Genomic DNA, 56005 nt, shown 5'->3' on the forward strand with positions numbered 1-56005 from the left:
TGATCAAACTCTTCAATTAAAAGTTTTTTGAAACCGAAGTTTCGTGCTCAATGAATTCTGTATAAATTGACTATATAGTCACTCATAAGAAATTGAGACTCTAAATTTGTTTGCGTCATCTAGCGAACTAGAATCTGCTGTTAGAACTCAACCTGTACGAGTGCCCACACAGATGATTGCTTTATATTGTTAAAGAACGTTTGAGACACTTTTGCGTCTCAAGGGCTGTGCATTCTACGCAAGCCGTTATTTTTGTCAACACTTAATTTTGAGAAAAGTTTATTTTTTCAAAACTCAGTTTTACTTGACTCAACCAACTCGTCGTTTTGCTTTTTTGTAAGCAGTCCGCCGTGTCGGTGGATGCGCATTATAGGGAGATCCGAATTGAGATCAACTGTTTTTTGAAGTTTTCATGAAAAAAATGACTATTCGCGCAAAATACGAACGAAACGGGTAAAAATAGCACTAAATTACTCGTATTATGGCTATTTAGGCAGTGTTTTTTATAAATGAGCTTGTATTTAAGTTGTATAGAAGGTGATTTAACTATAAAAGAACGCGAATTGATCTTTATATGTGATCTTAATTGCTGGGTGCTAGGTGCTAGGTGCTAGGTGCTAGGTGCTTCAAGATTGCATGGTAATGTTTGGGGTTGATAGAGCTGTTTTATTGATAGTGAATTTTTAGTAGTGAATTTTAGAAAGTAAAAAGCCGAGCATAAGCTCGGCTTTTTGGTGTCTTTACGACTTACTCTGCAGACTGCGCGTCTTCTTGAACTTCTTCGTTTGTCGCTGGGCGACCAACTAGTTCAATATAAGCCATTGGTGCATTATCACCAGCACGGAAGCCACACTTAAGAATACGAGTGTAACCACCAGGACGGTCTGTATTACGTGGACCGATTTCGCTGAATAATTTACCAACTACTTCATTATCACGCGTGCGAGCAAACGCTAAACGGCGGTTTGCTACACTGTCAGTCTTAGCCAGTGTGATTAAAGGTTCAATTACACGGCGCAACTCTTTAGCTTTAGGCAAAGTTGTTTTGATGATTTCATGTTTCACCAAAGAACCAGCCATGTTGCTGAACATCGCTTTGCGATGGCTGCTGTTACGGTTTAATTGACGACCACTCTTACGATGGCGCATGACCCTATCCTTCTAACTAAACTAATATAGTGATTTAGATTATTCAGCTAGGCTTGCAGGCGGCCAATTTTCTAGGCGCATACCTAGAGAAAGACCACGTGAAGCTAGCACGTCTTTAATTTCAGTTAGAGACTTCTTACCTAAGTTAGGCGTTTTAAGAAGCTCAACTTCAGTGCGCTGAACTAAATCACCGATATATTGAATTTGCTCGGCTTTCAAACAGTTTGCTGAACGTACTGTTAGCTCAAGATCATCAACTGGACGAAGCAGAATAGGATCGAATTCTGGCTTCTCTTCTTTCTCTTCTGGCTCAGTTACATCACGTAAATCTACGAATGCATCTAATTGCTCAGCTAAGATAGTAGACGCACGGCGGATCGCTTCTTCAGGATCTAGAGTGCCGTTTGTTTCCATATCAATGATTAACTTGTCTAAGTCTGTACGTTGCTCAACACGGGCTGATTCAACCGAGTACGCAATACGTTCAACTGGGCTGAATGATGCATCAAGCAGCAGACGACCAATTGGACGCTCATCGTCATCAGAGGATAAACGACTAGATGCCGGCACATAACCGCGACCGCGCTCAACACGAATACGCATGCTGATCTCGCTGCTATCTGTCGTAAGGTGACAGATAACGTGATCTGGGTTGGCGATAGTTACATCACCATCGTGCTGAATATCAGCCGCAGTCACAGGGCCTACACCAGATTTAGTCAGGGTCAGAAAAACTTCATCTTTGCCTTCTAAAGTTACTGCTAGACCTTTAAGGTTTAACAGAATTTCAATGATGTCTTCTTGTACGCCCTCTTTCGCGCTGTACTCATGCAATACACCGTCGATTTCTACTTCAGTTACTGCACATCCAGGCATAGATGATAACAGTATACGGCGTAAGGCATTACCCAAAGTGTGACCAAAGCCACGCTCTAATGGTTCTAAAACTACTTTAGAACGCGTTGGGTTGATAGCGTCGATATCGACTAACCTTGGTTTTAGGAATTCGGTAACAGAACCCTGCATTTTATCCTCTCTTAACTCTTAACTTTACTTAGAGTAAAGTTCGACGATTAGTTGTTCGTTAATGTCCGCAGACAGATCTGAACGCTCAGGTAGGCGCTTGAAGCTACCTTCCATTTTCTTACCGTCAACTTCAACCCAAGTCGGCTTTTCACGTTGCTCAGCCAACTCTAGAGCAGCGATGATACGTGCTTGTGTTTTTGACTTCTCACGAATTACAACAGTATCTTCTGGAGTAATTACGTATGAAGGAATGTTCACAACACGACCATTAACTAAAATCGCTTTGTGGCTTACTAACTGACGTGCTTCAGCGCGTGTGCTAGCAAAACCCATGCGATATACAACATTGTCTAAACGTTGCTCTAAAAGCTGTAACAAGTTTTCACCTGTATTACCTTTAAGGCGAGCAGCTTCTTTGTAGTAGTTACGGAATTGCTTTTCTAATACACCGTAGATACGACGTACTTTTTGCTTTTCACGTAGCTGTAAACCGTAATCAGATAAGCGACCTTTACGAGCGCCGTGCTGACCAGGTGCAGTCTCAAGTTTACACTTAGAGTCGATAGCTCTTACGCCGCTCTTAAGGAACAGGTCAGTACCTTCACGACGACTCAGCTTGAGCTTAGGGCCCAAATATCTTGCCATGTTATTTCTCCTAACCTATTGTTAAACGCGACGTTTCTTCGGTGGACGACAACCATTATGAGGGATTGGCGTCACGTCAGTGATGTTAGTGATACGGTAACCAGCAGCATTCAAAGCACGTACAGCAGATTCACGACCTGGACCTGGACCTTTGATGAAAACTTCTAGATTTTTTAAACCGTATTCTTGAGCAGCAGTACCTGCACGCTCTGCAGCAACCTGAGCCGCGAATGGAGTAGATTTACGTGAACCACGGAAACCTGAACCACCTGCTGTTGCCCAAGATAGTGCATTACCTTGACGGTCGGTAATTGTTACAATAGTGTTGTTGAAAGAAGCATGAACGTGAGCCATACCATCAGCAACTTGCTTTTTAACCTTCTTACGACGAATTGGTGCTTTAGCCATAATCTACCCCACCTTATTTCTTGATAGGCTTGCGAGGACCCTTACGAGTACGCGCGTTAGTCTTAGTACGTTGACCACGTAGTGGTAACGAACGACGGTGACGTAGGCCACGGAAACAACCAAGGTCCATAAGGCGCTTGATATTTAATGTAACTTCACGACGAAGGTCACCTTCTACAGTGTACTTGCCAACTGCTTCACGCAATACGTCAAGTGTTTCGTCTGAAAGTTCACCGATTTTTGTGGTCTCGGCGATACCAGTCGCTGCTAAGATAGCCTTAGAGCGAGTCTTACCTATGCCATAAATAGCAGTTAAACCGATAACTGCGTGTTTATGATCAGGGACGTTAATGCCAGCGATACGGGCCACTAACACATCTCCTATATTTGAATTTGGTAATCATCTGTTTGAAAAGCCCGTAAGGATACTCAAACGAAGACCAAATCACAACTAAAAACACAGGCCGAGTAAATAACTCAGCCTGCACGACTGTTTAATTAGCCTTGCCTTTGCTTGTGCTTAGGCTCACTGCAAATTACGCGTACTACACCAGCACGTTTAATAACTTTACAGTTACGGCATATTTTCTTAACGGAAGCACGTACTTTCATTGCTCAACTCCGTAAAATGACCTTATCGACCGTAGCCTTTAAGGTTTGCTTTTTTCAGCACAGAATCATACTGATGTGACATCAGATGCGTCTGTACTTGTGCCATAAAGTCCATGATTACAACAACGATAATCAAAATTGATGTACCGCCGAAATAGAATGGCGTTTGCCATGCCATAGTCATGAATTCGGGCACCAGACAGATAAAGGTTATATACAAAGCACCTGCCAATGTCAGGCGTGTCATCACTTTATCAATGTATTTAGATGTCTGCTCACCTGGACGAATACCTGGGATAAATGCGCCAGATTTTTTCAGGTTATCTGCTGTTTCACGCGGGTTAAATACCAACGCGGTGTAGAAAAAGCAGAAGAAGATAATAGCCGCAGCTAAAACCATCGCATATAAAGGTTGACCTGGAGTCAACGTTGTAGCGATTGCTTGTAGCACATCAGCGACCGGACCTTCACCCTGGCCGAACCAGCTTGCAATTGTACCAGGGAACAGAATTATACTGCTAGCAAAGATTGGTGGAATAACACCCGCCATGTTTACTTTCAGTGGTAAGTGCGTGCTTTGAGCAGCAAATACCTGACGACCTTGTTGACGCTTTGCGTAGTTAACGACGATACGACGTTGGCCACGTTCAAAGAATACAACTAGGTAAGTAACAGCGAATACGATTACAGCAATCAATAACAGTACAAGTACATTCAGATCACCTTGGCGCGCCATTTCGGCTGTCGAACCAATAGCAGACGGCAGGTTAGCTACAATACCAACAAAAATCAGAACTGAGATACCGTTACCGATACCACGCTCTGTAATTTGTTCGCCCAACCACATTAGGAACATAGTACCAGTTACTAAACTCACTACAGCAGTGAAGTAGAAACCGATACCTGGGTTAACAACTAACCCGTCCATCATGCCCGGTAAGCTAGTAGCAATACCGATTGATTGGATTGTAGCAAGCACAAGCGTGCCGTAGCGTGTGTACTGGCTAATTTTCTTACGCCCTTGCTCACCTTCTTTCTTAAGCTCTATAAACGGCGGATACATATGCGTTAATAGTTGCGTAATAATCGAAGCCGAGATGTACGGCATAATACCCAGTGCTAACACTGAAGCGCGCTCAAGCGCACCACCGCTGAACATGTTAAACATTTCAACAATGGTGCCCTTTTGTTGCTCGAAGAAATCGGCAAGTACAGCGGCGTCAATCCCAGGGATCGGCACGAATGAACCTAGACGGTAAATAATGATAGCACCTAATACAAATAGTAATCGACGCTTCAATTCCGAAAGCCCACTTTGTGCACTTTTCATATCTTGACCTGGTTTAGCCATTAGTACTTCCTTAGTCTTCTACCTTGCCTCCGGCAGCTTCGATAGCTTCGCGAGCACCTTTAGTCACTTTAAGACCTTTAACGGTAACTGCGCGTGAAACTTCGCCAGATTTAACTACTTTAACGAACTGGATGTTCTTTTTAACTAGACCAGCTGCTTGTAACGCGTTTACGTCTACTACATCGCCTTCAACTTTAGCGATTTCAAAAAGGTTAACTTCAGTAGATACTAATGATTTACGTGAAGTGAAACCAAATTTAGGTAGACGACGTTGCATAGGCATTTGACCGCCTTCGAAACCAACGCGTACTTTACCGCCAGAACGTGATTTTTGGCCTTTATGACCACGGCCACCAGTCTTACCAAGACCAGAACCAATACCACGACCTAGACGTTTCTTTTCAGTTTTTGCACCAGCAGCAGGTGAAAGTGTATTCAAATGCATCGAATTAACCCTCAACCTTTACCATGTAAGAAACTTGGTTAATCATACCACGCACACATGCTGTGTCTTCTAACTCAACAGTGTGATTGATACGACGTAGACCAAGACCGCGTAATGTAGCTTTATGCTTCGGTAAACGACCGATAGAGCTCTTTACTTGTGTTACTTTTACAGTTTTATTAGCCATGGTTTACCCCGTGATTTCGTCAACGCTAAGACCACGTTTAGCAGCGATTGACTCTGGAGAGTTCATGTTCTCTAGAGCAGCAATCGTTGCACGAACGATGTTGATCGGGTTAGTTGAACCGTATGCTTTTGACAATACGTTCTGTACACCAGTTACTTCTAGTACTGCACGCATCGCACCACCGGCGATGATACCTGTACCTTCAGAAGCAGGCTGCATGTATACTTTAGAACCCGCGTGGCGACCCTTGATTGGGTGCTGTAGCGTGTTACCGTTAAGGTCTACACTGATCATGTTGCGACGTGCTTTTTCCATTGCTTTTTGAATAGCAGCTGGAACTTCACGTGCTTTACCATAACCAAAACCTACTTTACCTGCGCCGTCACCAACTACTGTTAGTGCAGTGAAGCTAAAGATACGACCACCTTTAACCACTTTAGACACACGGTTTACCGCGATTAGCTTTTCAGCCAAATCAGGCTGTTGTTGCTTTGCTTCTACGTTAGCCATTGTCTACTCCTAGAATTGCAGACCGGCTTCACGCGCTGCATCAGCAAGCGCCTTCACACGGCCGTGATATTTAAAGCCACTGCGATCAAAAGCAATCTTTTCGATGCCTTTGTCAGCTGCACGTTCAGCAACCGCTTTACCAACTGCTTGAGCAGCTGCAACGTTACCTGTGCCTTTAACTGTTTCGCTAATTGCTTTTTCAACAGTAGAAGCAGCAGCCAGTACAGTACCCTCAGCAGTAACTACTTGAGCGTAAATGTGACGTGGCGTGCGGTGGATAACAAGACGCGTTGTGCCTTGTTCAATGTAATTTCTACGAGTGCGCTTAGCACGACGTAGACGAGCTGTTTTTTTATCCATCGTCTTACCTTACTTCTTCTTAGCCTCTTTACGGCGTACATTCTCGTCCGCGTAACGAACACCTTTACCTTTATAAGGCTCAGGTTTACGGTATGCACGGATGTTAGCAGCTGTTTGACCAACTAACTGCTTGTCTACGCCCTTAACTAGAACTTCTGTTTGGCTTGGTGTTTCAATCGTAATACCTTCTGGTACTTCGAAATTCACTGGGTGTGAGAAACCAAGAGTTAAGTCTAATACTTTGCCCTTAGCTGCTGCACGGTAACCAACACCTACTAACTGAAGTTTCTTCTCGTAACCTTCATGCGTACCAACAACCATGTTGTTGATTAGAGCGCGAGCAGTACCTGCTTGTGCCCATGCATTAGCTACGCCTTCACGAGGTAAAGTTGTAATAACGTTGTCGTTAACTTGTACTTCAACAGCGTCGTTGATTGTACGAGTTAATTCACCGTTTTTGCCTTTAACTGTGATGTCCTGGCCTTTTAATGTAACTTCTACACCGGCAGGAACATTGATTGGTGCCTTTGCTATGCGAGACATAGTTCCCCTCCGATTAAGCTACAAAGCCAATGATCTCACCACCAACGCCGGCACTACGTGCTGCGCGGTCTGTCATTAGGCCTTTAGAAGTTGATACGATAGCGATACCAAGACCACCCATTACCTTTGGTAATTCGTCACGTTTCTTATAGATACGTAGACCAGGGCGGCTAACACGCTGGATGTTTTCAATAACAGCTTTGCCTTCGAAATATTTCAAATCGATAGAAAGCTCAGGCTTCGCTTCACCGCTTACAGCGTAATCTGCGATATAACCTTCATCTTTTAATACTTTAGCTACTGCTACTTTCAGTTTTGAAGTTGGCATCGTTACTGATACTTTCTTCGCTGACTGACCGTTACGGATACGTGTAAACAAATCCGCAATAGGATCTTGCAAGCTCATAGTCTTACTCCCGTGATACTATTACCAGCTAGCCTTTTTAAGGCCAGGAATTTCACCGCGCATAGCTGCTTCGCGAACTTTAATACGGCTCATGCCGAATTTGCGAAGGTAACCATGTGGGCGGCCCGTAACGTTACAACGATTACGTTGACGTGAAGAGCTAGAATCACGTGGTAAAGCTTGTAGCTTTAATACCGCGTCCCAACGATCATCGTCAGATGTATTAACATCACTGATGATAGCTTTTAGTGCCGCACGCTTTTCAGCGAACTGAGCAACTAATTTCGCACGCTTTGCTTCGCGCGCTTTCATAGAATTCTTTGCCATAACCCTACCCTTATTTCTTGAATGGGAAGTTAAACGCTTCTAACAACGCACGGCCTTCATCATCTGTTTTCGCAGAAGTAGTGATTGTGATATCTAAACCGCGAACACGGTCTACTTTATCATAATCGATTTCTGGGAAGATGATTTGCTCACGTACGCCCATGCTGTAGTTACCACGTCCATCAAAAGACTTAGCACTTACACCACGGAAGTCACGGATACGTGGGATAGCGATTGAAACCAAACGCTCAAAAAAGTCCCACATACGCTCGCCACGTAGGGTTACTTTACAACCAATTGGGTAACCTTCACGCACTTTGAAGCCAGCAACTGATTTGCGTGCTTTAGTGATTAGAGGTTTCTGACCAGAGATTGCTTCTAGATCCGCAACAGCGTTATCTAGGATCTTCTTGTCAGCTAGAGCTTCGCCCACACCCATGTTTAATGTGATCTTTTCGATCTGAGGGACTTGCATGACAGAGCTGAAACCAAACTTCTCTTGAAGCTCAGCAACTACTTTGTCTTTATATACTTCATGCAGTTTCGCCATCATTCTACTCCAACTATTAGATAGTTTTACCAGTAGATTTAAAGATACGTAATTTCTTACCATCTTCAATCTTGAAACCTACACGATCTGCTTTACCCGTTTCCGAGTTGTAGATCGCAACGTTTGATACGTCGATAGACGCTTCTTTCTCAACAATACCGCCAGCTTGGTTCAACTGAGGAACAGGCTTTTGGTGCTTCTTGATTAAGTTGATGCCTTCGACAAATACTCGACCAGATTCAGCAACAACTGAAAGCACTTTACCGCGCTTACCTTTGTCTTTGCCTGCTAGTACGATTACTTCGTCATCACGACGGATTTTTGCTGCCATGATAGACTCCTTATAGTACTTCTGGTGCTAGTGAAACGATTTTCATGAACTTTTCAGTACGAAGTTCACGAGTCACAGGGCCGAAGATACGAGTACCAATTGGCTGTAAGTTATCGTTTAAGATAACAGCCGCATTGCTATCGAAACGGATCAAAGAACCGTCCGGACGACGAACGCCTTTTTTAGTACGCACAACTACCGCGTTTTTAACATCACCTTTCTTCACTTTACCGCGAGGAATAGCTTCTTTTACAGAAACTTTGATGATATCGCCAACCGCTGCATAGCGACGGTGCGAACCGCCAAGGACTTTAATACACTGCACTTTGCGAGCGCCGCTGTTATCAGCAACGTCCAGCTGAGTTTGCATTTGGATCATGTTAATGACCTCCGGTGTAGAAATTACAACGCGCCTTAATTTTGTTTAAAATCAAGACATTTCGGTTAAATTCCACTCAAAAAACAAGCAAGTTGTCTCTTAAGGGCGGGCAATTGTAGCAGCAATGGCAAGGAAGTGGTAGGTTATTTTTTAATTAATTTGGAATTAATCGCAATGCTTGCATTGAGGAATTACAGCAGCTTGCTGGTTTGTTATTGATTATAAAACAAACAGGACGCAAATGCGCCCTGTTTTTGACTTTAATTAAATTTTTATTAATTACCAAATAGACCTTTTAATTTGTCTTTGATTTTATCTTTAGCTTTTTCTTTGACTTCTTCTTTAGCCGCATCACTGACATCTAGGCTATAACCAACATCATGGAATGGACCTTTGATACGCAGTGGAATTTTAAAGCCGGTACTGTCATCGGTCGTGCCTTGCCCTTCGATTGAATCAACAATCCCCGTTACCAAGCGATAGTCTACATTCGTCATAGGTAAATCAACTTTACCTGAGCCTGTAATGCGAATTAGCGGGCTAAGTAGGGATAGGTCTTTATTTTCACCAACACCGTTAGTGAATACAAAACTGCCCTGCAATGCCGAGAAGTCTGTTTGCTGTGAGTTATCAAAGCCTGTATCTAAACCTTCTGATACTGCACTCAAGTTACCTTTGATAAGCTCTTTTGCTTTACGAACCATCTCTGCAATGTTGGCCCCTTTTACCGCACCATCAGCAAACTCAAAGCCTAACTTACCATTTAAAGCATTGATAAAGCTCTTTTGGCTTTGACCTGTGGTCGTTAGATCCCAGTTTAGAGACCCTTTACCCATTAACTTATCGAAACCAGCCGCATCAGTTAGTAATGGCTGTGCATCGATTTTATCTAAAGAAAAGTTAGTACTAATTTTATAAGGTGTTTGCTTGGCGTTAACGGTGATGACACCTTTACCATTGCCTTCATAAGCAACAAACTTATCTAGACTGATTTTTGCCACGGCATTTTTTAGGTTCACCGTTAACTGGTTTTCACCAAGGGTAATATCATTTGCTTGTAAGCCGCTTGAACGCACGACTACATTTGCATCAAGTGCATTTAAGCCGCTCATATCAATTGCAGTATCATCCCAAACAATTGGTTGTGCTGGCGCATCTGCTGCAGGCTCTGCTTGCTCTTCTTTAGCTACGCCCTCTGGTAGGTAAGGGTTTAAATCAAGCATGCCCAAATCAATATCGGCATTCACAGCTAAACGTTCACCAAGCTTAATATCGCTTTTACCTTTAATTTGCAGCTCATCGAGGGTGGCAAGTAGCTCAGTAAGCTTAAACTGCTGTCCTTTTAGGTGCATTGAACCCTTTACATTAAAGGCATTAAACGCATTTTCTTTTGCATTAAGCTCAACACCTTGCCAACTCGCAATATTTTTTACTGAGTCACCACTGACAGAAAGAAGCCCTTGCACGTCATTACCCATTTCTGCAATTGCACCTTTAAAATTTAAATCGACTAAGCGTGAATCAACCTCAGTGCTGACATTAAAGGTTTCGCCTTCAATCGCTTTAACAGGTGTATCTAGCGTCACATCTAAATCAAAGCGCTCACCCATATAGGTAATACCGCCTTTTAACTCTAAGGTCTTACGAAGAGAAGGTAATAAGATTGCTAATTCTAAATCGCTTATCTGTTGCTTTGCCCCGGTTTTACCATCTAGATAAGTGAAAGTACCACCGTAGATTGCTACTTCACCAAGTTCGATATCAAAGTTATCTGGTAAGTTAACAGCGCCAGAACTCTTTTGCTGCTCTGTCTGTGGTTGCTCAGCAACCGCATCAAATAATTGCCAGTTTGCTTTACCATTTTTATCGGTTTCTAACAAAATTGTTGGTTCGTTAATAACGAATTTATCGAGCTTAAACTCACCGCCAAATAACGACATCCACGGGATACGGATAGCAAGTTGCTGCATGCTTGCCATATCTTTTTGCGAGCCAGTTTGCATATTGGCAAAGTGCACATCATTCAATTCGAGTTTTAATGATGGAAATACCGACAGCTTTTTATCGCCATTAATAGTCAGACTACGACCTGTGGTTTGTTCTACTTGCTCCGATACTTTATTAAATATCGCGTCTGTAGGTATGAGAAATGGTGCAGCGACTACCAATGCAATCAGTAATACGAAGATGACACCAACAATTTTCAGTAAGGTTTTCATAATCATCCTTAAAAATGGGCAAACAATGTTCATATCATAGCGGTAGTTAGGCGCAAATGCATTGCCCAACACACAAAAAGGTTTGTAAACAAGCTTAGGTACAAGAATATGAATCAGCGCTGAAACTTTTTGATACCTGTAGGTTACAAAAAGATCTTGACCGTATGATACCCTAGGGTTACATTGATACCTGTAGGTTACATTTGAGTTTAAAATAAAAGGAAACGATTATGTCTAAGCAAGATATCAAAACGGAAGAAAAGTTTATGAGTCATAACGCATGGTTTTCAATATTCATGGGAGTCACGTTATTAATTATTAGTGTTTACCCAATGCTCAAGCAAACATCAGTATTTTTACTGTTTATTGGTGTTGCCGCATTTTTAGGATCTTTCTTTATGTTTGTGATTAGAGGGGGATTTACATGGAAACTCGGTTATCGCCTTACTTATAAGGATGAATTTTTAAATACGATTGATACCATCGCTTATAAACATGTTGTGCTTGGATTGCTTTTTAGCATGGGGGCTATTTTTTTATTGTCTGATGAACTTGCTTTAAATGTATCTCATAGCATGATGGCCACATTTTACCTTGCCTTGATGTGTTTGATATATGGCGTATCAATTCTTTGGCAAAGTAGAGACTAGGTATAAAAGTGCAAAATAATATCGCTAAATTCCGCAAAGAAAAGGGGTTATCGCAGCAAGAACTTGCCGATGCCATTACAGTATCACGTAAAACCATTAGCACAGTTGAAACAGGCCGCTTTATACCCTCGGTGATTATCGCGTTAAAAATTGCCGCTCACTTTGAACTCAGTGTTGAGCAATTATTTACACTCGATGACCATGATTAATTAACCACGCCAGTCGCAATCTTACTTATAAATTATCAGTAAGATTGCATCATTTCATTACTTCGGTATGATGCACGACCCTGTTGTTTTTGCACCCTGTGTACTAAAATTAAACAACCCAATTTGGTCAAAACTGGAGTATCGATTAAGCATGAAGAAACTGCTTATTTCACCGTCAAAAATGGCGCTTGGCGAGCAAGAAAGTCAAATTTATCAAAATATCCTCAAGCAAGCCTCTGATATCAGCTTAAACCTAATGGCAGTTAAAGTAGAAAACCACCCTGAAGACTTTTTAGGTTGGTGCTATGAGCTATTAAGTGCAAGCCGCGATCGCATTAACTACGATCTGTTAGAAGATAAGCAATTACCCACTCTTAAAAAACTTCATGACTTATTAATTTCTGCAATCAGTTTTTTGCAGTTAAAAACATTAAGGGTTGCGCCATGGCCTGTTATTGCAGGCTTCATCGAGCAGCATAAAGAGCTTTTAGCCCTTGATGAGCAACTACGCTTAGCTAATTACATTGCTGCAATTAAATCGCAATCCCTAAAAGAGATGATCCCAGAAGACCGTTTAGCGTTTTCAGGTAAACACAGTGCCTCGCTTGATCCAAGCAGCTATAACTTCGACGTTGAGTGGTTTGCTTCTACCAAGAACGCGAAAGGTTTCCACCAAATGTTGAGTGATTTACCTGGTGCGTTCGATGAGGCGCTTGTACACATTCCAGCTGAGGGTGAAGTAACGCAAGAACATTATCAGCATTTTATGGTTGCTTACTTCATGGCATTTAATGGCAGCGATGAAAAGCCAACGCTTGCTCCTGCTACTCGCTTGCTTGCGATGCGCCGACCTGACGTGTTTACACCAATCGTAAATAGTAAACTTGATGCCCTTTGTGCGGCATTAGGCATTACTAAGCTTAATAACCGTGATTTTGAGCGCTACTGGCAAGATGTTGTCGAAGCAATACATAGCATGCCTTGGTTCAAAATGACCAGTGCAGCAAATGAGCTTGAACAATCTCTGGTTGAAATCAAAGCCCTATTGCCTAGCTTCTTTTATTATGCAGATAAAAGTACCGCTGATAACTCTAACTATATTAAGTTGTTAAACAAACCTAAGAGTACCACGAGCTCAGCAGGTAAAAAGACCGTACGCCGTGGCAAAGAATCAGCAGAGATACTGGTGGACCGAGCATTAGCAAGTGATGATATCCCTGAACATATCAAAGCTAAGCGCGATTCAATCATCAGTGAAGTTGAAAAAGGCCGCAGTGTTGAAGAAACCATTAGTCTAATGCGTGCAATTTTCGGCTAAGTTACTCTCAAATAAGCAAAACCCGGTTGCTTCGCAATTGTGCAACCGGGTTATTTTTTGCACCACACATGTGCGCATGAACAATTCAAATAACTATCCTTTTCACAATTAAACAAGTTTAAAAGCCTGTTTTTAAAGCCTTTAAGCATAAAATATCCCGTTAGAAATTAACTTGGCACAACCAGTGCAATATCGTATCCAGACAACACATAGAAAATGTCCTCAAATAATAACCAGACTGCAATCTGAAAATGGGACAAAATCAACATAACAACAGGATACAGAAACATGCTAAAACTAAAAAAAACGGTCGCAGCAAGCGCCCTTGCGCTATTAACTTTGAGCTCAACATATAGCTATGCAGAAGTCACAGCAAACGCTGCGGCAACTTCAAACTACTTATGGCGTGGTCAAGAGCAAGGCGGCGGTGATGCTGCAATCCAAGGTGGTATCGACTACGCAAGTGAATCTGGCTTTTATGCGGGTACTTGGGTGTCGAATGCTAGCTGGGCTGACGACATGACTTACGAGCTAGACCTTTATGCTGGTTTTGGCGGTGAAATCAATGAAACCTTTAGCTACGATGTTGGCTACATTTATTATGCATACCCAGATGCAGCATCTTACACAGATGCAGACTTCTCTGAAATCTACGGTAGCATTAGCGTGGGTAGCTTCACCTTTGGTGCAGCAGTCCTAGCAACATCAGCAGCAAGCGGTGACGGTACAGATTTTGGTGACTCTCTATATTTAAATGCTGACTACAGTTTCCCAGTTGGCAGTACCGGTGCAGAAATGGCCCTTCACTTAGGTCATTACTCAGGGGATTTCATTGGTGATGATAACATCATCGACTACGGTGTTTCAGTGTCGAAAGACGGCTTTACTTTCGGTCTTTCAGACAACGACATTGATGGTTCAGATGTAAAAGTGTACGTCGCTTACGCGGTTGACTTCACTTTATAAAGAATGTGTTACTTGCTGCAACACGAAGGGCCGTTAAGGCCCTTTTCTCATTTATATCAATACACTTATGGTACACTATGACCAGTTGATCCTTGCCAAATGCGATACCATTGTTCACGGTTCATAGTAAGCTGCTTAGCGTCAACAGCTGATTTAACACGCTCAATATTACCCGTACCAAGTACCACAGACGGTGCACTTGGGTGCATTAACAGCCAAGCATAAACAACCTGATCAATGGCTGTGGCGCCAATTTCAGCCCCAACCTGCTCCAACACTGCACGTAAACGCACCGCTTTTTCATCTTCACTTGAGAATAAGCGCCCCCCAGCTAATGGAGACCAAAGCATAGGTTTGATATCAAGTAATTGGCATTGGTCTAAGCTGCCATCATCAAGGGCTTTCATCTCGTAAGGTGAAAACTCAATTTGATTAGTCACAAGCTCAAAGTCTAAACGCGACTGCAACAAGCTAAGTTGCGATGGGGTAAAATTAGATACACCAAAGTCAAGCACATCACCATTTGCTTTTAGGGTATTAAATGCTTGTGCCATTTCATCGGCGTTCATCAAGTAATCAGGGCGATGAATAAGTAATACATCTAAACGATCAGTGCTGAAGTTTTTAAGTGACTGCTGTGCCGAGGCAATAATATGCGCGGCACTTGAATCATAATGATTTGCTTTGCCTTGTAGCCCTAGGCTTGCAAACGCAGGCTTGATACCACACTTTGTGATTATTTTGATTTCATCACGAATACTTGGTTTTAGTTTAAGTGCTTTACCAAATTCAGCTTCACAACCGTATTCACCGTAAATGTCAGCGTGATCGGTATGTGACACCCCCATTTCAATTGCATTTTCTAAAAAACTTAAGCATTGCTGGGGCGTTATCTGCCAATCTAGCAAACGCCAGAACCCTAATACCAACTCATCAATACAACGATCATTGTTATTCACCATAACGACCTACTTTTCCTAATAAATTCGACTCAAATTAACTCTTTAACCATATCACAGATTTACCAATCACAGCTGTTAACATACAGTTACAAAATAGATTGCTAATTTGTTACTAAACAGGATATTTTAGTACCTAAAAACAAATGTTATAAAACAAGGAATAAAAAATGAAATCGTCAAATGTTATGACTGCTTTGGTTGATATTTTTATCAGCCCAAGCAAAGCCTTTAATGGTTTAAAAGAGGCAAAAGGTTGGTCTTTTGTTGCCTTTATTTTACTTGCCGGCATTCTCGCTGCCAGCATGTTTGCTTTTTACAATAAGGCTGACCCGCAGTTTTTAATAGATCAACAAGTGGCAGCGGCCAGTGTTGATGCCACCATTGCAGAACAAAAAATGATTCGCCAAAGCATGGAGCAAACCATAGATATGCAAGTATGGTTTGCTATGTTTGGTGGCATTATTGGTTTGGCTGTTATTAATGCTCTAATGGCAGGCTACTACCTATTTGTATCTAAGCAAGACCCAGAAGCTAATTATGGCTATGGTGCGTGGTATGGCTTTGGTGTGTGGACTATGATGCCAATGATTATTTCAAGCCTAGGTTTACTCATCTTAGTATTAACTGCGAGTACCGACCAAATCTCACAGACGTTATTTAACTATGCTTCGATTAACCAACTTTTAATTGGTTTAGAAATTGGCCACCCATTCTACACCTTACTTGAAAGTCTCAATATCTTTTCTATTTGGGGTATTTTCATCGCAGCTATCGGTTTAAAGAGCTGGACTAATTTCACTTTCAATAAGGCGCTACTGTTTGCAGCCTTACCAAGTATTGTTATTTACGGTATTTGGACTGTAATCGCTCTCGTTTAATTCTGCTTTGAGCGGCAATATGCCGCTCTTAACTTCCAAGGAAGAAAGATGAAAAAAGCCATTATAATTGGCCTCGCTGTTACGGCATTTGTCGCTTTACTAATCTCAAAACAAGTCACAGGCAATAAAGATGCACCAGAAATGCATATTGCAGAAGTTGAACAAGGCAATATTGCCGATTCAATTTTAGCCTCTGGTAACCTAGTTTTTAACACCCAAGTGCAACTGCGCTCAGAAGTGACTGGCCGTGTAGCGAAAGTGTTTGTAGAAGAAGGCGAAAGTGTCACTGAAGGCGATATTCTTATGCGCTTAGATACGACCGCGTTTGAATCTGAAGTTGCCCGCAATAAAGCCGTGCTTCGTGCGACCGAAATCGATATTAAACATAGCGAAACCCGATTAAAAAATATTGAGCGCCAATTAAGCCGCCAAAAAGAGCTTTATGAAGTGGGCCTTGCTGGCCAAGAAGTGTATGAAAACCTACAAAATGCCCGCGATTTAGCAAAAATAGATATTGAAGCAAAACGTGAAGCTTACAACCAAGCCCAAGCATCACTATTGATTGCTGAAGACCGTTTAAATAAAAGCGTGTTTCGCGCTCCAATGAGTGGCCTACTTGCTTCGGTAAATATTAAAGAAGGTGAAACCGTTATTGCGGGAACAACCAACATTATTGGCTCAGACTTGATGCTAGTAGCTGACCCCAGCGCAATATTAGCCGAACTTCGAGTGGATGAAACCGATATTGCTGGTATCAAACTAGACCAACATGCAGATATCTATGCTGCCGCTTACCCAAATCAACCTTTTACTGGCAAAGTCATAAACATTGGCACATCAGCAAAAAATCAAGCTGGTTCACAAGGCTTATCATTTAAAGTCAAGGTACTGCTTGATGCCACTGACCGCCAGCTTTATGCCGGAATGAGCTGCCGCGCAGAAATCGCCACAAGCATTGCCGAAAACGGCTTAAAACTGCCTATTGAAGCTATTCAAAAAGAGGATGATAGCTACTTTGTCTGGAAGCTTAACGCAGATAACACAGTAACTAAAACAGCTGTTACGGTAGGTATTTCTTCAGATATCGAACAAGCACTAACCAGCGGTGTTGCAAAAGGAGATCGTATTGTTATCGGCCCAGCTAGACCACTTAGCTCACTAAAAGAGGGTGATACGGTAGCCGTTAAAAACAGCCCTGAAAAAGGTGCTAGCTAATGTCTGTGGTGATCAAACTCAGTAATATCAATAAACAATACAAAATGGGCGAACAAGTTTTCAAAGCCCTTGATGATATTAATATTGAAATTGCTCAAAATGAGTATGTTGCCATTATTGGCCCTTCCGGCTCAGGTAAATCAACCCTGATGAACTTGCTTGGCTGCTTAGATACTCCCACCAGTGGTGACTACTATTTAAAAGATAAGCTCGTAAAGCGCATGACCGAAACGGAGCTTGCTCATCAGCGTAATGAAAGTGTTGGCTTTATTTTTCAAAGTTTCAATTTATTACCACGAGCATCCGCCCTTGAAAATGTTATGCAGCCCTTAGTGTATCGATTTATCTCAGCCAAAGAGCGAAAGCAACAAGCGCTCGAATCATTACAACGGGTTGGTCTTGGCGATAAGGTGAATCACCTTTCAAGCCAACTTTCTGGTGGTCAACGTCAACGTGTCGCTATAGCTCGCGCACTAGTTACTAAGCCCCATATTCTACTTGGTGATGAGCCTACCGGTAACCTAGATAGTAAAACCACCACTGAAATCATGGCGCTGTTTGATGAGCTTCATAACGAAGGGCACACCATTATTTTGGTTACTCACGAACAAGATATTGCTGATCACTGCCAACGTGTTATTCGTTTAGTTGATGGCAAAGTTGTTAGTGATACCCGCAAAGGCGAAGGAGCAAGACAACATGTTTAAATCTGCTATCGCTGTAATGGAAGGCACAAAAGCAGCACTGATGGCAATTAAAGCCAATGCAATGCGTAGTGCCCTTACCTGCTTGGGCATTATTATTGGTGTTGCTGCAGTTGTGACCGTGGTAGCAGTAATGCAAGGGTTTACCAAGCAAATTAATGATCAGCTTGCTGACATGTCTCCTGATGTCACCAATATAAAGCCTTACACTAGCGTAGAAAAAGAAATGGTAGGGCAACAAGCAAAGTTAACCTACAGCGACTTTTTAACTCTAAAAGCACGCGTGAAAGAAGCTGAAACCTTTACTGCACTGATGTTTACTTGGCGCTTTTCGGGTGCAGCAGAGTATGGCAATAAAAGCCATGCTTCACGGGTAATGGGCACAGAGCAAGACTACCAAAAAGCTTACCGCACCTACCCAGAACTCGGCCGATTTATTCGCGCAGAAGATGATGCAAAACGCCGTAGAGTGGCGTTTATTGGCCCTTCAATTATCGAAAAGCTTAACCTGCCTGAAAACCCTGTAGGTGAATATATCAAACTCGGTGGTGAGTGGTTTCGCATTATTGGTGTTGCTGAAAAACAAGGTAGTTTATTAGGTTTTGACCAAGACGATTACATTAATATTCCGATAAGTACCATGAGTGCGCTAGAGGGCGGCAGTGTTGATACCAATGTACAAATGATGTTTCGTTTGAAAGACGATGCTAACGAAGCGCAAGTACTGGCTAAAATTCGCCGCCTCTTACGTCAATTACATAAACTGAAAGACGGTGAAGATGACGACTTTGAGTTTGAAACCGCCGAAAAAGCCCGTGCTAATATCGATAAATTTACCGGAAGTGCAACCGCAATTACCGCGGGGATCGTAGGTATCAGCCTGGTAGTTGGTGGTATCGGAGTGATGAATATCATGCTGGTTTCGGTAACAGAACGTACGCGTGTGATCGGCACTTTAAAAGCATTAGGGGCAACACCTGGTTTTATTATGCTGCAATTTTTAGTTGAAGCGGTGGTGCTATCACTGTTTGGTGGTTTAATTGGTTTAGCGATAGGCTACGGTGCTGCGGCACTAATTTCAGTTTTAGTGCCGAGCATGCCAGATGCCTACATACCGGGTTGGGCGATTATGCTGTCATTTGGCTTTACTTCATTGATTGGTATTGTGTTTGGCTTAGCGCCCGCTATTAAAGCTGCACGCTTAAACCCAATTGATGCACTGCGTTATGAATAACTAGTCTGGCTTATAAGGTACTTGAGCGCAGCTTATTTCAACTGTTTTCGGGTACCAAATAGGCCCAACTTGGTTTACTGCAGCTTCAGCTAAACCATTGGTGAACGACTTATAAGTGTGAACAGTTTGCCATTCGGAATCAGGGCACTCCTCTGATAAGTCTACAGGCTCTGAACCTTCGTAAAGCGCCGCGGCAAAGTTATGATGCCATTGCTCTGTTGCAGGCGCTTTATTGGCTTGTGCAGCACTGCCATTATCAAAGTAGATATTTGTGCAACCACTTAAGGTTGCCACTAACACAGTTGTTGCTAGTAGGCTTTTCATAATTGTTGCTCCTGTGCTTGTTGCTCACACCATACTTTTACTGTGTGAGGAGCATAAATTCCGAGTGTAACGAGTCCTAATGCGCCATCAGCGAATGTTTGTTGCGATTGCATTTGGGCAACTTTTTTATCTTGGCAAATAGCCTTTACATCAACGCGCTCTTCACCAACGAGGCCCCACAAAAAGAATGGGCGGCTATCTTGGTAATCAGCTTTAGTGGCTAATTTATTGGTTGTTTTTTCTGGCACTATGGTGACTGATGAACACGCTGTCACCGATAAGGCAAGCAGCATACAGGCCATTTGTTTCATGAGTAGTTCCTTTGTCTGAGTTGTTAAGCTCAGTAAGTATAAGAATATGAGTACTCATTTTGGGTAAGAAAGCGTATAGAAATTGTAGAAAATACTACAGTTTCTAACATTTAGCCTTTGAACTAAACTGAGGCTAACAACGACTAACTCTCAAGGAACGTAACTAAAGGTCATTATGACGGCATATCTGCGTATATTTTTATTACTTGTGTGTTTGAGTGTGCTGTCTTGGTATAGCTTTTCAAGCGATCCTAGCTCTGATGAGCAACAAGGTATAACCAAAACCGCTGTGAACCTTGCTAATTGCCAACAGCAGTTAGCACAAAGTCGTATGCAAACTTACGCTGAACATTATATTTTGCCCTATCAGTTCAAGTTATTGAGTTGGAATATCTACAAAGCACAAATAGATGGCTTACTCACAGATTTGCAAAACCTAAATGCCGGTGCTGATATTGTGTTACTACAAGAAGCTATCGAAGAACCTTCGCTTACAAAGCTCAAACCCTATTGGCGCTTTGCTAAAGGGTATAAGAGTGGCGGCGTGCAATCTGGAGTTATGACACTCAGCCGCTGGCCAGCTACTGTGCATTGTACACTCACCCATAAAGAGCCTTGGCTACGTAGCCCAAAAGCCACCAATATTGTGGAATATGCGCTGCCAGATCAACAGTTATTACTGAGTATTAACCTGCATGCCATTAACTTTGCTTTTGGCGTTAGTGACTTTAAACAACAGCTAGACGATGCCGCTGCTATTATGCAAACGCACAAAGGGCCTATCGTGTTTGCCGGTGATCTCAATACTTGGAGTGATGAGCGCCAAGCATTATTACAGCAAACATTGACTCAGCTAGGTTTGCACGAAGCTATCTATTTAGATGATAAACGTACCAAAGCATTTGGGTTAGCACTTGACCAAGTATGGGTGCGTGGTGTCAAAATAAAGACAACCATAGTACCTGAGCTTGTAAGCTCAGATCATAATCCAATAATTGCAACCTTGACCATAGAGCAAAAAGTACAGTGAAAATAACAATGAAAGGATATTGGTTTATCGCGTTAATGTTATTGAGCATTAGCCAATTCAGTAATGCAGCGACCCCAGAACAAGAGATAAATCACCTCATTGATTTTGTCGCTAAGAGTGATGCCGTATTTATTCGCAACGGCACAGAGCACTCAAGCCAAGATGCTGCCGAACACCTAGCTATGAAGTATCGAAAAGCAACCCGCTATGCAAAAACTGCCGAAAAGTTTATCGAAAATCTGGCGAGCAAAAGCTCATGGAGCGGTAAGCCCTATAAAGTTAAACTCAGCAATGGTAACTTAATCAATGCAAAAGATTGGTTAAGCAATGAATTAAAAGAGTACCGTCGAAACCAACATATTCATAATTAAAATCATCAACACACAAGAAGCGAAAAGCCATGCAAGAACACAAGAATCAGCCACTTAATGACTTTATTGAGTACCCTCATGACGAGATGTTAAAACGCGCCGAAGAGTTTTTAGCCGTGAGTCAGCGTCGCCACAGTATTCGTAGCTTTAGCGACCGCCCAGTGCCAAGAGAAATAATCGAAACTTGTATTAAAGCGGCTGGCACTGCACCGAGCGGCGCCAACCATCAACCTTGGCACTTTGTAGCAATACACAGCAGCGATGTAAAAAAACAAATTCGAGAAGCCGCTGAAAAACTAGAGCGCTCATTTTATGAAGGTCGCGCAGGTGAAGAATGGTTAGATGCCTTAAAACCACTTGGCACCGATGCCAGTAAGCCCTACCTTGAGCATGCACCTTGGCTAATTGCCGTGTTTAGTCAAAAGAAAGGCGGTATTTCTGCCGATGACAAAAATACCAATTACTATGTTCATGAATCTGTTGGCCTAGCAACAGGCTTTTTAATTCAAGCACTACACAGAGCTGGTCTTGCCACCCTCACGCATACACCAAAACCAATGAGCTTTTTAACCGAAATTTGTGGCCGCGATAAAGATAATGAGCGCCCTTATATGCTGCTAATTGCAGGCTACCCAGGCACAGATGCAACCATCCCTGAGCATGCCTTAGTGAAAAAGTCGCTAGACGAAATAGCGACCTTTATTTAGCTTTAAATTCAACAGCCAGCACATCACCCGGGTTTAAACCTGAAACGATGTGCTGCTTGCCATCGAGCATTTCGCCAAGGCGCACATAGCGACGCACTATCTGATTATTTTCAAGTAAATAGACCATACTCAATTGGCCATATTGGTACACCCAGCTTGAGTCAATCAACACCCCTTTTTCAGTGGCGAGCGGTAATTGTAATTGCGCATAAAGCCCTGGCATTAATCCAGTTTGCGCATCTGTTTCTAAACGGATCTCCATACTACGCGCAGCACTATCAGCAACCGGCACAATTTCTGTCACTGTGGCAGGCATTGACGTAGATAAAGCAGGTAGTTTAACCGTTAGAGTTTGACCAACATTCAACTTAATTGCTTGTTGTTCTCTGACATCAAATGCTAATTGCAATTGTTGTGGGTTATACAGTGCGAGTAATGGCGTGCCAGGAGTTGCGGTATCGCCAGGCTCTGCAAAACGCTCAACCACAACACCTGAAATTGGCGCTTTAATTTGCGTAAAACTCAGTGCAACTTGCGCTTGTGTTTGCTGCTGTTTAGCAATCGCTAGGTTCGCCGTTAAATTATCGAACCTTGCTTTTGCATCGTCGTATTCGCTAATAGATACCAAACCTTGCTTGTATAAATCGTTAATACGCTTTAGTTGTTTCTCTGCTTGAGTCAGCGATGCATTAATCGCATTTATTTGTGCTTCGCTTTGAGCCAGCCCTGCTTTAAAGTCATCTTGCTGCAAGGTAATTAGCACGTCACCTTGTTTTACAGTATCGCCAGCGCGTACATTTAAACGCTCAACTTGTGCCATTACACGAGAAGAGATTTGCGTATTTTGTTTTGCAATCACGGTGCCCGGTACAACTTCATCACGCGCAATATCTGCCAGTGTCACTGTCACTAACTGACCAGTGTAATCATTTGCTGATGGGTTTTTCATGCCTGCAGCTTGCTTATCAGAGAAACTGCCCGCCATGTAAAGTACCGCCACAATGATCACAGATAACGCGATGATCGAGCCAGTAAGTTTTGATTTACCCTGCATGAGCTTGTTCCTCTTTACCTGCATCCTTTGCAAACACTAAATAATAAACCAGTGGCACAACAAATAATGAGAACAATGTTGATGCCACAATACCAAAAATAATTGCAATCGCTAGACCGCTAAATACCGGATCTAGGGTGATCACCAAGTTACCTAATAAGGTGGTTCCCGCTGTGAGTAACACAGGGCGCATACGCACCGTACCTGCGGCAATCAAAGCCTGTTTAATTGCCATACCTTGGCCGCGAGCTTGATTAATAAACTCAACTAAAATAAGTGAGTTACGAACCACAATACCAGCAAGTGCAATCATGCCAATCATGGCTGTTGCAGTGAATAGCACCGGCTCTGGAGCACCAGCAATGCTGCGCTCTCCAAATTGATTTAATAGCCAAAAGCCCGGCATGATCCCTATTACGGTTAATGGAATAGCCGACATGATGATCAGTGACAAACTGGCAGAGTTTGTTTGAATGCGTAAGATGATGAAAATGGCTGTTAGCGCAAACGCAAAGGCAATCCCCATATCTCTGAATACATCAATAGTAATTCGCCATTCACCTTCACCACTAAAGGTCACGTCAGTGCCAGCAGGTAATTGCCAAGCTTGGCTACCGCCATTATTGAAAAAGTGCCTAATTTGCCAATCAGTTTGGCTAAATTCGTCAGCGCTAATGCCTAAGTCAGCATTGACGTCAGCAATAATTTCAGCGGGTGTACGCCCATTTAACTCAGCCATTACATACACAACATTACGCTGATCTTTACGCATAATTGGCTTGGCAACATCTTGATGCTGAAATTCACCTAACTCAGAGAGCGCCACCAGCGGACGCGGTGCACTTTGCAGCCCAAATTCATCACTGGTTTTTGCAAGCTCCCTATCACCACGAACTTGTAATGCCAGCAATTGAGCAAATTGGTTACGATCTTGATATGGCAGTTGTAACTTTATATCGACAGGGTCTGTTTCGCCGCTAACATATAACACCCCAACATTTTGCCCATGCGAAGCAATGGCTAAGGTCTGGGCAATATCTTGCGTAGACACCGCTGACAATGACGCTTTACTTTTATCGGTAATAAAACGCTGTAAGGGCGCATTGGCAGCAATACTGGTATCAACTTCAACCACATGCGGCTCTTGTTTTAACCTTGCAGCAACAGCAAGGGCTGCTTGATAGTGCGTGTCTGTATCAACAAATGGCTCACTGTAAACTTCAGCCACTAAGGTACTTAAAACCGGCGGACCCGGTGGCACTTCAACCACTTTAATTACAATGCCATCGGTTGCCAGTGGCGCTAATGCGGCACGCAAGCGCATGACCACGCCATGAGATTGATGATCACGCTCAGTTTTATCGAGCAGTAATACTCTGAGTTCAGCTAAATTAGCAGCTTCACGTCGATAATAACCACGCACCATACCATTAAAGTCCATGCTTGATGGCTGACCAACGTAGGCTGCCGCCTCGCTTACTTCATTTAATTGCCAAGTGATGGTTTGTACTTGTCGAGTGAAAGCGGCGGTTTGCTCCAGGCTTGTACCTTCTGGCATATCGATTAAAACTTGTAACTCGTTTTTATTATCAAACGGTAATAGCTTTAAAGGCACTGCACGCATTACGGGTAACATGGCACTGGCGACAAACAAGGCTAATGTGGTCCATAAAACGAGTTTGGCACGGCCTTTAGACTCAAGTAATGGTGATAATATGCGCTCATATAAACCATGCTGATTGGCATCGAGTTGAACGCTGTCACCGACTGGCGCTTTAAGTAGTTTCATTGCCAACCACGGCGTAACAAAAAATGCCACTATGGTCGAAACCATTACACTAATTGGCACATTGAATGCCATCGGTGCCATGTACGGCCCCATCATGCCAGTAATAAACGCAAGTGGGATAAACGCCACCATAATGGTTAATGTAGACATAAACAGCGCCACACGAATTTCGCTCATGGCATCAACTATGCGTTGTTTTTTATCGCCTTTGTGGGTTAAAAAACGACTTATGTTGTCTATCCCAGTAATTGGATCATCAACCAACAAACCTAAAGAAAGGATTAGTGCAAACAGTGTGACTCGGTTAATTGTATAGCCAAAGGCAAAATCAAGTGTCAGGGTGATGCCGTAGCAAATAGGCACTGCCAAACCAACCACAATCGCTGGTCGCCAACCTAAAAATACGCCAACAAAAATAACCACGGTAAATACCGCAAACACTAAGCTTGAGGTAAGGTTATTTACTTTCTCGTTCGCGGTTTGGCCATAATCACGCAGTACGGTGTAGCCCACTTCATCTGGCAATAGATTAGCCGATAAACTGTCCATCATGCTGTGCACTTCGTTGGCTACAGCGACCGCATTGGTGCCAGCTTGTTTAGCGACACTAATAGTGACTAAAGGAAGTTGTTGTTGGTTATCTGAATGAGCCAGCCATTGATAGCTTTGTGCTTCGCTTGGACCATCACTCACCTCGGCGACATCACTTAGGTAAACACTCTTACCGTTTACCACGTTGACAACAAGCCGTTCTATCGCAGATTGAGAACGTAAAACATCACCCACTTGTAAGGCAATTTGCTGCTTTCCCTCAACAACACTGCCCACATTAACTAATTGGTTAGATACGCTAAGCGCATAATACACATCAGTTAGGGTTGTTTGATGGGCAGCAAGAGCGCTTGCATCAAGGTTAATTGTTAATTGACGGGTTCTACCAGCAATCACTTTCACTTCGCTGGTGTTTTCGATGCGCTGTAAACTATTAGCGATTTCGTTAGCAAAGCGGGTTAGTTGATAGTCATCGTAAAGTTTTGGATCTTTACTAAATAAGCCCAGCATCACAATGGGCACATCGTTCACTTCAACCGGACGGATTTGCCATGAGCTGATCACTGACGCCATCGTGTGTTGATAGCTATAGAGTTTAGCGTAAGTGTCGAGAATAGCTTGCTCACGATCGTGACCGACTTCAAAACGAAGAGTGACAACAGCAGCATTACTTTGTGTAGTTGAGTAAATATGCTCAACACCCGTTAACTGCGCCAATAACTTCTCCAATGGCTCTGTTACCAGCCTGGCTACTTCTGGCGCTTCAACGTTTGGTGCTGCTACATATATATCAAGCATAGGAACCACAATTTGCGGTTCCTCTTCACGAGGGGTTTGCTTTAATGCCATTAAGCCAAGCAACACCGACATAATAAAAATAATAACAGGAAGGCGGCCGCTCAAGCTGTTTTTAACAGCATTATCGATAGCACTCACTGCTTAATTACCTTTGCAAAATAAGCCATATAGAGTTGCTAGGATCGATACTACATTTTCATCAACCACGCGATAATAGATAGTTTGGCTTTCGCGTCGAGTAGCAACTATCTGAGCTTTTCTCAGCGCCGCTAAGTGTTGCGATAATGCAGACTGCGCCAACGGCACAGCTTCGTTTAATTCGCTCACGCTCATTTCACCATCTTGCAGCGAACATAAGATCATCAAGCGATTTTTATTCGCCAATATCTTTAGCATTTGCTCTGCTTGCTCCACATTGTCGGCCATAGCCGCAAAATCGATGTTCATATTCACACTACTCTATATTCTTAAAATGCCGCTAAAGTATAGATTGATATATTAGAAAAGTCTAATATTAGAATTTACTAATATAGTGTTATCTAATATATTAAATACATCACCCTTTTACGAAAACTTGGCATGGAGGATTAGTATGCTGACACCAATTCCTGACTTAATGAAAATTGTTGCCCCAAACCAGCGCCGCATTAGCGCTGACCAAGCAAAACAAGAGCTAAGCGAAAACCATGGTTTATTAATTGACGTACGTGAGCCTGCTGAGCACGCAACTAAAGCAGCGACAGGTGCAATTAATATCCCACGTGGTGTACTTGAAATGAAATTAATGGAAATTGAAAAAGATCCTGCAAGGCCCATTTACTTACACTGTGCAAGTAGTGCCCGCGCCACACTGAGTGCCGAAGCACTGACTCGTGTTGGTTACGAAAATGTCACTGTAATCACCTGTAATACAGAACAAATTTGTCAGGTGTTTTAACTTCATAGAACAGTAACACTGGTCGGATAAGCTCGTACTTTTCTACTTATAGGTACAGAGCAATGACTTTTACGCGCAGACGCTTTTTAAAAGCATCGGCGGCTGGTTTTGGAGCCGCCGTTTTATCTTTTGGTTTAACGGGCTGTAGTCTTAATGACGATGATGACGAAACTACAAAGCAAATCCCTGTCAGCTTTGATCACGGTGTTGCCAGTGGCGACCCGCTCGCTGACAGCCTCATTATTTGGACTCGCATAACACCTCTTGAAAACGTCACGAGTGTTAACGTAGTTTGGCAAGCCTCAACAGATGCTAACTTTACAACCATTAGCCATGATGGCGAAACACAGGTAAGCGATGCAACTGACTTCACCTTAAAAGTTGATCTGCAAGGTCTCGATGCCAACACCACCTATTACTACCGCTTCATAAGTAATGGTAAAACCTCACCCACTGGAGCAGGTAAAACACTTCCAACCGACAACATAGAACAAGTAAAATTTGCCGTTGTCTCTTGCGCTAACTATCCTGCAGGCTACTTCCATGTGTATGGCGAAATCGCAAAACAAACCGATTTAGATGCAGTACTGCACCTAGGTGACTACATCTATGAATATGGTAATACGGGTTATGCCACTGAAGATGCCGCCGAACTTGGCCGTTTATTACCTGATGACAATAGCGATGAAATCATTTCTTTAGCGGATTATCGCAAACGTTACGCCCATTATCGTAAAGACGAAAACCTGCAAGCTGCCCATAGTCATTGTGCATTTATTACTGTTTGGGACGACCATGAAATAACTAATGATACATGGCATAGTGGCGCTGAAAATCACAACGACGGCGAAGGTGAATTTAGCGAGCGCAAAATGCATGCGCTACAAGCATACTTTGAATGGATGCCTATCCGTAATGTTGCCGATAAAGAACGTATTTATCGACGCTTTGAGTTTGGTAATTTAGTGTCATTACACATGCTCGATACCCGTGTTTTGGCGCGCGACGAGCAAGTTAATTATGCGGATTTCGACTTAACCAGCAGCCAAGGACAAACTGACTTTGTTGCAGCAATTAGCTCACCTACTCGTGCTTTATTAGGTAACGAGCAACTTACATGGCTGACTGATGGTTTAACGACAGCAACAACACAATGGCAAGTACTTGGGCAACAGGTGCTGATGACCAAAATGCATTTGCCACTCGAGATTTTACAGTTACTAATGAATATTCAAGTGACTCAAGCAAACGGTGCTGATCCCTCGGCATTACTTGCTCAAGCAAACACATTATTTAGTGAGCTTGCGCAAATTAAAGGGCGCGTATTAGCTGGCGATCCAACGGTTACTAGTGAACAGCGAGCACGTGTAGAAACAACAGCACCTTATAATCTTGACGCATGGGATGGCTATGCTTATGAGCGCGAGCAAATACTTGGGACTGCAATTGCAGCACAAAAGAATTTGGTCGTTTTGGCAGGTGATACGCATAACAGTTGGGCAGGACAATTAGTCACTGATGCAAGCAATCCTGTTTCTGCTAAAGCCGCAGCTGGTGTTGAATTTGCAACATCTTCGGTTTCATCACCAGGTCTTGAGAACTACTTAGCGTTAAATACGCAATCGAGCGAAGCTGTCGCACAAATTGAGCAAGTCATTGCATTATTGGTTAACGACCTAGCTTACAATAACTTAGTTGAACGCGGCTACTTAACCGTCACCTTTACTCAACAACAAGCGCTTGCCCAGTGGCATTATGTAAGTAGCGTTAAAACAGCCGATTACACACTGCTTAGCGAGCGTCAAAAAGCGCTCAGCGTACAAGCTGGTAACCCTACTTTACAAATGGCTTAACGCTTTTCATCTAATAGCGTAACTAACATTTGCTCAATGTTTTTTACGCTATAAGTAAGTGAACGCAGCAGTTCTAACTGACTATCTTCAGGTTGATGCTCAGCTTTAATACTGCTGCTTTGAGTCATCTCATCTTTTTGTTTTAAGATTGCCTCGCGAAACGTCTCTGCATCAACCACTCCGAGCAATGATACTAATGCACCTTGCCCTGATTGACCTGCCGTTTCAAAGCTCAGTCGATAAAGACCAAATTGGCGCATTAAAGGGCCTTGGCTAAGTGCTACATCGGTTATTTTTTCAAGTGGGATCGATTTTTCTTCTTTAAAGAAGACACCGCGTTTTACCACTAACTTACGTGTTAACAACGTGGCTGACATCGCCGCTAAAATACGCCCTGCCACCAGCCAGATTATTAACGCAACAATGGGAATGAAAGGGATCCCTACCATACTAATCACACAGGTAAAAATACCCAGTAATAACCAATACTGTTTTACTTTTGGATCAAAGCTGGCACTCAATAAACTGGTTTCTGTCATCATAGGCTCCCTATAAACTGACTACAACGCGAACAGCTAAGGCAATAAAGATAACCCCTAACAATTTTTCGAGCCATGGATTTGTCTTGGTGAAACCAAAACGCTTTTTTGATATGTCGGTTAACAGTGCAACAACTAGATACCAGCCCGTATCAAGCACAAATACCGTTAAACACATGATTAAACCAACTTGCAAAGTCAGCTTTTCAGGATCAATAAATTGCGAAAACAGTGCTAAAAAGAACACCGCAAGTTTTGGGTTTAAAAAGGCAATAGCAAAGCCATCTTGCAATGCGCTACGAGGACTCGGCTTAGTCTGCTCAACATTCAATGTTTGCGAGCTAGGTTTAGCTAACAAAATACGAATACCCAAATATGCGAGATAGGCTGCACCGCCATAGACCAGCACTTGATAAAGCGTTGGCAACTGAGTCATCAGCGCACCTAAACCAAGTAACGAGGCACACGCATAAAAGCCAACCCCAATACCATGGCTTAACGCCGCTAACATGCCATTCTTCATACCGCCATGTAAACTGTGCTTTAAAACCACAGCTAAACTCGGCCCCGGCGACATCGCTCCCATCACGCAAATTAAAACTAAACTCAACCACTCAGTTAGTGTCATTATTCGTTATTCTCGATTAGCAATAAAACGGATGTTATCTGACCATAAACCCCTGTTGCTGTAGTGATGGTTTTGACTTGCCAGCCAGCTTGTCCTAATTCGAACACTCGTTGATTTAATGCATCAATATCGATGCCGCCAAAAAAGCGTTTCTTTTTAAACTCTACAACTTTTTGCATGTTAGTCCGTCAGTTGGTATTCAAAGTCATAATGATGAATACCCGATTCAATTCGAATTGCCATTTTACCAGAAATACCTTCAAGTTCACCTGCGCCTGAGTCTGGTACCACTTCTAAAATCAATCGGTCAGCCCCTTTATCCATGGTGCCAAAATGTTGCAGCACAAAACTGCCTTGCTTACCTTCTAAGCTACCAACAACTTGCTCTATCGCTACATAACCTGCACTGCCCTGAGTTGCAGTCATGGCACTGAGCATTTCGCCTTGGCTTGTTGCTTCTAATGGACCTGAAAACTGTTTATCAATCGACATGCGTCCCAAATTTACGCCATCTTGCCCTGTGGCATAGCCGCCAATTGGGTTTAACTTTACGGTGAATTGACCACTGATCGTTGTAGATTCCATACTAATCCCTTAATAACTGTTGATTTTTAGAGCATTGATAACCATATCTATACCCTATTCATCAACAAGAATCTAGCATGTCTACCAATAAAGAAAAGGCCGCATTTAGTAGCCTGTTACCGATTTTAGCTTTTATTAAACCCTATAAATGGGTGGTGTTTGCAGCCCTTGGCGCCTTGCTGCTTACGGCCGGTGTTAACTTATCACTCGGACAAGGCGTTAAATTTGTTATCGACCATGGCTTTATTGCAGGCTCACAAGCTCAGCTTCAACAAGCAGTAATGGTGTTGATTGGTTTAATAAGCTTATTAGCTGTAGGTACTTTTTGTCGCTTTTATTTAATGTCGTGGATTGGTGAGCGAGTCAGTAACGATATCCGTAAAGCCGTGTTTGATCGCATCGTTACATTACACCCGAGCTACTTTGAAGAAAACCGTAGTGGCGAGCTGATGTCGCGCCTGACCACCGACACCACCTTATTGCAATCTATCATTGGTTCCTCTTTTTCAATGGCACTACGTAGTAGTTTAATGCTGATTGGTGGCTTGGCTATGTTACTAATTACCAACCTAAAGCTGACTCTTGTCGTTGTTGCCTGCGTACCAGTAGTATTAGTGCCGATGATGATTTTTGGCCGAAAAGTAAGAAAACTGGCAAGCTCAAGCCAAGATGCCATTGCCGATATCAGCACCTATGCTGGTGAGATCATTCAAAATATTAAAGTAGTGCAAAGTTATAGCCATGAAGAACGTGAAAAAGCAGCATTTAGCGAAGAGACCAACAAGGCGTTTCAAGTAGCGAAGAGCCGAATCAAACAGCGCTCGTTTTTGATTGCAGCGGTGATATTTCTGACCTTTAGTGCTATTAGCGTGATGCTTTGGGTTGGTGGCAGTGACGTATTAGCTGGCACTATGACAGGTGGTGAGCTAGGTGCTTTCGTGTTCTATGCGATTATGGTGGCGATGTCTGTAGCAACCGTTGCCGAAGTGTATGGTGAGCTGCAAAGAGCCGCAGGTGCAGCAGCACGGCTGTTAGAGCTACTTGCCGTTGAAAGCATGATCAAAAGTCCAGATACAAATCATGATGCACAACTTGAAGCAAACAAACTTAATCACCCTGCTATCGAGTTTAATGAGGTATCTTTTCATTACCCTTCAAGGCCAGATAAAGCCGCTTTAAATACGCTGAATTTACAAGTAAAACAAGGTCAAACTCTTGCTATCGTTGGCCCATCGGGGGCTGGTAAAACAACGTTGTTTGAGTTACTGCAGCGCTTTTACGACCCAAGTTCAGGGAGTATTTCGCTGGCAGGAATAAACATAAAAGCACTCTCTCTTGATTGCTTACGCCAGCAAATGGGGATGGTGGCACAAAACCCAATTTTATTTAGCTCAGACGTAATGCATAACATACGTTATGGCAACCCAAGCGCCAGCGACGAGCAAGTATATGCGGCGGCCAAATATGCCCATGCCGATGAGTTTATTAGTCAACTACCAGATGGTTACCACAGCTTTTTAGGGGAGCAAGGTGTTAGGCTTTCAGGTGGGCAAAAACAACGCATAGTTCTGGCCCGCGCAATATTAAAAGACCCTGCAATTTTATTGCTTGATGAAGCAACCAGTGCACTCGACGCACAAAGTGAGTTTCATGTACAAGCTGCCCTTGAGCATCTAATGAAAGACAGAACAACACTGATCATTGCCCATCGTTTGGCAACGGTTAAACACGCCGATGTGATTGTCGTGATGGATAAAGGAGAAATTATTGCAACGGGTACGCATCAGCAATTGTTTGAGACTAACCCATTGTATAAACAATTGTGCGAATTACAGTTTAATCGAGATTAAGAAGGGAAATGTCAGGTTTGAAAGGGCATATCAAACCTGACCACAAATCTAGATATAAAATCTAACCTTGTGTATTCGGTACGATCTGAATTTCTACGCGGCGGTTTAAAGCTCGGCCATTTGCTGAGTCATTGCTTGCCACAGGGCGTGTTTCACCATAGCCTCGTGTGCTGATACGCGCAGACATAATCTGATGATTAACTAAGTAATCTTTTACGCTTTGCGCACGTTGTTGAGATAACGTCATATTGTAGCTATCTTTACCTGTGCTGTCGGTATGACCTTCAACGCTTAAATAGGTTTTTTCGTATTTATTCATCACCTTAGCAATTGCGTCTAGGGTGCTATGAAAGCCCGACGAAATATAAGATTGGTCAGTTGCAAAAGTAATATTTGATGGCATGACTAGACGAATATTGTCGCCTTCACGAACCACTTCAACACCTGAGCCTGCTAGCTCATCGCGAAATGCTTCTTCTTGCTTATCCATATAATCGCCAACGGCTGCACCTGCTAATGCACCAATAGCCGCACCAATGAAGATACGTTTATCATCGTGGTCGCCAGTTGCTTTACCTAGAACGGCACCTGTAGCAGCACCAATCGCAGCGCCTTTACCTGTATTCGTTGTCTCACAACCTGTCAATAAAACGGCTAATACGCCCACTGTTAAAACTGATTTTGTAAAAGTCATGTGTCTCTCCATGGCAATTATTCAAATTGAATTGTTAACAATTATGAATGAACGTCTATGAACAAACTATGAAGAATGGGTTACTTATCGATTGCTACAGCAGTAACCGGAGGTAAGTTATAACTTTTGACCAATTCTGTTAAACGGCCATTGAGGACTAAGGTATTAAGGCGCTCTTGAATTTTTTCGGCTAAACTCGAGCTTGCAAACTGTTTACTTAGGGCAATGTGACCATAAATAACATCTTTATAGCGATAAGGCATTTTTACAATTTCTTGTGAAGGTCGCTGCAAAAAAACGGAGGCATGATCTGCAGTCTCTTCAACAGCAATCACTAAATCAACACGATTTTTTAATAACATCTCAAAAGCATTATGTTCGCTTAAAGCCTCGATTTTAGTGAGGGTTTTATCAGTGTCGAAGCTGGGAAAATGCGCAGCACCTCGCATTACCGCAATGCGCTTACCGACTAGGTCTTGATAATTGTTTATTTTAAGCTCGCTATCAGCTTTTGCATAAAACACGAAAGAAGACGACAGCATCATATACGGCGGGGTAAGAAACTGCATTTTTTGTTCGCGCGCTTCTGTGCGAATAAGGCCGCCCATCACATCCAGCTCATTTTGCTCAAGCATCTTTAAACAACGAGAAAATGGGCAAGCAACATACTCAAACTTAATTGGTAAGCTAGGTTGCATTTCACGCATAATATCAACAATTGCGCCACTCACTTTACCATCATCAGAAATCATGCCATAAGGGGGCGCATGATCAACAGCCACCAACACTTTCTCATAAGAGTTCGCAGATACTAAGCCACTGAAAAAAAATAACAACAAACTTGCAATGTAGTGTTTCATAGTGATACTCATGACTACGTTCACTGGTTCTGTATATTGTAGACGGCCTTGTGTCATAAAAACCACAAAAATGTCATACAATTTTGTCATAATTGAAAAAAAATTACTGATGGCAAATCAATGTTATTCATCATATTTAAGCAATTCTTTTTATTAGGCTGTATGAGCTTTGGTGGCCCTGCAGCACACCTTGGTTACTTCAAACGCCACTTTGTTGATAATTTAAAATGGCTTTCTGCTGAACGCTATGCCCAACTGATTAGTCTTAGCCAAGCATTACCGGGCCCAGGTTCGAGTCAAGTTAGCTTTGCGATGGGGGTTGAAAAAGGAGGGGTATTGGGTGGCCTGTGCGCTTTTATTGGGTTTACCCTACCCTCATTTTTAATCATGTTTTTTCTGGCTCTAAGCGCTCATCAATTTGGTGATATATACTTTGCAGTAATTGCTGGGCTAAAACTCTTTGCAGTAGTGATTGTTGCCGATGCAACCTATAGCATGGCAATGAGCTTTTGCAAAAACCACTTACATAAACTTATAGCAGTGCTAAGTACTGTTGTATTGATTATTTTCTCACAATTATCGAGCCAAATTTTAGTACTTATTGCAGCAGCGGCTATAGGTTGGTGCTATCCACAACTTAAATTACCTGAAAGCCAAGAGCAAAAATCAGTGAAAATAGCTTGGTTACCACTTGGCTTATTTGCCATCTTGTTATTAATTAGTTTTTTACCTTTCGGTGAATCGCTTTCTTTGTTTGCCCCATTTTATCAAACTGGCGCTATGGTCTTTGGTGGCGGTCACGTTGTGTTACCTATTTTACAAGCTGGTGTACCGAGCCTTGAAACTGAGCAGTTTTTATCGGCTTATGCCAGTGCCCAAGCCATACCTGGACCGATGTTTACTATCGCTACTTATTTAGGCGCACAAGTTACACCAAGCATTCCACTTGTAGGTGCTATTGTCGCGACCATCCTGATTTTCTTACCGGGTTTTTTGTTGATGTTAGCCTTTATGAAAAGCTGGTTACAGTTAGCAGATAAGCCACGCTTTGCAGGCAGTATCGCAGCGCTAAATGCCGCTGTAGTGGGGTTTTTAGCCGCTGCTCTTTATTCACCGATTTGGCAATCGGCAGTGCAAAATCTATGGCAAGTAGCTTTAGTCATTGCAGCATTTACATGGCTAAGAATGGCAAAGCCACCTATTTGGTGGCTTTTGTTAGGCTTTATTACGATTAGCTTATTGATTGGTCAGCTTTAAGCTTTCTCACGTGGAGGATTAGCTACCTTGATACTAGGCTTTAAGCCAGTTTGGGCTTCGCTTGTGCTCAACTGACCCGTAACACTTTGATAAGGTCTAAGCCCAAAAATAGGCAGTACAGCAAGTAGATGATCCATGATCTCTGCTTGCAAGTGCTCGTATGAAATCCAGCGCTTATCCTCACTAAAGCAATAAAACTCAATAGGTAAACCATGATTTATTGGTTGCAGCTCTCGCACCATTAAAGTTAAATCACGATTAATTTTTTCATGTTGCTTTAAGTAACCTTCAGCATAACGTCTAAATAAGCCAAGATTTGTTACTGGGTTAGGTAAATTTGCTACTCGTATGTAGTCATGCAAAGGAATTGCATCATCAATTTGCTCTCGAAAAGCATCATCCACCAAACGAATACTATTCATATCAATGTTTAAAGAACGCTTGATACGACGACCACCTGACTCTTGCATACCACGCCAGTTTTTAAATGACCCTGCAACTAACATGTAAGTTGGAATGGTTGTAATCGTGTTATCCCAGTTACGCACTTTTACTGTATTTAAGCCAAGGTCGATAACTTCACCGTCTGCGCCATAGCTATCCACTTGGATCCAATCACCATAAGTTACTAGTCGATTTGCTGCTATTTGAATACTGGCGACAAAACCCAAAATGGTGTCTTTAAATACGAGTAAGGTCACCGCCGCTATCGCACCAAAGCCAGACAAAATATAAGTTGGCGACTTCTCTAGCAAAATGCTCACAATGAGAATGGCGCAAACCATAAAAGTGATAAGTTTTACAACTTGGATCAAGCCCTGAATCGGAATATCGCGCGCAAAATCAAGCTGGTTATAAATACCACCAGCAATGCTCACCACACTACTTAAAATGAAGCCACCGTAAATGATCAGTGCAATTTGACCCACCGTTTTAAGTACTAATGCAGCGACATCATGAACTGGATAAACATAATCGAAGGTCGCTAAATAAAGTACACAGCACAATATCCCTGCAAAACGACGGTTTAACTTATTGAGCATAGGTGTGAGCGCACCAATACGCTCAGGAGACAGGCGTGTAACAACCTTTTGAATACCCGGTAGTAATAAGCGACGGGTAAACATGTAAATTATTAGTAATGAGCCAACGCCGATAGCTGTAGCGGTTAATGCACTTATTAGCGCCGCGTCTGGCATTGATTCAAACCAAGGCATCACCAACTCTTGTAGGTGAGTTTGCTTCATGGCGCTTCAATCTCCTTATTGATGGTAGCAAGGTACTCAGCTTGCTGAGCTTGGTGATAAGTTAGTAGCTGAGCATCTTTTTGTAACCACAACTCATTAATATGTTGTTGGAAAGCCGTTCTAAATGCACGGTCATGCTGATAATCACCAATCATCTCTGCGCTAATTGCTTGCACTTGCACTTCAACTTTAATCACGTTTAAACGGCCACGCATCAGGTTACGGCAAATATGGTCGCCCTCCCCCTGATAAATAATCGAGGTATTTAATAATGCATCAAATTGCTCACCTAACACCTCAAGAGCAAATGCTATACCGCCTGCTTTGGGCTTTAAAAGGTAAGTAAACGGACTATTTTGCTTACTGTGCTTTTGACTTGTAAAGCGCGTGCCTTCAACAAAGTTAATGATTGTTGTTGGGTGATTACGAAAATCACGGCAGCTACGTTTGGTGCGCTCAACATCAAGCCCTTTCAGCTTAGGATTTTTTGCCAGTTGCGCTTTGCTCACCCGCTTCATAAAAGGCATACCCATAGCCCATGCGCCAGTGCCAATGAATGGCACATACTTCAGCTCATCTTTTAAGAAAAACTTTGGCGCGGGTAAAACATCGATTGCACTCAGAACAACAATGTCTAGCCAGCTCATATGATTAGAGATAAGTAAGTACCAACCATCTGTAGTAACTTTACCTTTAATATCAATTTCAATTACTGGGCAACCTAACCACAAGGCAAAGCGGTTACCTTTACACCAACCGCGATAAGCTAAATGAAGAATATCGCTAACCACCTTAAATGGCAGTAGTAACTTAAGCACACCAAACAGCAGCACCAGCGTGCCCCAAATAATCACATTAGCAAACAAGACAATACTAACTAGAACGCCTGTTAACCAATTTGGTAAAAATTTCTTTAACATATGTGTGCTCTCGACTGCGTTAGCAATACTACTGCGTTTTAGCTTCTAATTCGGCTAACTGTTGATTTTTTTCTTCCCAAATTCGATTTAGCTCAGCTTGAAAATTTACTCTAAACTCTGCATCGCCCGTATAATCCCCAATCAAATTTGGACTCACTTCCATCACTTCTACTCGCACATCGACTTGCTTTACTCGACCACTAGCAAAGTCCACAAAGCTAGGAATACCACCAGGGTAATGAATGGTTACATTCACTACTTTGGAAATTTGTTCACCCATTGCTTGCATAACAAACGCAACCCCGCCCGCTTTCGGCTTTAATAGGTGCTCAAAAGGACTATTTTGGCGAGAATGCTTTTGCTCAGTAAAACGCGTACCTTCAACAAAGTTAACAATACTCACTGGCATTTCTTTAAACTTTTCACAGGCTTTGCGCGTGGTTTCTAAGTCTTTGCCACGCAATTTAGGGTTTTTCTTTAACTGGGCTTTACTCGTACGAGTCATGAATGGGAAATCCAACGCCCACCATGCAAGACCCAAGAAAGGAACGTATATCAGCTCTTTTTTCAAGAAAAAGTTTAAAAACGGAATACGGCGATTAAACAGACGTTGCATAACAACGATATCGACCCAGCTTTGATGATTCGCGATCACCAAGTACCAGTCTTTCGCTTTTAACTGCTCAAGACCTGTCACGTTCAGATTATATGAAGCAAATATGTTTTGGTTGATGCTGTTGCAACTCACCCACATAGTGGCGCATTGCTTAGCAATCCAACTCATTAATTTTTGCAATGGCTTGATTGGAATAAGCTTTATGAGGCCACAAATAAAAATAGGCACAAACCAAAAAAGGGTATTGAGGGTGTAAAATAAAAAACTGAACACACAACGGATCATCGACATTACTACTTATTCCTTTAACGCTTAATCTTCAAAATACGTATAGCCAGCAAGGCCTGCATTTAGTTCTGATAAATATTGTGCCTTAGATTGCTCATCAATTGCCAGTGAGTTGACCCGTTTTGCAAAGTTTTCAGCAAGAATCTCGCTATCATAATCAACAAACTTTAATACGTCCTTAACACTGTCACCTTTAATGGCATTAGTCAGTTGATAGCCTGCTTCTGTAAGCTCAACATGCACTGAATCTGTATCGCCGAACAGGTTATGTAAATCACCTAAAATCTCTTGATACGCACCCACTAAAAACATTGCAATATGGTATTGCTGACCTTGCTTGTACTCAGGAATAGGTAAGCTGCTCTCTATGCCTGTGCCTTCGACATAATCACGAATTTGCCCATCTGAGTCACAGGTAATGTCTTGAATAATGGCGCGCTGTGTTAATGGCTGATGCAAGTTTTCAACTGGCATGACAGGGAATAACTGCCCAATCCCCCAGACATCGGGGAGTGACTGAAATAATGAGAAGTTAACGAAGAGCTTATCGGCAAGTTTCTCGTTTAAATCGTCTAACACTTCTCGATGTGAACGGGCATTCTCACTAAGTGATGCACGAACACGATGTAAAATTGTGAAATACAACTGCTCGAGCTTCGCCCACTCAAGCATAGTGAGTAGGCCATGCACATATTGGTCATGGGCTTCACTGAATAGATGCATTGCATCATGATAAATTTCCAACGCCATACGCGGTGTTAAACGCTGTAAACACTGCCACATTTCATCTAGTACCAATACACTGCCTGCCTCTGGCGCCGTTGGATTTGCATGGTTTGGCGCACGCTCAACATCAATAACATCTGTAATTAATACCGCGTGGTGCGCTGTTAACGCACGGCCTGACTCGGTAATAATGGCAGGGTGTTTTAGGTCATGTTGCTGACACACTTCAGCAAACGCATTAACTACATTACGCGCATATTCTTCAACACTGTAGTTCATTGAACACGAACTACGTGACCCAGAGCCTTCGTAATCAACACCTAAACCGCCACCGACATCCACGGTATTAAGTGGTACGCCTAACTGTGTTAACTCTGCAAAGTGACGAGCACATTCACGCAGTGCGCGATGAATATCGCGGATATTGGCAATTTGCGAGCCGATGTGGAAATGCACTAGTTGCATTAAATGAAGTTTATTGCGCGATTTAAGCAGCTCAACCGCAGATAGCACTTGCCCTGCTGTTAAACCAAACTTACCTTTTTCGCCACCGGTATTCTGCCATTTCCCCTTACCAACCGAGTTTAAGCGAATACGAATCCCAATTGATGGCTCGATGCCTAGGTCATCAATTTCTGCCAATAGAGTAGTTAGCTCAGAAAGTTTTTCTACAACAATATGAACCTTATGACCCATGCCTTGGCCAATACAGGCTAAGCGTAAAAACTCACTGTCTTTATAACCATTACAAACGATGGTAATTGGCTCTTGTGCTACACCTAAAATAGCCATCAGCTCAGGTTTTGAGCCGGCTTCAAGGCCCACTAAACCACTTGGGTGAGCAAGTAGTTTACTGACCACAGAACGCTGTTGATTAACTTTAATTGGATAAACACAGGTATAACTACCTTGGTATTCACGGGCATTTCGTGCTTTGGTAAATGCGCTAGTCAGCGTTTCAACGCGATTTTGTAAGATATCGGTAAAACGCACTAAAACAGGTAGGGTAAGACCTTGCTTTTTAAATTGCTCAGTCAGTTCAGATAAAGACACCGCGGCTTTAGTTTGATCGCCATCAGGGTAAGCCACCAGCTCACCTTGTGCGTTGATGTCAAAGTAACCGTCACTCCAGTGAGCAACATTGTATGTTTCGCGTGCTTTATCTAAACCCCAAGTCATGGCAATGTCTTCTGTAAATTCATTAAATATAAACGCACATTTTAATACGCTAGGGCTGACCACGCTAACAAAAATTGCGCTGTATGCCAAAGTGATAAAAAATATTCGCTATACTGATTAAAATTTGATTGAGCAATTAGCCAAGCACTGGCAGAATTGCACCCCTTTTTTACCATTAACCAAAAGTGTATAAGCAAGATGGCTAATTTAGATCAAAATAACTGGTTCACTGAAATTAGTGACCGTGATGGTAGTGCCTTTTCATTACGCATTACTAAGAAGCTTGATGAACAGCAATCGCCATTTCAAAAAGTAGAAATGTACGAAACAACTGACTTCGGTAATCTGATGATTATTGACGGTTGTACTATGGTAAGTAGCCGTGAAAACTTTTTTTACCACGAGATGATCAGCCATCCGGCATTGCTTGCACACCCAAATCCAAAAAATGTTGTGATCATTGGTGGTGGTGACTGCGGTACTTTACGCGAAGTATTAAAACACCCAAGTGTTGAAAACGTAACGCAAATTGATATCGACGAAGTCGTGACACAAATGTCACTTAAATACTTCCCTGAGCTGTGTGAATCAAATCAAGATCCGCGTGCTACAGTGATGTTTGATGACGGCATCAAGTACATGCGCGAAGCAGCGCCAGAATCAATCGATGTAGTCATTGTTGATGGTACAGATCCAGTTGGCCCAGGCGAAGGTTTATTTAACCACGCTTTCTATACCAGCTGTTTAACTGCACTTCGCCCAGGTGGCATCTTAATTCAGCAAAGTGAATCGCCACTTATGCACATGCCACTTTTAGTTGAAATGCGTGATGCAATGACTGAAGTGGGCTTTGTTGACTTACAAACGCTGCCTTTCCCACAACCAATTTATCCAAGTGGTTTATGGTCTGTAACGCTTGCTCGTAAGTCAGAAGCGTTCGCTGGTTTTCGTGAAGATGATGCCAATAAACTTGCGCAAAGCACTGAATACTATAATGCAGGTATTCACCACGGTGCATTAGCCACACCTAATTATATGAAACGTGCTTTCGAGAAAAAGTAAGCGTTTTGACTAGATGAAAAAAGGGCTCATTGAGCCCTTTTTTGTTGTATTAAACCTTAAATCTATTAACTAACTGATTCAGTTCGTCAGTAAGCTGATTCATACGGTTAGCGACCTCTTGTGTTGAACTCGCTAACCCGCCTCCATGTTGGGTTTGATCGTTTAGATCAGACAGGTTTTGACTAATTTCATCTGCCACAGCAGTTTGCTCTTCAGTTGCTTGTGCTGTTTGCATCGCCATATCATTTACTTTGACCGATGATTCTTGCATCGAGTTAAGTATATCGTTAGTTTGGGTAAACGATTCTACTGCTTCATCAGCAAAACGCTTACCACTATTAATCGCCTGTAAGGATTGCTCAACACTGGCTGCAAATTGCTCAACCATAGTTTGAATATCATTAGTGCTTTCTTGGGTCCGAGTTGCTAGGGTACGAACCTCATCTGCAACCACCGCAAAACCTCGCCCTTGCTCACCAGCTCGCGCAGCTTCAATTGCGGCATTGAGTGCAAGTAAGTTAGTTTGCTCAGCTATAGCGCGAATAACTTCAAGCACTTTAGCAATGTTGTCTGAGCTTTGTTGCAGTTCAGTGGAACGTTGGCTGGCATGTTCCATATTATCTGACAAGGCAACAATTTTTCGACTCGAGTTATCAACCGCAGCCAAGCCTTGTTTAGCCAGTTGCTGTGAGTTGTCAGCTTCATGGGATGAGTTTTGTGCCACACCTGCAACCTCACGACTTGCAACGCTCATTTCATGTACTGCACTAACTATTGATTCAGATGCTTGGCTAAGCTTTTGATTTATTTGATGGTTCTGATTAGCAAAATTATCAAGGTCACGACCTAAATTATGCAGCTCTTTAGCCTGTCCAAGTATGTCTTTGATAAGTTGTTGTAGGTTATCTAAAAACCCGTTAAAAGCCGTCGCAAGTTCTGCAAACTCGTCTTGTGTTTTTACATTGATACGGCCTGTTAAATCACCATCTCCCGACGCAATCTCATTAATTCGCTCTGTCACAAAGTTAATCTGCTTCGTGAGTTGTCGAGGTACATAATAGCTAAACCAACCAGCGACAAGTAAAACGATAGCGATCATTATCATTAGTTTAACTTTAAAGCTGATAACACCATCCATTAACTTCTCAGTTTCAGATTTTGATGTTTTATCTGCTGCTTCGCCTGCTTTATCTAAAATATCCCTCAGTGCTGAAAATGTTTGTTCAGCAATCTGCTTTTTTTCACTGTTTTGTGGGTCATTAATAAAGTTTTTTGATGCCGAATACCATGAATCAAATGCGCTATCAAAATGACGGAACCGGTCGACTACCTCGGTGTAAGGTGACATGTAAGACAAGTATTGCCCAAAGCGCTCTTTAACTTGATCGGCATTTTCTTGATGTTCATTTAGATAAGTTTTATCTGTGTTACTGCTTGTAACAAGAGTAAGCTCGGCAACCTTTGCTTGGTAAATATCTCTATCAGCATTAACAACGACCGAAATCGCATTCAAAAATCGTTCTGATTGCGCGTCAACAGCTTGTTTTTGCAAACTGATAAGATAAGTGTAGCCTGCAATTAGAATAAGAATGGCAATGCCTAACAAAATAATCGGTAGGGAACTTTTAACGCGAATGCTTTGTAAATTCATACATTTTCCTAATTAAAAATCGAAACCAGCATGCTTATTGAATCTTAGCTGAAAAATATAAAACTGTATGAAATTAAAAGTGCCAACTCGCTGAAAGCTGAAATTGCTGCTGCGAGTTATGCTCATTAAATCCCATACCGGGTCTGTTTTGAGCGTCACTGCTCAGCACTGAATATTCAGCACCTACTTGCCACTTGGTTGACAGTTGATAACGCCAACTTGCGGTTAAAGCTTCTCCACGACTTTGGTTAGGATCAAATTGCCAATCATCATGATCGCTAACCTTGAAATAATCATACCTAATTGTGAGACGATGCTGGTCTAACTTGTGGCTTAATAAAACAAAATGGCTATAAAAATCATTGTCTACCCCACGATTTGTACCCATCGCAGTTTTACCATCAAGGAGCTGTACAATAATGCGTGTTTGCTTATTAAACTTATACAACCATGCCGCGCTTAAAAAACGTGTATCCCACGCATATTGACCAGTACGGGTATTCAAAGCACCTGGATCGCCATTGTTGTCATAATAATAGACACGTAATTGTGATTTTTTTTGATAATCCCAATGAGCGCCAACGTAATAGCCAAAGCGCCCATCGACTTCTTCGAAAGGCTCCACGTGCTCGGCTTGCTTATCTAGCTGCGACCATTCAAATGAACGTGGAACAGCAAAATCAATTTGTTCATTGAACGTAGTCTGCCTGCCATGCATAGCAAAGCCACGCCATGACAGCAACGTCCCAGCAGGATCGTTGCCTTTAAAAACCGCAGCAAAGCCTTCAAAACTATGATTACTTCTAAATTGCCTACCTGGGCGCTTGATGTTTGCCTCTAAACCAAAGGCCCGCACTTCTTCGCCAATCCAAGTATTAATCGCAGAATTAGTGTAGTTATAAGGTGACATCCAGCCATTTTGCGGGTTCTCAAGCGACATTTTGGGATAAAAGCCACCTCCTTTCACTGTCCATTTATAACGACTAGCTGTAAGAGGCTGATATTGCAAATAAGCCTGAGTTAAACCAACTGTTAGTTCTGGATCAGGGTGAGCGTTAAGTACTGTGTGCGCAGACCAATCGCTATTTAACTCAAAACGACTACTCAGCATAGCTTGGGATATCACAACACCATCATGCTCTTGGTCATAAAGGTATAAGCCAATTCCTTTACGCTGATAGCTAGCTAGTTGGTCACCACGCACAGCCGAAACAGTTACCAGACCATCATGCTCAGCATATACCACTGCAGGCAACCCAAAAACACTCGCCAATAGCAAGGCTTGCCATTTATTCATAATCATCAAACTCGTCACTGCTTAGTTCTAATTTTGGTAATAAGTTTTGCTTTAACTGATAGCTCACCGACTTTGCATTGTTCGTTATCTCGATAGTTTCTGGTGTACTGATATCATTAAAGCGGTCATGCCAAACAGCCAAAGTAAACTTACTTTCAGGTAAGCTTAATTCAACCATACCTTGATCATCTGTTTGCCCATAAATCCCACCATCGACGACCACAATGTAACCCAGCATCCAGTCATGAATGTTACAGCCAAGCTCAACAACCCCCGATTGTGCAAAGTTAATCGGTTTTTCGGGTTTATCGTGGTAAAGCTTTAACTCAAATTGCTTTGTTTTAGAAAATGAATAAACGTGGTGCATGATTGAATCAAGGTTAGGAAATTCAACATTTGCCCCTTGTGGCACTGCCAGCACATGAGGCACAAAGGCACGTTCTTTTTGGCTCATGGTATAGTGACTATCAGCAACAGCAAGCTGTTTTGAACCTTTGAGCCAAACCACGGCATTCTTGACTGGCTGATTCTGCTTATCAACTATCTGTATTTGCTGTGCCAATAAACTTTGACTAAACAATAGTAGCAACAGGGTTATTCTTATCATTTTGCTTAACCTTTTTAGGTGCAGGGCTGATATCGCAGCGTTCACTTTGTTGAATACGTATGCAGATCTCTCGTATTAACCGGCAAGTCACTTTATGCTTTAAGGATGTATGAGAATACGTGACAACAATCCATAACCATAAGCCGCCAAGGAACAATAATGCGATTAACTGCCTTAATGTTAGCAGCCTTTTCAGGTACTTGCCTAGCACAAACCACAACCGTCAGTTCACCTGATGGGCAGATCAAAGTAACTATCTCAGATGAGCAACACACACCTAGCTACGAAATCAGCTTTGCAGGTAAACAAGTCATTGCTAACTCTTCGTTAGGCCTTGTTTTTAAACAACAACCAGCAATGAGCGAAGGTTACAAAATTAGCAGCCAAACCACTGACTCTGTAAAAAACAGCTGGGATCAACCTTGGGGTGAGCGCCAAACAGTAGTTGATAACCATAACGAAGTCGCTGTTACTTTTAAAAAACCACAACCACAAGGTGGCACGTTTACGGTACGTTTTCGCGCTTTTAATGATGGTGTAGGTTTTCGATACGAATTACCAAAACAAGCTGGCTATGATGATGTAGAAATCACTAAAGAGCTTACAGAATTTGCAATTACAGACTCATCAGATGCAACAGCTTGGTGGATCCCCGCTCGTGGTTGGAACCGTTATGAATATGTTTATAACACCACCCCACTTCATAAAGCAGCACTTGTGCACACACCATTTACTATAAAAAATAAAGAGGGTGTGCATATTAGTATTCACGAAGCTGCCCTTGTTGATTATGCAGGCATGGTGTTAAATCAACGTCGTGATGGTACCTTCCAAGCCGATTTAACACCTTGGTCAGACGGTGTAGCGGTTAAAAAGCACGGCGCATTTAATACTCCTTGGCGTACAATTCAAATTGGTGATGAAGCCGTTGATTTAATCAACTCAGATATCATCTTAAACCTAAATGAGCCAAATAAGCTGGGTGATGTATCTTGGGTTAAACCGGGTAAATACGTAGGTATTTGGTGGGGTATGCACATCAATGAAAATACTTGGGGTAGCGGTAAAATTCATGGTGCAACCACTGCAAACACGAAATATTACATGGACTTCGCTGCTAAATATGGCTTCGATGGCGTGCTAGTCGAAGGCTGGAATATTGGCTGGGATGGCGACTGGTTCTATAACGGTGACGTTTTTAGCTTTACACAACCTTATGACGACTTTGATATTGAAGAGCTGACACGTTACGGCAAAGAAAAAGGCGTACAATTAATCGGTCACCACGAAACGTCGGGTAACGTGACTAACTACCGTAACCAAATGGAAGATGCATTTGCGTTATACGAAAAATCAAATGTAAGCCAAGTTAAAACAGGCTATGTCGCCGACGGTGGTAACATCAAGCGTATCGATGAAAATGGTATTGTACGCAAAGAGTGGCACGATGGTCAGTTCATGGTTAATGAATACCTACACAACGTAAAACTTGCTGCAAAACATAAAATTAGTATCAACACGCATGAGCCTGTGAAAGATACCGGCCTACGTCGTACATACCCGAACTGGATTGCTCGTGAAGGTGCCCGTGGTCAAGAGTTTAACGCTTGGGGTACACCGCCGAATCCACCAGAGCATATTCCAATGCTAGCTTTCACGCGTATGCTTGCAGGCCCAATGGACTTTACGCCAGGTATTTTTGATATGGGCTTTAACGGCTTAGGTGCTGATACCAACCGCCCACAAACAACCCTAGCGAAGCAATTAGCGCTATACGTTGTAATGTACAGCCCAATTCAAATGGCGGCAGATTTACCACGTAATTATTTAGCGAAGCCAGATGCATTCCAGTTTATTCAGGATGTACCAACTGATTGGCAACAAAGTATTGCACTACAAGGTGAAGTTGGCGATTTCGTTGTATTTGCACGTAAAGAACGCAAGCGTGATCAATACTCAGGTAACGACTGGTATCTAGGTGCTGTTACAGACGAAAAAGCCCGCACTTTAGAAGTGAAGTTAGACTTCTTAGATAAAGGTAAAAAATTTGAAGCGCAAATCTACCGTGACGGTGACAAAGCTGAATGGATAAATAACCCTTACGACTTAAAAGTAGAAAAACGCATAGTGACTGCTGATGATAAGCTAACGTTAAAGCTTGCCACCAGCGGCGGTACAGCGATTCGTTTTAAAGCAATCTAAGCTAAAAGCTGTTAGTTTAAGCTTCAAGTAAAAAGAGCGCGGCATTTGATGTCGCGCTTTTTTATTGCCATAAAAAAGCAGCCCACTCGGGCTGCTTAAAACTTATAGCTTAAAGCTAAATACTTTTAAAAAGGCAAATAGATTTGCGCGCTGAGGCCACCTTCTGGGCGATTAAGTAGTTGTACTCGGCCGCCGTGCATATCGACAATACGTTTAATTATCGCAAGGCCTAAGCCACTGCCTTCGCTACCGCGAGCGGCATCACCTTGTTTAAACGGTTCAAATACAGTTTCAAGTTCGCTTTCAGGGATCCCCGGGCCATGATCGTTAACCACGACCATAGCAAACTTTTTATTACTGCTCACGCGGGTTTCAACCTCTATATCACCATCTGAATAGCGAATTGCGTTTTCAATCATATTAGTAACAACACGCTTTATTGCCACCATACTCACTGGCACTTCACTTAAGCTCGGATTCTCTTTAAAGGTAATAGTGCGGTGATGTTTTTGTTCAGCTTCGACAACTTCTGAAACAATCGCGTTTAAATCTTCTAGCTCAAGTTCTTCACGTTTGTGGTGGCGTAAATATTCAATGAATTGGTCGATAATGGCATTCATGTCTTCAATATCATGAATGATCCCTTCACGCAGGTAATCTTCATCGTCCGACATCATTTCGGTGGCAAGGCGAATACGTGTAAGCGGCGTACGCAAGTCATGAGAAACACCTGCCATTAATAACCGACGGTCATTCTCAAGGGCAGCAATACCACGCGACATTTGGTTAAACGCACGGGTTACTTCAATGACTTCTGTAGAGCCTTGCTCTTCTAGCTTGGTAGAAAAGTCACCCACCCCTACTTTAACAGCGGCTTGTTGCAGTGCCTTTAAAGGTCTATTTAGATGGCGGGCAAACAACCACCCACCGAGTACACTTAAAAAGCCAATACTCGATAAATAAAAGGTTAAGAATTTTAGGTTGTTTTCTTGCAGGCCGGTGAGCGGCACGCGTACCCAATAACCCGGTGCTTGTGGAGCTTCAACCCAATAAACAAGTGGGTCGGTTTGGCTAATACGTACCCGAGCAGAACCATTGAGCTCTTTCGACATGCTTCGCGATAGCATTGAGTACTCACGAGTTTCAGCCAAACCCTGACTCATTGCTTGGCGCTGGGTCATGACCTCGATGCCGGTGATCTCAAAAAACTTATCAGAAGCTTCCTTGCTAACCTCAACCCCTTCTTCCCATTCAATAAACACGGTTTTCACCTGTTTAGATAGGATCAGGTTTACTTGTTCTATAGTTGGTTTAACAACATAAAAACTGACCGTAATATAAGAGACAATTTGATTGATTAACAGCAGGGCTGCAACCAAAAATACCGTTTGTCCAAACGCACTACGTGGAAACATGCCCATTACTGTTATTTTTCACCGTCTGGCACAAATACGTAGCCTAAGCCCCATACTGTTTGTATATAACGTGGATTCGCGGCATCCACTTCGATCATCCGGCGTAAGCGTGAAACCTGCACATCGATACTGCGCTCAAGCGCACTGTAATCTCGGCCGCGCGCTAAGTTCATCAGTTTATCGCGACTAAGCGGTTCACGAGGATGAGTCACTAACGCTTTTAATACCGCAAACTCACCACTGGTTAACGACATTGTTTTATCACCATGGCTCATTTCGCGGGTCGCAAGGTTTAGTGTGAAGTCACCAAAGCTAATTTCGTTTTCTTCGGCAGCAGGCGCACCCGGCACTTCTTTCGCACGACGACGTAAAATTGCTTTAATACGCGCTAACAGTTCACGTGGGTTGAATGGTTTTGGAATGTAATCATCAGCACCAAGCTCTAAACCGATTATACGGTCAACTTCATCGCCTTTGGCTGTAAGCATTACAATTGGAATGTCATTTTCTTTTTGACGTAAACGACGGCAAATTGATAACCCATCTTCACCTGGCAACATTAAATCTAATACTATCAAATGGAAGTTTTCGCGCTCTAATAAGCGATCCATCTGCTCTGAATTTGCTGCTGAGCGAACAATAAAGCCTTGTTCTACAAGGTAACGCTCTAGCAAACTTCGTAAGCGCATATCGTCATCAACAACCAATACTTTTGTCGTTTCGTGTCCCATAACTTTCATTCTTTTTGTAATATGTTACTTATTAATATAAATGAAAAAGTTAAGAATAAAAAACGAATTACGCGCTTAGATTGTTACTGAACATTTCAAAATCCCACTCGACAAAGGTAAAAGACTTTTATACCTTGCGGCTGGTTTTCTTTTTAGGCTGAATAAAATGGCAAAGACAAATTTAATAACCCGAGAAGGGTATCAGCAATTACAACAAGAACATGACTACTTATGGCATGAAAAGCGCCCTGAAATTACCAAAATTGTGACTTGGGCAGCAAGCTTGGGCGACCGTTCTGAAAACGCAGATTATCAGTTTAATAAGCGTGTTTTACGACAGATAGATCGACGTGTGCGCTATCTTCGTAAACGCATGCCAGATCTTAAAATTGTTGACTACAACCCACAGCAAGCAGGAAAAGTGTTTTTTGGTGCTTGGGTCGAAATTGAGAATGAACAAGGCGAAACAAAGCGCTTTCGTATTGTCGGCCCCGACGAAATTTACGAGCGCAAAGATTACATTTCGATTGATGCACCTATGGCTCGAGCGCTACTTGGCAAACAGGTTGATGATGACTTTTCGGTGAACACACCTGAAGGCGCAAAAGAATGGTATATCAATGAGATAACTTATCCGGATGCGAAATAACTTTTGCCAGAAAATTCAGAAAGCGTTAATTAGTGATTGTTTAGTCTAAAAATGTGATCTATAACTAAAGTTACTCAAGATAAATCATTACTTGAGTCTTAGAAGGTAGTAAGTATGTCAAACGCAATACAACGCATAATGAATAATGCCATTGTATTCGCACTATTAATTAGTGTGAGTTTGATATCTTATGCCAGTGATATAGAGAGCCATTCAGACAGTGTTACGCCAACCGCTCACTTTATTGCGTGTGATAGTGCAGACCCTGCTAACTTAGATACCGACCTCGATAAACATACTCCTGCGTTCATCACTAATGTAGCCCAACCACTGCAAGATGCACCTGTTGTTTCGTATGTTCCCCCTTGTAATAAGGTGTCTGTTTATAGCGCGCACCAGCGAGGACCACCTGCTTTTTAATTAACTCAAATTTTCTATTTCAGTTTTATTAAAATGTATGGTGATCAAAATGAATAAATTCAAAGAATTACGTCTTCAAGACATTTCTAATGGTGCTTTATCTAATACTGTAAACGAAGTTGAACCAACCCTCGACTTAACTTCTCCAGCGCTAAAAGTATTAAATAGCTTTACAAGCAAAGACCCTGTGCGAGCACATCATGATTTGAGTATTGTCGATGCACTTAAACAAACCAGCAGTCGTTGTTCTGACTTTATTTTAGTCGTAGATAATGACGAAAAGCTTATTGGTATTACTTCAAGTGCTGACTTACAAAGCTCTAAAATCATGATTCTTGCTCAGCGCCTCAATTTACATCGCAATGAAGTTACTTTGCAGCATGTAATGACACCACTTAGCAGCTTAGCTGGTGTAAGCTTACAAAGTATTAGCTATGCATGCATTGGCGATGCACTGCAAACTATGGAACACCAAGGTATGATGTTCCTTTTAGTAACCAGCGCTGAACATGAAATTTGTGGTTTGATTTCAGCCCGTGAAATTGCTAAAAAATTACATATTCCTGTTAATATCAACCCAATTGCTAATGGCTTCAGCGAAGTATTACAGCAGGTTGATCACCCGCACTAAGCGTTAAAACCCGCGTTGTGTAAGACTATTTTTGCAGGCCTTAAAAGCAGTGCTTTTAAGGCCTTCTTATTGTGATATTATTCAGGCAATTAATCTTCAGTTTTACTGATTTTCTATTTTTAAAAAGGGTTATGCATGAGCAATATCTCTGCACGCTTAGCAACTGAGCTAAGTGCCCAGCAACCACAAGTTGTTGCTGCAATCAAATTACTTGATGAAGGTGCCACAGTTCCTTTTATCGCCCGCTATCGTAAAGAAGTAACTGGTGGCTTAGATGACACGCAATTACGTTTACTTGAGCAGCGTTTATCGTATTTACGTGAATTAGAAGAGCGCCGCAGCTTTATCCTTAATACTATCGAAGAGCAAGGCAAGTTAACTGCTGAGCTAAGTGCTGATATTAATAACGCTGACAGTAAAACTGAGCTTGAAGATTTATATCTGCCTTTCAAACCTAAGCGCCGTACAAAAGGACAAATTGCCATTGAAGCGGGTATTGAGCCGCTTGCCGATGCGCTATTTAACAACCCTAGCCTCGACCCTGAACAACAAGCAAGTGACTACATTAATGCTGATGCAGGCTTTGCAGATAATAAAGCGGTACTCGATGGCGCTAAATTTATCTTAATGGAGCGTTTTGCAGAAGACGCCAAACTACTTGCTAAATTCCGTAGTCATATCGCACAACATGGTCAGATTGAAAGTACTGTAATCGCTGGTCAAGAAAATGAAGGCGTAAAGTACCGCGACTACTTTGAGCATCAAGAACCACTAAAAAAAGTACCATCACACCGTGCACTTGCTATGCTGCGTGCGCGTAATGAAGGCGTGTTACAACTTAGTATCAACCCAGAGCCTGGCGCAGAAAATCCGGCGCAAGTGTGTGCACAAATGATTGCCGATCATTATCGCTTAGATGTTAGCAATTCTGCTGCAAGTAGTTGGTTAATGGGCGTAGTGCAATGGGCATGGAAAATTAAGTTAAGCCTTCACCTTGAGAATGAATTTTTAGGTGCAATGCGCGAAAAAGCAGAAACCGGCGCAATTGACGTTTTTGCTAAAAACTTAAAAGATTTATTAATGGCCGCTCCTGCAGGTCCACGTACTACGTTAGGTCTCGATCCTGGCCTGCGTACTGGTTGTAAAATTGCCGTTGTCGATAGCACTGGCAAGCTGTTAACAACACAAACGATTTTCCCGCACGCACCACAAAATCATTGGGATAAATCACTTCGTACTCTTGAGCAATTATGCCGCCAACATAAAGTTGAGCTAATCGCTATTGGTAATGGTACGGCTTCACGTGAATCTGACAAGTTAGTAGCTGAACTGATTAAAGCCAACAGCGAACTTAAACTCAATAAAATTATGGTCAGTGAAGCGGGCGCTTCTGTTTATTCAGCGTCTGAGTTTGCCGCCAATGAATTCCCTAACCTTGATGTTTCACTACGTGGTGCTGTGTCTATCGCGCGCCGCTTACAAGACCCACTTGCTGAGCTGGTAAAAATTGAGCCTAAATCAATCGGTGTAGGTCAATATCAGCACGATGTATCGCAAAGCCAACTTGGTCAAACGCTAACATCTGTGGTTGAAGACTGTGTAAACTCAGTGGGTGTAGACTTAAATATGGCGTCGGTGCCGCTATTGACTCGCGTGTCTGGCTTAAACAAAACATTAGCGCAAAATATTGTTAGCTACCGTGATGCGAATGGCTCATTTAGCAAACGCTCTGAGCTTAAAAAAGTTGAACGTTTAGGTCCAAAAGCCTTTGAACAAGCGGCCGGTTTCTTACGTATCAGTACAGGCTCAGATCCTCTTGATAACTCGTCAGTTCACCCTGAAGCCTACCCAGTTGTTAAGCGTATCTGCGAGAAGAACAGCTTAGATGTTAACAGCCTAATTGGTAACTCTGACATCCTAAACAAGCTCGTTGCGAACGACTACACAGACGAAAAGTTTGGTTTACCAACGGTTACCGACATTATCAAAGAACTTGATAAACCGGGCCGCGACCCGCGTCCTGAGTTTAAAACAGCTGAGTTTAAGGCTGGCGTTGAAACCATTAATGACCTAAAACCGGGTATGATTTTAGAAGGTGTCGTGTCTAACGTTGCTAACTTTGGTGCCTTTGTTGATGTGGGTGTACACCAAGACGGTTTAGTGCATATTTCTGCTATTACGAACAAGTTTATCTCTGATCCACGTGAAGTGGTTAAAGCGGGCGATATTGTAAAAGTAAAAGTAGTTGAAGTAGATGCTGCCCGTAAACGTATTAGCTTTACCATGCGTTTAGACGATGATGTTGATACCAGCAATAAAGCCGCATCAGCTAGCAAACCTAAGCCAGCTGCGAAAGCGAAAAGTGCACCTAAACAAAAACGCGAATTTGGCAATGTTGCCATGGGTAATGCCTTTGCTGATGCATTTGCCAATGCAAAAGTGAAAAAATAATAGGCTGTAGGCATAAGTCGAAAAAAACCGCGTAAGTGTAAACTTACGCGGTTTTTTATTTTAGAAACTTAAATAAAAGCAGAGAACTGATTTTGATTAGTTGGCGAGGTCGCTGCTTGATAAAAATTAGCAATACGTGCAGCGCGCTCATCTACTTCAACGTCACGCTTTGCTGTTTTGGTTTCGCTAGTTTGAGTAGCGCTATCTTCACCATACTCACTGTTTATTTTGAAGGTCGATTTACCTGAATCAACATCGCCATCGGCTGATTGACTGGCGAGCTCAGCTTGCGCTGCCATCAGCTTTTGCGTGGCATCTGCGGCAATTGAACGATCAGCACTCGAAGGCTCTTGTGGTGCAAGTGCTGCAGCACGCACCGTCTGCATTTTTTCAATTGTGGCTTTTGGGTCGCCTTCAATTACAGCAACATCAATTTGCACCTCGCCGCCCACAGCATAGTTCGTACCATCAGGACCGCGTTGATATTCATAGCTTGGTGAGCCCGCATATTGCCCCCCCACTGATGCATGAGCTTGCTCATGAATACGTACTTCGGTATCGCGGGCTTTTAGCTCTTTAATTTGCTCAGCATCTTGCTGCTCTTGCTGGGCAACCTTTTGCTCTTTTTGCTGCTCTTGTTTAGCTTCTTGTTGTTCTTGCTCTGATTGTTCAGGCTCTTCTTGCTCACCACCTTGCTGACGTTCTTCAATCACCTTGTCTTCAGCCAGACGCCCTTTTGCATCATACGTACCCGCCTCAGAACCCGGCTGCTTGGTTTTGTCGCCATCATTCAGGGTTTTATTTTCTGCGTTACTCGGCTTGGTAGCGGCAGGTGGCGGGATCACTTCACGTAACTGATTATCACGGCGAGCACTTTCGGTGTGCACGTTCGCCGTGTTGATATTAATCGAAGGAAACGGAGTGACGATATTCATAAGTTTTAAACTTTAATATCTATTAATGTGCCGAGCACTTCATCAGCAGTCTGAATCGTGTTGATATTGGCTTTTGCATTAAACTCTTCAACTTTTAAGTTAACAAGCGACTCATCAATTGGGGCAGGTTGTGAAACTGGCGGAGTTACAGCTTCATTTGGAGTCGCCGCTTGTAATTGGCGTTGTTGAGCTAATTGGGCATCATCTTGCTGATCAATTGAGGCACGGCTAATCTCAGCGCTTGCCTTTTCGATACCTTGGCTTGCACGGTTATAACCTTCTACCGCATTATTAAAAACAGAACTGATTGGCATAACACCCTCCAACAGTGAGATCTACCCGGTAAGTATCGCTCATAAAACGAGCAAAATAAAGCTAAATCCCGCTATTTTTCTGGCCTCTCAGCGAGTTTTGCTTAACACATTGATTTCAGTGCTGATATAAATGCTGCTTTATGAGAAATAAAAGGCGCATGTGAAGCTTTATCTAAAACCTCGTATTCAAACTGGGGTTGTATGGCATGCATTTTTTCAATCGCACGATACGGTACTAATGAATCTAAGCGACCGAAAATACCACGCACAGGTACGCTAAGGTTAGCGAATAGTTCCCGTAAATCATCCTGCTGTAAAATGTCTAAGCCCGCACTTAAAGCTTGCTCTTGAGGCGCAGGGTATTGGTTTAAAAGTGCTTTAAGTTGCTTAATATCATCCCGAGCTGATTCACTGCCCATCGCTTGTATCGCCAAAAACCGTTCTATCGTTTTTTCTCTGTGACTAACTAGCTGATCTTTAAATGCATTTAATACGTCAGGTTTGATACCCGGCCATTCGTCGGTTTGCGCAAAAAAAGGCGTTGAGGCAACCAACACAACCTTTGCTACTTTGTCAGGCCAATGTGCTGCAATATACAAGGCAAAAAGCCCGCCCAACGACCAGCCAACAAGAATAGACTGATCATTTAGCTGTGTACTTAGTTGCTCAGCCGCAGCGTGCAAAGTGTAAGGTATGGGAATAGACTGTGCGTTACCAAAGCCAGGTAAATCGAGACAACGGACTTCACCATCATGAAAAAACTCAAGCTCAGGTTTGATCACTTGCCAAACCCCTTGGTTCATTCCCCAGCCATGTAATAGCACCATCTCATTTTGCATAATTTGTATTTCCCAACCACACTTAGCGCTCATAATAGCGTTTAAAGGAATGAATGCAATGTCTCACTTACCTCATGCCTTAAAACTAGGGCTAGACGCACT

64 protein-coding genes (1 of these 64 cut by a window edge) are annotated in these 56005 nt (G+C 42.5%); 22 read left to right on the plus strand and 42 right to left on the minus strand.

The genetic code is table 11. The features are described from left to right. Positions 1-747: 747 nt before the first annotated feature. The 18 genes from rplQ to JIG37_RS00715 all read right to left on the minus strand — a co-directional run bounded on the left by rplQ (position 748) and on the right by JIG37_RS00715 (position 11448). Positions 748-1149 (minus strand): 50S ribosomal protein L17, encoded by a 402-nt coding sequence (rplQ, locus tag JIG37_RS00630; RefSeq protein ID WP_004589197.1) that lies wholly within the window; start codon positions 1147-1149, stop codon positions 748-750. A 39-nt stretch (positions 1150-1188) separates the two neighbouring features. Continuing rightward, positions 1189-2175 (minus strand): DNA-directed RNA polymerase subunit alpha, encoded by a 987-nt coding sequence (rpoA, locus tag JIG37_RS00635; protein ID WP_004589198.1) that lies wholly within the window; start codon positions 2173-2175, stop codon positions 1189-1191. 24 nt (positions 2176-2199) lie between these two features. Then, complete coding sequence (rpsD, locus tag JIG37_RS00640; RefSeq protein ID WP_036974007.1) at positions 2200-2820, minus strand: 30S ribosomal protein S4; 621 nt, start codon at positions 2818-2820, stop codon at positions 2200-2202. A gap of 21 nt (positions 2821-2841) precedes the next feature. Then, positions 2842-3228: a 30S ribosomal protein S11 gene (gene rpsK, locus JIG37_RS00645; protein ID WP_036974009.1), complete on the minus strand. Its 387-nt coding sequence runs from the start codon at positions 3226-3228 to the stop codon at positions 2842-2844. A gap of 13 nt (positions 3229-3241) precedes the next feature. After that, the gene (gene rpsM / locus JIG37_RS00650) at positions 3242-3598 is read right to left on the minus strand and encodes a 30S ribosomal protein S13 (RefSeq protein WP_036974011.1); all 357 of its coding nucleotides are present in this window, start codon (positions 3596-3598) and stop codon (positions 3242-3244) included. A 128-nt stretch (positions 3599-3726) separates the two neighbouring features. Next, positions 3727-3840 (minus strand): 50S ribosomal protein L36, encoded by a 114-nt coding sequence (gene rpmJ / locus JIG37_RS00655; RefSeq protein WP_002959476.1) that lies wholly within the window; start codon positions 3838-3840, stop codon positions 3727-3729. Positions 3841-3862: 22 nt separating this feature from the next. Beyond that, positions 3863-5191: a preprotein translocase subunit SecY gene (gene secY / locus JIG37_RS00660; protein ID WP_036974013.1), complete on the minus strand. Its 1329-nt coding sequence runs from the start codon at positions 5189-5191 to the stop codon at positions 3863-3865. A 10-nt stretch (positions 5192-5201) separates the two neighbouring features. After that, positions 5202-5636, minus strand: coding sequence for a 50S ribosomal protein L15 (gene rplO / locus JIG37_RS00665; protein ID WP_054554386.1), 435 nt, complete (start codon positions 5634-5636; stop codon positions 5202-5204). Positions 5637-5640: 4 nt separating this feature from the next. Further along, positions 5641-5823 carry a 50S ribosomal protein L30 gene (rpmD, locus tag JIG37_RS00670; protein ID WP_016710201.1) on the minus strand — a complete coding sequence of 61 codons (183 nt, stop codon included), beginning with the start codon at positions 5821-5823 and terminating at the stop codon, positions 5641-5643. Positions 5824-5826: 3 nt separating this feature from the next. Then, complete coding sequence (gene rpsE / locus JIG37_RS00675; RefSeq protein ID WP_036974018.1) at positions 5827-6333, minus strand: 30S ribosomal protein S5; 507 nt, start codon at positions 6331-6333, stop codon at positions 5827-5829. A 9-nt stretch (positions 6334-6342) separates the two neighbouring features. Then, positions 6343-6693: a 50S ribosomal protein L18 gene (gene rplR, locus JIG37_RS00680; protein WP_036974021.1), complete on the minus strand. Its 351-nt coding sequence runs from the start codon at positions 6691-6693 to the stop codon at positions 6343-6345. A gap of 9 nt (positions 6694-6702) precedes the next feature. Next, a complete protein-coding gene (gene rplF / locus JIG37_RS00685; protein WP_054554387.1) occupies positions 6703-7236 on the minus strand; it encodes a 50S ribosomal protein L6 in 534 nt (177 codons plus the stop codon). A 13-nt stretch (positions 7237-7249) separates the two neighbouring features. Further along, on the minus strand, positions 7250-7642 hold the full coding sequence (rpsH, locus tag JIG37_RS00690) for a 30S ribosomal protein S8 (protein WP_054554388.1): 393 nt from the start codon (positions 7640-7642) through the stop codon (positions 7250-7252). A gap of 21 nt (positions 7643-7663) precedes the next feature. Continuing rightward, the gene (gene rpsN / locus JIG37_RS00695) at positions 7664-7969 is read right to left on the minus strand and encodes a 30S ribosomal protein S14 (RefSeq protein ID WP_054554389.1); all 306 of its coding nucleotides are present in this window, start codon (positions 7967-7969) and stop codon (positions 7664-7666) included. A 10-nt stretch (positions 7970-7979) separates the two neighbouring features. Beyond that, positions 7980-8519 (minus strand): 50S ribosomal protein L5, encoded by a 540-nt coding sequence (rplE, locus tag JIG37_RS00700; RefSeq protein WP_058586187.1) that lies wholly within the window; start codon positions 8517-8519, stop codon positions 7980-7982. A 16-nt stretch (positions 8520-8535) separates the two neighbouring features. Then, a complete protein-coding gene (gene rplX / locus JIG37_RS00705) occupies positions 8536-8850 on the minus strand; it encodes a 50S ribosomal protein L24 (RefSeq protein ID WP_054554391.1) in 315 nt (104 codons plus the stop codon). Between the two features lie 10 nt (positions 8851-8860). After that, positions 8861-9229: a 50S ribosomal protein L14 gene (gene rplN, locus JIG37_RS00710; RefSeq protein ID WP_010378257.1), complete on the minus strand. Its 369-nt coding sequence runs from the start codon at positions 9227-9229 to the stop codon at positions 8861-8863. A gap of 275 nt (positions 9230-9504) precedes the next feature. Further along, complete coding sequence (locus JIG37_RS00715) at positions 9505-11448, minus strand: AsmA family protein (RefSeq protein ID WP_199528394.1); 1944 nt, start codon at positions 11446-11448, stop codon at positions 9505-9507. 230 nt (positions 11449-11678) lie between these two features. Here JIG37_RS00715 and JIG37_RS00720 point away from each other — a divergent pair, with 230 nt between their 5' ends. From JIG37_RS00720 to JIG37_RS00735, 4 genes are all read left to right on the plus strand, one after another. Beyond that, entirely contained in the window at positions 11679-12098 is a 420-nt protein-coding gene (locus JIG37_RS00720) for a hypothetical protein (protein ID WP_054554393.1), read from the plus strand. A gap of 8 nt (positions 12099-12106) precedes the next feature. Next, complete coding sequence (locus JIG37_RS00725) at positions 12107-12307, plus strand: helix-turn-helix transcriptional regulator (RefSeq protein WP_199528395.1); 201 nt, start codon at positions 12107-12109, stop codon at positions 12305-12307. 151 nt (positions 12308-12458) lie between these two features. Beyond that, on the plus strand, positions 12459-13625 hold the full coding sequence (locus tag JIG37_RS00730; RefSeq protein WP_199528396.1) for a hypothetical protein: 1167 nt from the start codon (positions 12459-12461) through the stop codon (positions 13623-13625). Between the two features lie 288 nt (positions 13626-13913). Further along, positions 13914-14591 carry a TorF family putative porin gene (locus tag JIG37_RS00735; RefSeq protein WP_199528397.1) on the plus strand — a complete coding sequence of 226 codons (678 nt, stop codon included), beginning with the start codon at positions 13914-13916 and terminating at the stop codon, positions 14589-14591. 65 nt (positions 14592-14656) lie between these two features. On the opposite strand, the gene JIG37_RS00740 is transcribed toward JIG37_RS00735, so the two are convergent. Next, a complete protein-coding gene (locus tag JIG37_RS00740; RefSeq protein WP_138601069.1) occupies positions 14657-15550 on the minus strand; it encodes an aldo/keto reductase in 894 nt (297 codons plus the stop codon). A 170-nt stretch (positions 15551-15720) separates the two neighbouring features. On the opposite strand from JIG37_RS00740, the gene JIG37_RS00745 reads away from it, so the two are divergent. Genes JIG37_RS00745 through JIG37_RS00760 form a run of 4 tightly spaced genes read left to right on the plus strand, consistent with a single transcriptional unit; the run spans position 15721 to position 19584 of the window. Further along, the gene (locus JIG37_RS00745; RefSeq protein WP_054554396.1) at positions 15721-16431 is read left to right on the plus strand and encodes a YIP1 family protein; all 711 of its coding nucleotides are present in this window, start codon (positions 15721-15723) and stop codon (positions 16429-16431) included. Between the two features lie 48 nt (positions 16432-16479). Continuing rightward, positions 16480-17646, plus strand: a complete 1167-nt coding sequence (locus JIG37_RS00750) for an efflux RND transporter periplasmic adaptor subunit (protein ID WP_054554397.1) — start codon at positions 16480-16482, stop codon at positions 17644-17646. Next, on the plus strand, positions 17646-18353 hold the full coding sequence (locus JIG37_RS00755) for an ABC transporter ATP-binding protein (protein WP_138618388.1): 708 nt from the start codon (positions 17646-17648) through the stop codon (positions 18351-18353). The genes JIG37_RS00750 and JIG37_RS00755 overlap by 1 nt, the downstream gene beginning before the upstream one ends. Then, on the plus strand, positions 18346-19584 hold the full coding sequence (locus tag JIG37_RS00760; RefSeq protein WP_199528398.1) for an ABC transporter permease: 1239 nt from the start codon (positions 18346-18348) through the stop codon (positions 19582-19584). The genes JIG37_RS00755 and JIG37_RS00760 overlap by 8 nt, the downstream gene beginning before the upstream one ends. Here JIG37_RS00760 and JIG37_RS00765 read toward each other — a convergent pair whose 3' ends face one another. Further along, positions 19585-19908: a hypothetical protein gene (locus JIG37_RS00765; RefSeq protein ID WP_054554400.1), complete on the minus strand. Its 324-nt coding sequence runs from the start codon at positions 19906-19908 to the stop codon at positions 19585-19587. Then, entirely contained in the window at positions 19905-20219 is a 315-nt protein-coding gene (locus tag JIG37_RS00770; protein ID WP_054554401.1) for a Bor family protein, read from the minus strand. Before JIG37_RS00770 ends, JIG37_RS00765 begins: the two co-directional genes overlap by 4 nt. Before the next feature lie 175 nt (positions 20220-20394). On the opposite strand from JIG37_RS00770, the gene JIG37_RS00775 reads away from it, so the two are divergent. The 3 genes from JIG37_RS00775 to JIG37_RS00785 are packed head-to-tail and all read left to right on the plus strand — an operon-like array spanning position 20395 to position 22327. Then, entirely contained in the window at positions 20395-21249 is an 855-nt protein-coding gene (locus JIG37_RS00775) for an endonuclease/exonuclease/phosphatase family protein (protein ID WP_054554402.1), read from the plus strand. An 8-nt stretch (positions 21250-21257) separates the two neighbouring features. Then, positions 21258-21620 carry a DUF5329 domain-containing protein gene (locus tag JIG37_RS00780; protein WP_054554403.1) on the plus strand — a complete coding sequence of 121 codons (363 nt, stop codon included), beginning with the start codon at positions 21258-21260 and terminating at the stop codon, positions 21618-21620. Positions 21621-21649: 29 nt separating this feature from the next. Further along, on the plus strand, positions 21650-22327 hold the full coding sequence (locus JIG37_RS00785) for a nitroreductase family protein (protein WP_187490164.1): 678 nt from the start codon (positions 21650-21652) through the stop codon (positions 22325-22327). Here JIG37_RS00785 and JIG37_RS00790 read toward each other — a convergent pair. Genes JIG37_RS00790 through JIG37_RS00800 form a run of 3 tightly spaced genes read right to left on the minus strand, consistent with a single transcriptional unit; the run spans position 22320 to position 26967 of the window. After that, positions 22320-23381 (minus strand): efflux RND transporter periplasmic adaptor subunit, encoded by a 1062-nt coding sequence (locus JIG37_RS00790; protein WP_199528399.1) that lies wholly within the window; start codon positions 23379-23381, stop codon positions 22320-22322. The genes JIG37_RS00785 and JIG37_RS00790 overlap by 8 nt on opposite strands. Further along, on the minus strand, positions 23371-26658 hold the full coding sequence (locus JIG37_RS00795) for an efflux RND transporter permease subunit (RefSeq protein WP_199528400.1): 3288 nt from the start codon (positions 26656-26658) through the stop codon (positions 23371-23373). The genes JIG37_RS00790 and JIG37_RS00795 overlap by 11 nt, the downstream gene beginning before the upstream one ends. Positions 26659-26661: 3 nt before the next feature. After that, positions 26662-26967, minus strand: coding sequence for a metalloregulator ArsR/SmtB family transcription factor (locus tag JIG37_RS00800; protein ID WP_054554407.1), 306 nt, complete (start codon positions 26965-26967; stop codon positions 26662-26664). 145 nt (positions 26968-27112) lie between these two features. Here JIG37_RS00800 and JIG37_RS00805 point away from each other — a divergent pair, with 145 nt between their 5' ends. Both JIG37_RS00805 and JIG37_RS00810 read left to right on the plus strand, forming a co-directional pair. Beyond that, positions 27113-27457: a rhodanese-like domain-containing protein gene (locus JIG37_RS00805; protein WP_054554408.1), complete on the plus strand. Its 345-nt coding sequence runs from the start codon at positions 27113-27115 to the stop codon at positions 27455-27457. A 62-nt stretch (positions 27458-27519) separates the two neighbouring features. Next, positions 27520-29310, plus strand: a complete 1791-nt coding sequence (locus tag JIG37_RS00810) for an alkaline phosphatase D family protein (protein ID WP_199528401.1) — start codon at positions 27520-27522, stop codon at positions 29308-29310. Here the strand turns inward: JIG37_RS00810 and JIG37_RS00815 are convergent. The 4 genes from JIG37_RS00815 to JIG37_RS00830 are packed head-to-tail and all read right to left on the minus strand — an operon-like array spanning position 29307 to position 31062. Continuing rightward, complete coding sequence (locus tag JIG37_RS00815; RefSeq protein ID WP_199528423.1) at positions 29307-29849, minus strand: PH domain-containing protein; 543 nt, start codon at positions 29847-29849, stop codon at positions 29307-29309. The two genes, JIG37_RS00810 and JIG37_RS00815, sit on opposite strands and share 4 nt — an antisense overlap. 10 nt (positions 29850-29859) lie before the next feature. Beyond that, positions 29860-30477, minus strand: a complete 618-nt coding sequence (locus JIG37_RS00820; RefSeq protein WP_199528402.1) for a LysE family translocator — start codon at positions 30475-30477, stop codon at positions 29860-29862. Beyond that, on the minus strand, positions 30477-30656 hold the full coding sequence (locus JIG37_RS00825) for a DUF4177 domain-containing protein (protein ID WP_054554414.1): 180 nt from the start codon (positions 30654-30656) through the stop codon (positions 30477-30479). The genes JIG37_RS00820 and JIG37_RS00825 overlap by 1 nt, the downstream gene beginning before the upstream one ends. Position 30657: 1 nt before the next feature. After that, positions 30658-31062 carry a DUF3224 domain-containing protein gene (locus JIG37_RS00830; RefSeq protein ID WP_054554415.1) on the minus strand — a complete coding sequence of 135 codons (405 nt, stop codon included), beginning with the start codon at positions 31060-31062 and terminating at the stop codon, positions 30658-30660. 77 nt (positions 31063-31139) lie between these two features. Here JIG37_RS00830 and JIG37_RS00835 point away from each other — a divergent pair, with 77 nt between their 5' ends. Then, positions 31140-32912 (plus strand): ABC transporter transmembrane domain-containing protein, encoded by a 1773-nt coding sequence (locus JIG37_RS00835; protein ID WP_054554416.1) that lies wholly within the window; start codon positions 31140-31142, stop codon positions 32910-32912. A gap of 61 nt (positions 32913-32973) precedes the next feature. Here JIG37_RS00835 and JIG37_RS00840 read toward each other — a convergent pair whose 3' ends face one another. Together JIG37_RS00840 and JIG37_RS00845 are read right to left on the minus strand one after the other, a co-directional pair. Next, positions 32974-33606, minus strand: coding sequence for an OmpA family protein (locus JIG37_RS00840; protein WP_054562840.1), 633 nt, complete (start codon positions 33604-33606; stop codon positions 32974-32976). Between the two features lie 80 nt (positions 33607-33686). Further along, a complete protein-coding gene (locus tag JIG37_RS00845; RefSeq protein WP_199528403.1) occupies positions 33687-34466 on the minus strand; it encodes a transporter substrate-binding domain-containing protein in 780 nt (259 codons plus the stop codon). A gap of 120 nt (positions 34467-34586) precedes the next feature. Between JIG37_RS00845 and chrA the strand changes: the two genes are divergently transcribed. Beyond that, a complete protein-coding gene (gene chrA, locus JIG37_RS00850) occupies positions 34587-35723 on the plus strand; it encodes a chromate efflux transporter (protein ID WP_199528404.1) in 1137 nt (378 codons plus the stop codon). Here chrA and JIG37_RS00855 read toward each other — a convergent pair. From JIG37_RS00855 to speA, 4 genes are read right to left on the minus strand one after another with little or no spacing between them, the layout of a single operon-like run. Beyond that, on the minus strand, positions 35720-36970 hold the full coding sequence (locus JIG37_RS00855) for a mechanosensitive ion channel domain-containing protein (protein WP_054554419.1): 1251 nt from the start codon (positions 36968-36970) through the stop codon (positions 35720-35722). The genes chrA and JIG37_RS00855 overlap by 4 nt on opposite strands. Continuing rightward, on the minus strand, positions 36967-37890 hold the full coding sequence (locus JIG37_RS00860; protein WP_054554420.1) for an acetyltransferase: 924 nt from the start codon (positions 37888-37890) through the stop codon (positions 36967-36969). Before JIG37_RS00860 ends, JIG37_RS00855 begins: the two co-directional genes overlap by 4 nt. 28 nt (positions 37891-37918) lie before the next feature. Next, positions 37919-38797 (minus strand): acyltransferase, encoded by an 879-nt coding sequence (locus JIG37_RS00865; protein WP_054554421.1) that lies wholly within the window; start codon positions 38795-38797, stop codon positions 37919-37921. A gap of 21 nt (positions 38798-38818) precedes the next feature. After that, positions 38819-40699 carry a biosynthetic arginine decarboxylase gene (gene speA, locus JIG37_RS00870; RefSeq protein WP_054554514.1) on the minus strand — a complete coding sequence of 627 codons (1881 nt, stop codon included), beginning with the start codon at positions 40697-40699 and terminating at the stop codon, positions 38819-38821. Positions 40700-40897: 198 nt separating this feature from the next. On the opposite strand from speA, the gene speE reads away from it, so the two are divergent. Beyond that, positions 40898-41761, plus strand: coding sequence for a polyamine aminopropyltransferase (speE, locus tag JIG37_RS00875; RefSeq protein ID WP_054554422.1), 864 nt, complete (start codon positions 40898-40900; stop codon positions 41759-41761). 49 nt (positions 41762-41810) lie between these two features. Here speE and JIG37_RS00880 read toward each other — a convergent pair whose 3' ends face one another. The 3 genes from JIG37_RS00880 to JIG37_RS00890 form a co-directional block, all read right to left on the minus strand. After that, entirely contained in the window at positions 41811-43412 is a 1602-nt protein-coding gene (locus JIG37_RS00880) for a methyl-accepting chemotaxis protein (RefSeq protein WP_054554423.1), read from the minus strand. A 73-nt stretch (positions 43413-43485) separates the two neighbouring features. Then, entirely contained in the window at positions 43486-44709 is a 1224-nt protein-coding gene (locus tag JIG37_RS00885) for a hypothetical protein (protein WP_244664326.1), read from the minus strand. Further along, positions 44702-45316, minus strand: coding sequence for a methylamine utilization protein (locus JIG37_RS00890; RefSeq protein ID WP_138618424.1), 615 nt, complete (start codon positions 45314-45316; stop codon positions 44702-44704). The genes JIG37_RS00885 and JIG37_RS00890 overlap by 8 nt, the downstream gene beginning before the upstream one ends. Before the next feature lie 159 nt (positions 45317-45475). On the opposite strand from JIG37_RS00890, the gene JIG37_RS00895 reads away from it, so the two are divergent. After that, positions 45476-47518, plus strand: coding sequence for a glycoside hydrolase family 97 protein (locus JIG37_RS00895; RefSeq protein ID WP_199528406.1), 2043 nt, complete (start codon positions 45476-45478; stop codon positions 47516-47518). Positions 47519-47643: 125 nt separating this feature from the next. On the opposite strand, the gene envZ is transcribed toward JIG37_RS00895, so the two are convergent. Beyond that, a complete protein-coding gene (envZ, locus tag JIG37_RS00900; protein WP_138618428.1) occupies positions 47644-48939 on the minus strand; it encodes a two-component system sensor histidine kinase EnvZ in 1296 nt (431 codons plus the stop codon). A gap of 5 nt (positions 48940-48944) precedes the next feature. Beyond that, on the minus strand, positions 48945-49664 hold the full coding sequence (gene ompR / locus JIG37_RS00905; RefSeq protein ID WP_054554428.1) for a two-component system response regulator OmpR: 720 nt from the start codon (positions 49662-49664) through the stop codon (positions 48945-48947). Between the two features lie 166 nt (positions 49665-49830). Between ompR and greB the strand changes: the two genes are divergently transcribed. From greB to JIG37_RS00925, 4 genes are all read left to right on the plus strand, one after another. Next, positions 49831-50313, plus strand: coding sequence for a transcription elongation factor GreB (greB, locus tag JIG37_RS00910; RefSeq protein ID WP_054562853.1), 483 nt, complete (start codon positions 49831-49833; stop codon positions 50311-50313). 114 nt (positions 50314-50427) lie between these two features. Then, positions 50428-50733 carry a hypothetical protein gene (locus tag JIG37_RS00915; protein WP_194442662.1) on the plus strand — a complete coding sequence of 102 codons (306 nt, stop codon included), beginning with the start codon at positions 50428-50430 and terminating at the stop codon, positions 50731-50733. Positions 50734-50782: 49 nt separating this feature from the next. Next, entirely contained in the window at positions 50783-51364 is a 582-nt protein-coding gene (locus tag JIG37_RS00920) for a CBS domain-containing protein (protein WP_054554431.1), read from the plus strand. 135 nt (positions 51365-51499) lie between these two features. After that, the gene (locus JIG37_RS00925; RefSeq protein ID WP_054554432.1) at positions 51500-53815 is read left to right on the plus strand and encodes a Tex family protein; all 2316 of its coding nucleotides are present in this window, start codon (positions 51500-51502) and stop codon (positions 53813-53815) included. Between the two features lie 68 nt (positions 53816-53883). Here the strand turns inward: JIG37_RS00925 and JIG37_RS00930 are convergent, their stop codons facing one another. The 3 genes from JIG37_RS00930 to bioH all read right to left on the minus strand — a co-directional run bounded on the left by JIG37_RS00930 (position 53884) and on the right by bioH (position 55903). Beyond that, entirely contained in the window at positions 53884-54750 is an 867-nt protein-coding gene (locus tag JIG37_RS00930) for a putative metalloprotease CJM1_0395 family protein (protein WP_199528407.1), read from the minus strand. A gap of 5 nt (positions 54751-54755) precedes the next feature. Next, positions 54756-55064, minus strand: a complete 309-nt coding sequence (locus JIG37_RS00935) for a hypothetical protein (RefSeq protein ID WP_054554434.1) — start codon at positions 55062-55064, stop codon at positions 54756-54758. Positions 55065-55165: 101 nt separating this feature from the next. Then, positions 55166-55903: a pimeloyl-ACP methyl ester esterase BioH gene (bioH, locus tag JIG37_RS00940; RefSeq protein ID WP_187490153.1), complete on the minus strand. Its 738-nt coding sequence runs from the start codon at positions 55901-55903 to the stop codon at positions 55166-55168. Between the two features lie 58 nt (positions 55904-55961). Here bioH and JIG37_RS00945 point away from each other — a divergent pair, with 58 nt between their 5' ends. After that, positions 55962-56005: the start of a phosphoribosyltransferase family protein gene (locus tag JIG37_RS00945; RefSeq protein ID WP_199528408.1), read on the plus strand. 673 nt of this gene lie beyond the right edge of the window; the window shows 44 of its 717 coding nt (coding positions 1-44); its start codon is at positions 55962-55964; the stop codon falls past the right edge of the window.

This window comes from Pseudoalteromonas sp. bablab_jr010, assembly GCF_016464105.1.
Taxonomy (GTDB): domain Bacteria; phylum Pseudomonadota; class Gammaproteobacteria; order Enterobacterales; family Alteromonadaceae; genus Pseudoalteromonas; species Pseudoalteromonas simplex.

Coding starts and splice junctions, on each gene's coding strand:
- rplQ (WP_004589197.1), bottom strand. CDS start 1,149: ATGCGCCATCGTAAGAGTGGTCGTCAATTAAACCGTAACAGCAGCCAT.
- rpoA (WP_004589198.1), bottom strand. CDS start 2,175: ATGCAGGGTTCTGTTACCGAATTCCTAAAACCAAGGTTAGTCGATATC.
- rpsD (WP_036974007.1), bottom strand. CDS start 2,820: ATGGCAAGATATTTGGGCCCTAAGCTCAAGCTGAGTCGTCGTGAAGGT.
- rpsK (WP_036974009.1), bottom strand. CDS start 3,228: ATGGCTAAAGCACCAATTCGTCGTAAGAAGGTTAAAAAGCAAGTTGCT.
- rpmJ (WP_002959476.1), bottom strand. CDS start 3,840: ATGAAAGTACGTGCTTCCGTTAAGAAAATATGCCGTAACTGTAAAGTT.
- secY (WP_036974013.1), bottom strand. CDS start 5,191: ATGGCTAAACCAGGTCAAGATATGAAAAGTGCACAAAGTGGGCTTTCG.
- rplO (WP_054554386.1), bottom strand. CDS start 5,636: ATGCATTTGAATACACTTTCACCTGCTGCTGGTGCAAAAACTGAAAAG.
- rpmD (WP_016710201.1), bottom strand. CDS start 5,823: ATGGCTAATAAAACTGTAAAAGTAACACAAGTAAAGAGCTCTATCGGT.
- rpsE (WP_036974018.1), bottom strand. CDS start 6,333: ATGGCTAACGTAGAAGCAAAGCAACAACAGCCTGATTTGGCTGAAAAG.
- rplR (WP_036974021.1), bottom strand. CDS start 6,693: ATGGATAAAAAAACAGCTCGTCTACGTCGTGCTAAGCGCACTCGTAGA.
- rplF (WP_054554387.1), bottom strand. CDS start 7,236: ATGTCTCGCATAGCAAAGGCACCAATCAATGTTCCTGCCGGTGTAGAA.
- rpsH (WP_054554388.1), bottom strand. CDS start 7,642: ATGAGCTTGCAAGATCCTATTGCGGATTTGTTTACACGTATCCGTAAC.
- rpsN (WP_054554389.1), bottom strand. CDS start 7,969: ATGGCAAAGAATTCTATGAAAGCGCGCGAAGCAAAGCGTGCGAAATTA.
- rplE (WP_058586187.1), bottom strand. CDS start 8,519: ATGGCGAAACTGCATGAAGTATATAAAGACAAAGTAGTTGCTGAGCTT.
- rplX (WP_054554391.1), bottom strand. CDS start 8,850: ATGGCAGCAAAAATCCGTCGTGATGACGAAGTAATCGTACTAGCAGGC.
- rplN (WP_010378257.1), bottom strand. CDS start 9,229: ATGATCCAAATGCAAACTCAGCTGGACGTTGCTGATAACAGCGGCGCT.
- JIG37_RS00715 (WP_199528394.1), bottom strand. CDS start 11,448: ATGAAAACCTTACTGAAAATTGTTGGTGTCATCTTCGTATTACTGATT.
- JIG37_RS00720 (WP_054554393.1), top strand. CDS start 11,679: ATGTCTAAGCAAGATATCAAAACGGAAGAAAAGTTTATGAGTCATAAC.
- JIG37_RS00730 (WP_199528396.1), top strand. CDS start 12,459: ATGAAGAAACTGCTTATTTCACCGTCAAAAATGGCGCTTGGCGAGCAA.
- JIG37_RS00735 (WP_199528397.1), top strand. CDS start 13,914: ATGCTAAAACTAAAAAAAACGGTCGCAGCAAGCGCCCTTGCGCTATTA.
- JIG37_RS00745 (WP_054554396.1), top strand. CDS start 15,721: ATGAAATCGTCAAATGTTATGACTGCTTTGGTTGATATTTTTATCAGC.
- JIG37_RS00750 (WP_054554397.1), top strand. CDS start 16,480: ATGAAAAAAGCCATTATAATTGGCCTCGCTGTTACGGCATTTGTCGCT.
- JIG37_RS00755 (WP_138618388.1), top strand. CDS start 17,646: ATGTCTGTGGTGATCAAACTCAGTAATATCAATAAACAATACAAAATG.
- JIG37_RS00760 (WP_199528398.1), top strand. CDS start 18,346: ATGTTTAAATCTGCTATCGCTGTAATGGAAGGCACAAAAGCAGCACTG.
- JIG37_RS00765 (WP_054554400.1), bottom strand. CDS start 19,908: ATGAAAAGCCTACTAGCAACAACTGTGTTAGTGGCAACCTTAAGTGGT.
- JIG37_RS00770 (WP_054554401.1), bottom strand. CDS start 20,219: ATGAAACAAATGGCCTGTATGCTGCTTGCCTTATCGGTGACAGCGTGT.
- JIG37_RS00775 (WP_054554402.1), top strand. CDS start 20,395: ATGACGGCATATCTGCGTATATTTTTATTACTTGTGTGTTTGAGTGTG.
- JIG37_RS00780 (WP_054554403.1), top strand. CDS start 21,258: ATGAAAGGATATTGGTTTATCGCGTTAATGTTATTGAGCATTAGCCAA.
- JIG37_RS00785 (WP_187490164.1), top strand. CDS start 21,650: ATGCAAGAACACAAGAATCAGCCACTTAATGACTTTATTGAGTACCCT.
- JIG37_RS00790 (WP_199528399.1), bottom strand. CDS start 23,381: ATGCAGGGTAAATCAAAACTTACTGGCTCGATCATCGCGTTATCTGTG.
- JIG37_RS00800 (WP_054554407.1), bottom strand. CDS start 26,967: ATGAACATCGATTTTGCGGCTATGGCCGACAATGTGGAGCAAGCAGAG.
- JIG37_RS00805 (WP_054554408.1), top strand. CDS start 27,113: ATGCTGACACCAATTCCTGACTTAATGAAAATTGTTGCCCCAAACCAG.
- JIG37_RS00810 (WP_199528401.1), top strand. CDS start 27,520: ATGACTTTTACGCGCAGACGCTTTTTAAAAGCATCGGCGGCTGGTTTT.
- JIG37_RS00815 (WP_199528423.1), bottom strand. CDS start 29,849: ATGACAGAAACCAGTTTATTGAGTGCCAGCTTTGATCCAAAAGTAAAA.
- JIG37_RS00820 (WP_199528402.1), bottom strand. CDS start 30,477: ATGACACTAACTGAGTGGTTGAGTTTAGTTTTAATTTGCGTGATGGGA.
- JIG37_RS00825 (WP_054554414.1), bottom strand. CDS start 30,656: ATGCAAAAAGTTGTAGAGTTTAAAAAGAAACGCTTTTTTGGCGGCATC.
- JIG37_RS00830 (WP_054554415.1), bottom strand. CDS start 31,062: ATGGAATCTACAACGATCAGTGGTCAATTCACCGTAAAGTTAAACCCA.
- JIG37_RS00835 (WP_054554416.1), top strand. CDS start 31,140: ATGTCTACCAATAAAGAAAAGGCCGCATTTAGTAGCCTGTTACCGATT.
- JIG37_RS00840 (WP_054562840.1), bottom strand. CDS start 33,606: ATGACTTTTACAAAATCAGTTTTAACAGTGGGCGTATTAGCCGTTTTA.
- JIG37_RS00845 (WP_199528403.1), bottom strand. CDS start 34,466: ATGAAACACTACATTGCAAGTTTGTTGTTATTTTTTTTCAGTGGCTTA.
- chrA (WP_199528404.1), top strand. CDS start 34,587: ATGTTATTCATCATATTTAAGCAATTCTTTTTATTAGGCTGTATGAGC.
- JIG37_RS00855 (WP_054554419.1), bottom strand. CDS start 36,970: ATGAAGCAAACTCACCTACAAGAGTTGGTGATGCCTTGGTTTGAATCA.
- JIG37_RS00860 (WP_054554420.1), bottom strand. CDS start 37,890: ATGTTAAAGAAATTTTTACCAAATTGGTTAACAGGCGTTCTAGTTAGT.
- JIG37_RS00865 (WP_054554421.1), bottom strand. CDS start 38,797: ATGTCGATGATCCGTTGTGTGTTCAGTTTTTTATTTTACACCCTCAAT.
- speA (WP_054554514.1), bottom strand. CDS start 40,699: ATGACTTGGGGTTTAGATAAAGCACGCGAAACATACAATGTTGCTCAC.
- speE (WP_054554422.1), top strand. CDS start 40,898: ATGGCTAATTTAGATCAAAATAACTGGTTCACTGAAATTAGTGACCGT.
- JIG37_RS00880 (WP_054554423.1), bottom strand. CDS start 43,412: ATGAATTTACAAAGCATTCGCGTTAAAAGTTCCCTACCGATTATTTTG.
- JIG37_RS00885 (WP_244664326.1), bottom strand. CDS start 44,709: ATGAATAAATGGCAAGCCTTGCTATTGGCGAGTGTTTTTGGGTTGCCT.
- JIG37_RS00890 (WP_138618424.1), bottom strand. CDS start 45,316: ATGATAAGAATAACCCTGTTGCTACTATTGTTTAGTCAAAGTTTATTG.
- JIG37_RS00895 (WP_199528406.1), top strand. CDS start 45,476: ATGCGATTAACTGCCTTAATGTTAGCAGCCTTTTCAGGTACTTGCCTA.
- envZ (WP_138618428.1), bottom strand. CDS start 48,939: ATGGGCATGTTTCCACGTAGTGCGTTTGGACAAACGGTATTTTTGGTT.
- ompR (WP_054554428.1), bottom strand. CDS start 49,664: ATGGGACACGAAACGACAAAAGTATTGGTTGTTGATGACGATATGCGC.
- greB (WP_054562853.1), top strand. CDS start 49,831: ATGGCAAAGACAAATTTAATAACCCGAGAAGGGTATCAGCAATTACAA.
- JIG37_RS00915 (WP_194442662.1), top strand. CDS start 50,428: ATGTCAAACGCAATACAACGCATAATGAATAATGCCATTGTATTCGCA.
- JIG37_RS00920 (WP_054554431.1), top strand. CDS start 50,783: ATGAATAAATTCAAAGAATTACGTCTTCAAGACATTTCTAATGGTGCT.
- JIG37_RS00925 (WP_054554432.1), top strand. CDS start 51,500: ATGAGCAATATCTCTGCACGCTTAGCAACTGAGCTAAGTGCCCAGCAA.
- JIG37_RS00930 (WP_199528407.1), bottom strand. CDS start 54,750: ATGAATATCGTCACTCCGTTTCCTTCGATTAATATCAACACGGCGAAC.
- JIG37_RS00935 (WP_054554434.1), bottom strand. CDS start 55,064: ATGCCAATCAGTTCTGTTTTTAATAATGCGGTAGAAGGTTATAACCGT.
- bioH (WP_187490153.1), bottom strand. CDS start 55,903: ATGCAAAATGAGATGGTGCTATTACATGGCTGGGGAATGAACCAAGGG.